The organism is Cryomorphaceae bacterium (genome assembly GCA_007695365.1).
GTDB lineage: Bacteria > Bacteroidota > Bacteroidia > Flavobacteriales_D > SKUL01 > SKUL01.
Genome location: REDV01000093.1, coordinates 1 through 46,916 on the forward strand (window position 1 = coordinate 1; position 46,916 = coordinate 46,916).

A 46,916-nucleotide genomic window follows, 5' to 3' on the forward strand; every position below is an offset into this window, starting at 1 on the left:
GACCGGAGTGCTGAGGAACGAAGCACGCAGTGGAGAAATCTCATTCAGTTCATACTATGTCTCCTAAGAGATTTCTCCGCTGCGCAACTCCTGTCGTCGTTGCTTCGGTCGAAATGACAAAATACTCATAACCAGAAACAAAAACTCCGTTCAGCGTAGCGTCTCGCTATGCTGACATATTCAAGGCGTCCCCGCCTGCTTTTTATTTCCGATTGTGAGCCACGAGAATCCGCGCCAAATCCTTTTCAATCACACCCCTTTGTCATTTCGACCGTAGTGCTGAGGAACGAAGCACGGAGTGGAGAAATCTCTTTGAAACAGAGTCTTGTTTTTACTCAGATCACTGTTCTCAATGAGACTTTTCCGCTACACAGCTTCTGGGTGGTGGGTGAAAAACCCACCCCAACCCCGACCTTCAACATCAAGGTCGTGTGAAACCCGCGTTTGTCGGGGCCACCCCTCCGGTGGAGGGGATAAAGGCCTCCGTTTCAATTTTGGGATTTCTCCCCGAAGTATTTCGGGGCGCAGCTCCTGGCGTCGTTAATGCGGTCGAAATGACAAGAAGGCAGGTCGGTTTTCAGTTTCCAACACAGCCAGGTCTGTTGAAAGCGAGCTGGTTGATCGGTAACCAAAATCTACCATCACCTTACAGTATCTGCTTCCTCATCCTCAAGAAACTGTTTCGGAAATTGTGCCTGCATGGCATCGAAATAAAGATGGCCGTACTCTTCTTTCGTGATGCCCTGGGCAGTTGTTAAATGCATCGACTCCCACAAAACCGCAAACTTCAAATCAGACTCTTCAGCAACTATTAGTACAGGTTTTATCCAATCCTCATGCGGCACAATTCCTGTCCCCGGATCCATAACCGTATCTTTCACCTTCCATGGAATCAACAAATACCTATCAACATCCCTCGGCAGGCGATCCAGCACCTCCTTGCCGTTTACCTGTTCATGTTCTAAAATATCAAAGAGGTTTTTGCCTTCTTCCAGCTTGAAAGGGTTTTTACCACTTCTCATGGGGCGGTTTCTCAGTTGCTCAACGCTTTTAACAAGTTTCTCATCATTTCCGAAATGGGCGTGACAAAGCTCATTCAGCATTTCTCCGTTTTGATTGAACACCTGAATACCGGGGCGAGGCATTAATGCCATTCGTTTGCCCACTGGAAAAAGCGAAAAGAGCGTATCGCCACCCCGTGCTTGCAAGGCCTGATTGATATCTGATGGATTCTCGATTACAATAGATGTCGTTTTAAAGTCAGACCTGTAGAACACTCGTGTATCTTTTGGCTTACAACCTACTGTTGAAAGCAAAACTATCAAGGCAGTTAAAGTAATTGCATTCATCTTAGCACGTGTTTCAAAACATGAAGGAGAGCGAATCACATCCAAACCCCTGAAAAGAAATGGTTCCAGCCACAGAGAAAGACACCCACAAAAGCAATAAAACCGAAATGAAAACTGTTCTGGTCATGGTAAGTAATTAAAGTGCCACAATTTCTTTGATTTAAAGGTGCGTGAACCTATTTCAGGACTATGTATCCGTAGAAAACAGAAGAATCATCATAAATGCTGCAGAACCGAACATTCACTCAAAATAATCGAAAAGTTCTATGGTCTCCAGTAGGTAAACAGCGTCATCTCTATCAAAGTGAGACTTGTAGAGAAACTTAATGGTTTGAAACCCTTCTTCAGGAGTGAGCCAAAAGCCCCTCCATACAAAGAACCGATTGGATGGAACAGGATACACAACACTTTCACCATTCAACAAATCGGTACGAACAATAAACTGTGCTTTTTGATGCTGGCTTAAACCAGTATTGCTTTTGGTTGGGGTAATCCTGTGCTGATACAAACGGTAGATTTTATCGCCGCTAGCTGAAAGAAAAGCCTTTCCGTACTTCTCAAAACAATGGTGCCGCAACTTCCACAAGGCATAGCGCTCAGTCACTCTTTCTTCCGGCCCGGGAATAAATTCCTTGTGGTCGCTTAAATGCCGGGGTAAGTCATTTGCGATATTTTCTGCCGGATGCCTTACCGGATAACTATTCATTTCCAACGTCTCCATGTTCACCACATGCACTTTTTCGCTCCAGTTTTCACTGATGATCAAATTATTTCCGCTTTTCGACAAGGCTATTTCAGCTCCCCATGAGTCTTTATTGCGGTAAATATTATCGTAGGTAAAAGGCAGATGTCTCATTTCATTGGTCTTCAGGTTGAATGAAACAAGGCCGTTCATTTTGTTTGCAGAGTTGTCATCATCGGTCCACGAGGCTTGTAATCCGGTAACAACCAGATCAAGGTCCGAAAAATATTCAAAACCGTGCGTTTCCGGCAGCCAGGCAAAATCAGTAAATTTTGGCAAATCAATGATGCGCTCATTACCATCCTTGATTCGTACAAGTGCCTCGCCGTAAAAGATGACAACATCACTCAAACTTTCAACCGAAAAATCCCTGGCGTTCTCTACGTGAACGGGACAGTCTATTTTTGCGACATCACGTTTTTCTTCAACCAAATAGAACTTCAAGTCGTCTCCATCAGGATACACAATTAGAGTGCTATCCCTACGGTAAATAATTCTTTTTGAATCAAAAAAACTGAACCCAATAGAATCCAACAGCTCACTCTGTAGACTGGTATAGCGCAGATCGCCCATGGTTGTTCTGATAGTCTCACCATCCATGCGAATACACCCCGTTGATAGAGCCATACCGAGCAATCCCGCAAAGAGAAAGGGTTTCACGGTCATGAGTCCAGAAAAACGAAACCTGAAGTTCCTAACCGAAGACCAAAAGATAGTTGTGTTCTTCATGTTGTTAAAAAGCTGAATATAATAGTTTTTGCATTCACAAAACAACAGGCTCCTCATTATCAAGGGTAAGAAAAATGCGCCAAAGTCTCCGCTTGCTGACTCAAATTGCGTTAAGTTGGTTCAATTGAGTTTTTCACTCCCCCTATGACAACTACACAAAACTTCTCTCGAAGTAAGCTAAAAGATGCGCCGTTATGCATACTGTGAAATAAGTCATGAAGAAAGCATAGAATAATGCTCACTTCATGACCCATGTACATGCAATTACGCTACTTAAGCGGAAGCGTGCCATGCCGCTTTAAAATTTCAAGCAGTCGAGGTTCATTGATAGGAGCACGATTCTCCTTCATTGCATCGATTTCCTCCTCGCTATACAACTCTTCCAAATGTTGCATAAACTCAGAGGGGTTGGGTTTGCATTCTGTCGCCTCCCAACATCCACCATGATTACCCGCACATTGACTTCCACAACTTCCATCAGGAAGCGTGCAGACCATAGGACCATACTCACCCATGCCCAGACTCCTCTCAACAGGATGAGTTGTGTAATCATCTTCCGCAAGCTCAATAGAGTCATCTGCCTTGTTACACGAAAATAAAAGAAGCTGCAAGCTTAAAATCCACAAAATTTTTAGTGTTTTCATTCTTCAAACATTAAGAACCACCTACTCTATTCCGTTTTCGGCAGCCCGGGCTCACTCGTTTACAACCGGTTGATTTAATTGAGCCCTCCAAAGCAAAAAAAAAAAAAGAATCACAAATTTATTTTTATCCGAAACATACGCCCCATATGTTGATAACATGCTTTTTAAAGTGATTCAAACGGAGTGAATATGAAGCTAACTGTGCGTTTTACGCGTTTTCAACATTTCCCATTTTTTGTTGATATCTTTTGTCTTATTATTTCCCATTTACTCTTTTTAGATCATTATATATCTAGGTATTGTAACAGCCTAAGAACACCCATCCATTGATGACGGTGTAATATTTTGAACCAGACATTTGTGCGCGCTAACCGCAGAGCATAAAATCATACAGCTCGTACGCCTCTTCGTGCACAGGGTGGTTGTTTCAATTTGCATGGTCTCTCTTCCACCTGAGGCTATGGTTCCTCTAAAAGTGTTCAAATTCTAACTCTACATGCCACTCCCCTTCCACTTCAATAGACTTAGATACCACAAAAATGCCTGAATTGAATTCATCAATCTCACTCATTTCCAACTTATCCTTGTCGAAGTATAGAGTCAGTGAAGTGCTATCTGAGCGCATTGGATCAGTATTGGCGTCATCTTGAGAGTTTGTTGGAAGCTCACTCGTTGTATTCCAAAACCACCATCAATTCAACACAATACCCTCCGAGGTGAGCCATTCAGTCAACTCTTCAAAAGAATTACTGCGGAACTTCACTGTGTACTCGTCATCCAGCACGATATAACCGGGAATGCTCGCAACATTAAACGCCAGCCCCAGGACGCCGGAAACATCCACAAAGTTTTGCCACGGCAAAGAGCGTTTGTGATGGGATGCACTGGCTCTTGACTCCGCATCCCTAACAGCCACAGCTATAACTTCAACACCCCGCCCATACCATTCCGGGTAATGCTTTTTTAGCTCTTCCTGCTGCACGATACAAGGCCCACACCACGAAGCCCAAATGTCAATTACAAACCATTTCGGATTGCTCCTTGAGCGAAGCAAGACCAGGAAAGATTCTGAATCATCATCGTCCCCGAGAATTTCTGAGATATTCTTACCCTCTATCCCGGCTTTGTTGGCGCAAATGGCAGGCAGCAGAGAAATTGGCGCATGCACTGCAGCCGACCTGCAAATGTCCTCAGCCAATTTCTTGTCTTGAATTTGCGCCATTATCATGCTCAGAAACAAATAGACAAACTTGTTGGATGGGTCCTTTATCCATGTCGCGATGATATAGTCATTGGCTGAGTCCATTAACTGCCTGATTCGACGTTCGGTTTCCTCTGCTTCGCTTGCATCACTATTAGCCACTTTCCTGAGGCTTTTAGCCAAAGTCATGGACTCCGCGCGAAACGAATTCAATTGTGCATTAAAAGCATTGAACTCTTCTTGAAGCGAACTTCCCTCATAGGTAACAAAGCGGAAACCGGAGGATTCATCCCGCTGAAAGTTCAGTCGAATATTGCTACCATCTAGCAGAACCGGAAAACTCATTCCACTTTTATCGCAGTGGTTTATAACCGATACTGCCGAAACACTGAACTCTTCACGCCCATGACTATAGGTGAGTGAATGATCATCCAATAAACCGGAAAACAAGGTGTCCTGACCCGATTCCTTGTTAATCAACACCACGGTGAGCGAATCACATCCAAACCCCTGAAACGAAATGGTTCCAGCCATAGAGAAAGACACCCACAAAAGCAATAAAACCGAAATGAAAACTGTTCTGGTCATGGTAAGTAATTAAAGTGCCCCAATTTCTTTATTTCAAGCGAGATTGGGGCACTCATTGAACTTGGTCAAAAGATTGTTGGTTGCCCAATACTTATCAGAAAATCATTAATCTTAGTCTTGTTGTCTGATGATAGATTCTCAAGCGCAAATAACAAGTCATTATGCGCAATTTCAAGATTACGCCAATCTTTGTGGCTCACCAAATCAAGGTATGCAAACAACGAATTCTGCAGTTCTTGACCAACGCTAGAGGGCTGCAATCCCGTCCGAACAAATTCAGCTAAGTCCTGAACCAATTCAGCTTGATTTTCGTCGATAACAATATCACCCAAAGAGCTTTCGTCGTCATCGCGACAATCGCAGTTTGCGAAGCCAAACATACACCAGCACTCAGCCATATCATTTGAACATTCAACTGAACAAGCAGCAAACAGGCAGTCTGCTTGACATGATGACGCTCGAAAAGCACCATTATTCGCAGCCTCCGCGATCTGACTTTGAAATTCTGCATTATGGATTTCATCACTTTTTTCGCAGGATATAATGGCAATAGAAGCGAATAATGCTAATACTCGCAATACCCCAAAACTGTGGATAAACTTTGTTTTCATTTTAAAGAGTTTAAAACCACCTACTCTATTCCATTTTCGGCAACCCGGGCTCACTCGTTTACAACCGGTTGATTTGATTGAGCCCTCCAAAGCAAAAAAAAAAAAAAAGAATCACAAATTTATTTTTATCCGAGACATACGCACCATATGTTGATAACATGCTTTTTAAAGTGATTCAAACGGAGTGAATATGAAGCTAACTGTGCGTTTTACGCGTTTTCAACATTTCCCATTTTTTGTTGATATCTTTTGTCTTATTATTTCCCATTTACTCTTTTTAGATCATTATATATCTAGGTATTGTAACAGCCTAAGAACACCCATCCATTGATGACGGTGTAATATTTTGAACCAGACATTTGTGCGCGCTAACCGCAGAGCATAAAATCATACAGCTCGTACGCCTCTTCGTGCACAGGGTGGTTGTTTCAATTTGCATGGTCTCTCTTCCACCTGAGGCTATGGCTCCCCTCAAGGTGTAAAGAGAGCAAAAGCGCATGCGGATAAACCTCATCCCGAAACTTTTCCTCAAACATCGCTACCTTTGGCCACGCAATTCAACAAGACATGAGCAAAGCCACAACGTACAAGGAAACCCAGCGGCTCACCATCTGGTGGGTATGGCTTATTCTACTGCTGATCAACGCTTTTTCTGCATACGCACTGGTACAACAAATGGCCTTTGGCAATCCGGTGGGAAACAACCCCATGAGCAACACGGGCTTGATCATTTTTGCTGTACTTTTTCTTCTGCTCACTGTGGGCTTCTCGCAGATTACCTTGCGCACCCGGTTGAATGAGAAAGGCGTTCACGTGCAACTTTTTCCTTTTCACCTGAAATACCGAACCTTTGGGTGGGAAAAAATCACCTCTACGGAAGTGCGCCAATACAATCCCATCAAAGAATACGGTGGCTGGGGGTTACGCATGGGGCCGTCGGGAACGGCCTACAATATGAAGGGAAACCGAGGTCTGCAACTCGTTTTAAACAACGGCAAGCGCATTTTGATTGGCACGCAAAAACCGGAACAGATCAACGCCTTTCTGCAAAGCCGCTCAGGCAAAAGTACGGGGTCAGCGGGCTAGTCCTCGTAAAGCAGATAGGGTGTGCGTTGTCTGGCAAAAGCCTCGAGACCGTCCTTCCAGGTGGCGCGAATTTGCTCTTCTGTGTAACCCGCTTTTACCTGTTTAATCAGCTCATCGGTGCCGGCCAGTTTGTTGAAAAAACCACTCTCCAGAAAAAAGGCCTCCTTGTTTGGCGCATGCTCATACGTGGTGAGTAAAAAAGACAGGTTGAGCCGCTGTGGCGGCGTTTCCTCCCCGCGCAGATCCCAACCCACGCATTCCTTATTTTCGTGGGGAGGGTATTTGGACACCCCCGGAATAGAACGCGGTGTAAAACGATGTTCACCGGCCTTCAAACCGGGCATTCCGATTTGCTGAAATGGTGCGTCGGTGCCCCTGCCCACGCTCACCAGGGTGCCTTCGAACAATCCCAGCGACGGGTACAAATACACGCTTTGCATGTTGGGCAGGTTGGGCGACGGCGCCACGGGCAGCTCGTAGCGCACGGATCGCGCATAAGCCTCGCAGGGAACCACATCCAACGCGCATTTCACACCACCCTTCAGCCAGCCCTCACCGTTTATCATAAGCGCCAGTTCTGCCACCGTCATGCCGTGTACCAGCGGAATAGGATGCATTCCCACAAAAGAGCTGAATTTCGGGTTGAGTACCGGACCGTCTATGTAGTGCGCGTGCGGATTGGGCCTGTCGAGAACCAGCACTGAAACTCCCGATTCGCCGGCGGCCTCCATCACCAGGTGCAAGGTGCTGATGTAGGTATAAAAACGCACCCCTACATCCTGAATATCGAACACCACCACATCCAGATCAGACATCTGTTGTTGCGTAGGTTTTTTGTTTTTTCCGTAGAGCGACACCACCGGGATTCCCGTGCGGGCATCTACGCCGTGATCTACCCATTCGCCGTCGGCTGCATCGCCCCGAAATCCGTGCTCAGGCCCAAAAACCCGCACCAGATTGACCCCATGCGCCAGCAAGGTGTCTACCAAATGGACACCTGCTACCTGTGCCGTAGGATTGGCCACCACCCCTACCCGCCTTCCTGTGAGATGAGCCAGAACGCGCTCCATTTGCTCTGCTCCGGTGCGCAGCGGCTCATCCTGTGTAATTTGGATTTCGGGCGGTTCGGAAACAGGAGCCGGAACTTCCGCGCATCCGCAAATGGGCACGGTGAGCCAAAACCCGAGGCCAACACGGCAGATTATATTGCTAATTTTGCGCGACTTCAGCGGAAAGGAATTGAAGATAGAATCGTTCATAGCGGGTAGAATGCTCAAAGGTAGCGAAAGCGGTTCTAAAACCTTTTCGCGCCCCATTGTAAGTATTGCCATAGCAGGCATTGCGCTTGGGATGGCGGTGATGATTCTCTCGATGGCCATTGTAACCGGGTTCAAAACCGAGGTGCGCAACAAGGTAACGGGCTTTGGTGCTCATATACAGATTACGCCGCTTTCGATGAACAACAGCTACGAATCGGAGCGCATGCAACGGCAGGCACACCTCGTGCCGGAAATCAGCGCGCTTAGGGAGGTACGACACGTGCAAACCTACGCAACCAAGCCCGGAATTGTAGAAACCGAAACCGACATCCACGGGGTGATCGCCAAGGGTATCGGAACGGATTTCGACTGGCATTTTTTCCGCGACAAACTGGTACTGGGCAACTTGCCCGACATATCAGACACCGCCATTACGCAACAAGTATTGGTTTCTACCCACCTTGCCAACCTGTTAAAACTAGACACCAACCAGCGTATTACTGTGTATTTCCCGAATCAGGCCGGAAGTTTGAGCCCTCGCAGGTTTGTGATTTCGGGTATGTACGAAACCGGCCTCGCCGAATTTGACGCACAGTTTCTGTTCATGCACATCGGGCATTTGCAGCGCATCAATCGCTGGGGATTGGAAGCACAACTGCGGGTATCGGGCGATTGCGAAAACCAGCTCCTTATTGTTGAGGCCCTCGCATTTGGCGGCGACGGAGAGTACCGGTTTAACTGGGGCGATTCCGGTATGCGGGGTGCAGGTCCGCACGGCGTTTGCCTGGATCGCGACACCACGCTCAAAGTGGTGCTCACAGACCGCTCACTTACCCTGCCCGACTCTGCGTGGATTACCGTAAAGTACCCCCAAGACCACAGCGGCTGTATCTGCGACGCCGAACTGGCAAAGGTGCAAACCGGAGGCAGCAGCAACCATCACTACGTGGGCGGCTACGAAGTGGTGCTGCACGATTTTCGGCACATGCACAAAGCCAACAACGCTGTGTACGACATCCTGGACTACGACCTCAAAACCACACTTATTTCAGAGCGCATTCCGGAAATTTTCAACTGGCTGGAAATGATTGACATCAACCCCAAAATCATCATCACGCTCATGATTATTGTGGCAGTTATCAATATGTCGTCGGCCTTGTTGATTTTGATTCTTGAACGCGTAAACATGATCGGCATTCTCAAGGCTCTCGGCGCCACAGACTGGTCGGTGCGAAAGATTTTTCTCTACACCGCCGGATACCTTATAGGCTACGGTTTGCTTATTGGAAACGTGGTGGGTATAGGACTTTGCCTGGCACAAGATTACTGGGAACTGGTGTCGCTCGATCCGGCCAGCTACTACGTGTCCTCCGTGCCCATTTTGTTGAAATGGGAGCACGTACTGATGCTCAACATCGGCACGTTGGCCATTTGTTTGCTGGTGCTGATACTGCCTTCCTACCTGGTAACGCGCATTTCGCCGGTACGCGCCATACGCTTCAACTGATTTACGCGCAGCCAAAAAACCAATAAGCTCACAGGATGGTTACTTTTGCAACTGAAATCAAACCCGCATGAAAATCTACGACAACATTCTTGAAACCATCGGCAACACGCCCATGATTCGCATGAACCGCATTGCGCAGGATATTCCCGGCACCGTGTTGGCCAAGGTTGAGTATTTCAACCCGGGTCATTCGGTAAAAGACCGCATGGCGCTCAAAATGATTGAGGACGCTGAAAAAGCAGGTCATCTCAAACCCGGCGGAACCGTGATTGAATGCACCAGCGGAAACACGGGAATGGGGCTGGCGCTGGCCTGCATCGTAAAAGGCTACAAGCTGATTTGCACCCTGAGCGACAAGCAGAGCAAGGAGAAAATGGATATTCTGAGGGCCATGGGAGCGGAGGTGCACGTGTGCCCAACCAACGTACCGCCAGATCACCCTGAGTCATACTATTCGGTGGCATCCCGCCTGAACCGCGAGATTCCCAATTCTTTCTATCCCTACCAATACGATAATCTCAGCAACCGACAGGCCCATTACGAAACCACGGGTCCCGAAATCTGGGAGCAAACCGAAGGAAAAATCACCCATTTTGTGGTAGGAGTAGGAACCGGAGGAACCATCAGCGGAGTGGCAAAGTACCTCAAGGAGAAAAACCCCAATATCCAGATTTGGGGTATTGATACCTACGGCTCGGTTTTCAAGAAATACCACGAAACCGGCGAGTTTGACGAGAAAGAAATCTACAGCTATATCACTGAGGGAATTGGCGAAGACATCTTGCCAAAAAACGTGGATTTCAGCCTGATTGACCATTTTGAAAAAGTAACCGACAAGGTAGGCGCCCTCACCACGCGTGAGCTGGCGCGCAAGGAAGGACTTTTCCTGGGTTATAGCGCAGGGAGCGCCTTTGCCGGTGTTCGCCAACTGAAAGACCGCCTCAACGCCGACTCTGTGGTGGTGGTGCTGTTTCACGACCACGGATCGCGATACGTGGGCAAGGTGTACAACGACGACTGGATGCGCGACCGCGGTTTCCTCAGTGACCGAAATCGCCATGCTATTGACCTCGTAAACAACCATGTAGAGCAACCACTGGTCACTGTTGGTTCGGGCGAGTTGGTAGCGAACGCCATCCAGAAAATGCGTCAGTTTGATATTTCGCAGATTCCCGTGGTGGACGACGGCAAGTTTGTGGGCTGCCTTAACGACAACCGCTTGTTTCAGAAACTGGTTGAAAACCCCGAGGTGGGCAACATGCGCGCATCTGAAGTGATGGACGAAGCCCTTCCCGTGGTCACCGCCCAGTGCGAATTGACGGAGATTGCGGCCATGATTAACAAAGACGTTCACGGGGTGCTGGTGCAGATTGACGAGGATAAGCATCATATCATTACCCGCCACGACCTGATCGGGGCATTCTGTTGAGATGCTGCATGTAACCGACCAGATGGGGCGGAACATCACCCTACCCGCCAGACCACAACGCATTGTTTCACTGGTTCCCTCTATTACTGAGCTCCTTTTTGACTTAGGCCTCGGCAACGAGGTAGTGGGTGTGACTCGGTTTTGTGTGCATCCCGAGCAGGCAAGGCAAACTGCCCGAAACATGGGTGGCACCAAGAAAATTCATCACGACCGTATTGCCGCGCTTCAGCCCGACCTGATTATCGGCAGCAAAGAAGAAAATACCCCCGAAGACATTGAGCGCTTGTGGCATACCTACCCCGTATGGATGAGCGACGTGAAAACCATTTCGGAGGGTATTGCAATGATTGTACAAATCGGCGAGTTGTGCAGACGCCCTTCCGAAGCGCAGCACATGGCTCAGGAAATCGAAGCGGATTTCGACAAGCTGAAGTCTTCAATTGTCGGTCAGCCAAACATACGGGCGGCTTACCTCATCTGGCACAAGCCCATGATGGTGTGCGGTACAAACAACTTTATTGGCGATGTGATGCGCGCCATGGGGTTGCATAATGTGTTTGACGGGCATTTCGGCGGTAGGGATGGCACTCCGCGATATCCGGCCATCACCGCGGAAGAGTTGGCAGTGAGCAATGCCGATGTGGTGCTCCTTTCGTCGGAGCCCTTTCCTTTTAAGGATGAGCACATTCAACACTACCAGACCCTCTTGCCCCACAGCACTGTGACAAAGGTGGACGGCGAGCTGTTTTCATGGTACGGCTCAAGGATGGCAAAAATGCCGGGGTATTTGCGAGGGCTGCGCGGCAAACTGCAAGAGAGATTACCATAAGGAACCTGAATTTCTTCTTATTCTGAGCCCAAATACGCGGTAAGATAATTGTTAGTTTTGCTCGCATGCACCGCCTCCTTTTTCGGCTCACATTGTTGGCCTTCTGCATTGCCCTGTGGGTACCTGCCGGTGCACAGCGCGTTGGACTTGTGCTGAGCGGCGGAGGTGCAGCCGGATTGTCGCATATTGGGGTACTCAAAGCCTTGGAGGAAAACGAAATTCCCATTGACTATATCACCGGAACGAGCATGGGCGCTTTTATCGGCGCGCTCTACGCCATCGGATATTCTCCGGCCCAGATAGACTCGCTGGTGCGCACCGACTACTTTGCCATGGCTGCTGCCGGCGACTTTGAAAACCGATATCGTTACTATTACTACAACACGCTGAAAAGTGCGTCCATCATACAGCTCAGAATCAGCAATAAGTTCAACGTAACCAGCCTGCTTCCCACCAACCTAGTGAAGCCCACCATGATGGACCTCATGCTGATGGAGGGCATGTCGGTGCCGTCGGCAGTGGCAGATTACAATTTCGACAATCTAGTGGTGCCGTTCAGATGTGTGGCTTCAGACATTGAGAAAAAGCGCCAGGTCGTTTTCAGCAACGGAAACCTCGGTGAGGCTGTTCGGGCATCGGTCAGCTATCCGTTTTACTTTGAGCCCGTGCGATTTGGCGATAGGATCCTTTTCGACGGTGGTTTGTACAACAATTTTCCGATTGACGTGATGTACGATGTGTTTATGCCCGATTACATCATTGGCAGCAACGTAAGCGGAAACATTGCACCACCCGAAGATGATGATTTGCTGAGCCAGTTGGAGAACATGATTCGCGAAAAGACTGACTTTGATCTGGTGTGTGATGAAGGTATTCTCATTGAATCAGAGTTGGATGTGGGTACTTTTGATTTCAGCAAAATGGACGCCATTATTGCCGACGGTTATGCCCGCACGATTGCGCTCATAGACTCTATCAGGGCCGATGTAAGCCGCACCGTGAGTAAAGCTGAAATGCAGGAACGCAGGAAGGCCTTCCGCAGTAAACTTTCCCCACTTACCATAAGCGGGGTGGAAGTATCCGGAGTAAACAAGCGACAGGCTCAATACGTGGAGCGTGTGGCTGGTTTGCGCAGACGAGAGGAAGCGGTTCCGTTTGAAATTATGCGCCGCAGGTTTTACCACCTTATCCAGGATGAGAAAATCAGGTACGCCTATCCGAGTGCGCGTAAAAACGACCATGACGAACATTACACCATGGATATTTACGTGAAACGTGAAAAAGAGGTCATGCTCGAATTTGGTGGCCACCTGTCATCTAAACCAGTGAATACCGGATTTGTGGGATTGCAGTACAACCATTTTTCACGTTTGCCGATTTCGCTCTCAGCCAATTCTTATTTCGGAAAGTTTTACGGCTCGGTTATGACCCGCATAAAGATAGAGTTTCCAGGTGCCAACATGTTCCGGTTGGAGCCCGTTTTCACCATGAATCGCTGGGACTACTTCAAGAGCTTTGCCAATTTCTTCGAGGAATCGAAGCCCTCCTTCATCGTGCAAAACGACTGGTACACAGGCTTACTCGCCACACTACCCACCGGAACCAACGGAATTGTTCAGGCCGACATCAAATATTCGCAGCTCCGCGACCAATACTACCAGGACGACCTTTTTACGGCAACCGACACTTCCGACCAAACCTATTTCCGCAACGGAACAGTGGGCTTAAAGCTGGAAATCAGCAGTCACAACCAAAAACAATTCGCCACCAAAGGAAAAATGATTGACATTCGTGGCCGATACGTGAGCGGATCTGAAGAAACCATTCCCGGCAGCCGGTCATTCGAGGGATTGCAATTCAACGCCTACCGCCAATGGGTTCAGCTTAGTTTGGAAACTGATAATTACTACAACTTTGGTAAATTCTTTACCGGTGGAGTGTTCTTCAAAGCGCTTTATAGCAACAGACCTTTCTTTACCAACTACTCCGCCACCATTATTTCAGCTCCGGCTTTTCAGCCTATACCCGAGAGTCGCACCTTTTTTCAGGAAGAGTTCAGGGCGCATCAGTTTCTTGCAGGAGGACTCAAAGCCATCTTTCAAATCAACAAAAATTTTCACCTGCGCTTTGAGAACTTCAGCTTCCTGCCGTACCGTCGCATTGTTCGCAACGAAGAAAATATGGCGGCATACGGAGAGCCCTGGGAGCGTCCTTTTTTCCTGAGTTCAACCACCATCGTGTTTCAGTCGCCGCTCGGGCCATTGAGCTTTAGTGCCAACTACTACGAAAACCGCCCTTCGGAGCAATGGAGTTTCCTATTCAGCTTTGGATATGTGCTCTTTAACAAGCGCGGACACGAGTAAACCTGCTCAGGCCGGTACGTACACGACCGACTTGGTGAGAAAAAAGTCTTCATGGAAGTACTCGGCAATAGGATAAAAATCGGCCTCCACGCCGGCATCTCGAACTTCATCCCTAAGATCCCCCCCTTTTAGACTGAGCATACCGTTGGGAAGTGAATTGAACGTATCTGAAGCGAATTTTCCATCACTCCAGTGCCGCAACTTTTGCATGGATGCCACCGCGCGATTGACCACAAAATGAAAGGAGCCGCTCGCCTCCTCGGCCCGTCCGTGTGTAGCTTGCACATTCGTTAAGCCGAGAGCGGCACTTACTTCCTTCACCACTTTGATTTTCTTACCGATAGAATCCACGAGGTGAAAGTGGCATTCCGGAAAAAGAATGGCCAGCGGAATACCCGGAAAGCCTCCCCCTGTTCCAATATCAAGAATTCTCGTACCCGGTTTAAAGCGGATGACGCGCGCTATGGCTAGTGCGTGCAGCACATGACGCTCGTAGAAATGCTCCATATCCTTGCGGGATATCACGTTGATTTGCTGATTCCAATGCGCGTACAAAGGCCCCAGCTGCTCAAAGCGATTGCGCTGTTGGTCAGTGAGATCCGGAAAGTAGCGAAAAATGAGATCCGGGTCGGACATGATGGAAATCAGATACGCTCTTTGGTGTGGCGAAGCAAGTGCGAAAGAAGGTCGCGGGCTCTGAAGAGTTGTGCTTTTACAGTACCCAGCGGAAGGTCCAGTTCTTCGGCAATTTCCTCGTAGGAATATTCTTTGAAGTAACGCAGCACCACAAGCTCACGGTATCGCGGCTTCAACTTATCCACCACCTCGCGCATGGCTTCCACCTTTTGCGATTTCATAAAGCTTTCTTCCGGATCCAACTCTTCATCCCGCACCTCGTACGTCAGATCGTCACCCTCATCGTTGGAGATGGAATTATCGAGGGAAACCATTTTCTTCTTCTTTTCCTTGCGAAGAAAATCAATACAGTTGTTGGAAGCAATTTTGAAGAGCCACGTGCTGAAAGCATAGCTGGGTTGGTACTGCTCGAGGCGTTTGAATGCTTTTCCGAAGGCTTCGATGGTAAGGTCGTCGGCATCGTCGCGGTTATTCACCATTTTAAGCAGCATAAAGAAAATCGCGTCGCGGTAACGATCCATCAGCTCGGCATAGGCCCGCTGATCGCCTTTTACTGCTTTCTGCACCAGATCGTAATCGTATTTGGCTTTGTCGGATAAATGATCGTTTACTTCCATTTCTTCTGTTTTGAAAAAAGAGCGGCTACCAAAAGTGCAAACTGGTTTGCCAGAAGCACCACTTCGAGCAGTGGCGACCAGGCCCAAATATACTTGTCTTTGAGAACCCGGAAGCTGAGCCGAAAGATAACCAATTGCGTCATTACTTTGGTGGCTAAAAGCACCGAAGCGATGTACTGCGTGTTTTCGCAGGTAAACAAATAAATTACTGCCACTAACCATGTTGTTAGGAATAGTGGATAGAGCCCAAGCATCAACCTTGAACCCCATCGGTAGTGTGTTGCAGTACTGTAATGTCGTCTTTTTTGGCGCCACCACCGCAACCACGAATCCGGTCCTGAGGTCCACATCAATGCATCGGGGTGCACAATAACCGCCGTGTTCTTTTTGCGGGCAATGTCGCGCACCAGCAGATCGTCATCGCCCGACATAATATGGTAATGCTTTTTAAACCCACCCACTACATCATAGGCACTCCGGGTGTAGCCGAGATTTCTCCCCACGCCCATGTAGGGGAATCCCGCCAGCGCAAAACCTGAGTAAAACATAGCTGTGAGCAGGGTTTCGAACCGCACGAGCGCATTGACAAGTCCTTTGGCCGGCTTTGCAGGGCTCATTCCCAGCACCACTTCTTTGCCGCTTTGAAAACCCGCAGCCATGTGCCGCAACCATTGATTGCTTTCAGGCACACAGTCGGCATCGGTAAAAATAAGGAGCTCATGGGAGGCCTTTTTGATACCAAGCGTAAGCGGAAATTTTTTGCCCGGGCGGCGCTGAACATGCTCTTCAACAGTAACCACTTTGAGGTGGCTGTACACTTGTTGAAAGTTTAGAAGCTCATCACCGGTTTGGTCCCACGAATCGTCGTTTACCACCACTACTTCGAATTGAGGATAATCCTGCTCGAGTATGCGCGGTAGGTTCGCTATTATATTCTGCTCCTCGTTGTGGGCACAAATCACTACCGAAACTGCGGGCCAATCCATCCTGTCGGCCGGAGTCATTCTTTTTTGAATACCCGGCCTGAGAAAAAAGAACAGATAGTAGAAAAACAACCCACACAGTGAAGCAATGGCCAGCAAGAGCGCTGCGGCGGTTTGCAAATCGAGTTCTGTTGGCCAGAAGGTCATGCCGGCAAAATTAGCACAGGCATCATCTGCCCCGCTTGTTCTATCTTTGGCGTTATTTCGCTACTTATCAACAACGCGTAACACACCTGCATTTGTTCAAGTTTGATTTACTCTCTACCGACCCGGCCAGCAGTGCGCGTGCCGGTGTAATCTCAACCGCGCATGGCACCATTGAAACGCCCATTTTTATGCCCGTCGGAACAGCCGGCGCAATCAAAGGGGTGCATATCAGCGAGCTGGAAGAAGACACCCGTGCCGACATCATGCTCTCCAACACCTATCACCTCTATCTCCGGCCCGGAACAGAAATCATTCGCGGAGCCGGAGGCTTGCATCGTTTTAACGGCTGGAACAAACCCATCCTCACGGATAGCGGCGGATACCAGGTATATTCTTTGGCCGGGAGCCGAAAAATTACCGAAAGCGGCGTGAGTTTTAAGTCTCATATTGACGGAAGCGCGCACTTTTTCAGTCCGGAGCGGGCCATTGACATACAACGTGAAATTGGCGCTGACATCATCATGGCATTTGATGAGTGCACGCCCTACCCTTGCGACTACGAATACGCCAAAAACTCGCTCGACATGACCCACCGCTGGCTGCAGCGCTGCGTGGATCGCTTTGAAAAAAAAGTGCCCCTCTACGGATATGGCCAAACCCTGTTGCCCATTGTGCAGGGAAGCACCTACACCGATTTGAGGCAGAAATCGGCAGAGGTGATTGCGGGATTTGATTTACCCGGCAACGCCATCGGAGGCTTATCGGTGGGGGAGCCGCACGAAGAGATGTACGCCATGACCGATGTGGTTTGCAGGATTCTTCCCAAAGACAAACCGCGCTACCTTATGGGCGTAGGAACACCTGCCAACCTCCTGGAAAACATTGCCCTGGGAATAGACATGTTTGACTGTGTGATGCCCACGAGAAACGCCCGAAACGGAATGCTGTACACCAGTGAGGGGGTGATGAACATGCGAAATAAAAAGTGGGAAAATGACCACAACGTGATTGACCCCAACGGAACTTCGGGCGTTGACCAACGCTACTCACGGGCATTTTTGAGGCACCTCTTTATATCGGGCGAAATGTTGGGCCCGCAAATTGCAAGTCTGCACAATCTGGCTTTCTATTTGTGGCTGGTGCGCGAGGCCCGCAAGCACATCATGGCCGGTGATTTTACTACCTGGAAAAATCAAATGGTACCCAAACTCACCCACCGACTGTAGGCAGTTTTGAAAATTCTGGACAGATATATCATCCGCAACTTTCTGGGCACTTTTGTATTCATCATGGTGGTGATTATGAGCATTGCCGTGGTGTTTGACGTATCGGAGAAAATTGACGATTTTCTGCGGAACAACGCGCCTCTCAATGAAATACTGTTCACCTACTACGTGAACTTTGTGATTTTCTACGGTAACTTGTTCAGCGCGCTCCTTATTTTTATCACGGTTATTTTCTTCACCACCAAGCTGGCCAACCGCACCGAGTTTATTGCCATTCTGAGCAGCGGCGTGAGCTTTAAGCGGATTATGATACCCTACTTCTTTTCGGCAACCCTGCTGGTGGCCATTTCGCTGCTGTTGAATCACTTTCTTATTCCGGAGGCCAATAAAAAGCGGCTGTCTTTTGAAATGAAGTACTTCAGCTATGGCTGGACTCCCGACCGAACCAATATCCACCGCGAAATTACCCCGGGAACCATTGCTTATTTTCAACTGTACAGTCCGGCTTCGCTTTCAGGTTACAAGTTTGCACTTGAACAGTGGACACCCGAGGGTCAACTCAACTACAAGCTCGTAGCCGAGCGGGCAGCTTTCGACACCACCAACGGAAGGTGGCGTGTTCACAACTACTACGAACGCTTTTTTCTTCCCGGGGGACGCGGAGAAGAAATTCATACCGGCAGTAAAAAAGACACCCTCCTGGACCTTGACCCCGAAGATCTGCGTTTTAAAATTGACCTTGTTGCCGCGCTCAACTTTCGCGAAATGAGGGAGCACATCGCACAGGAAAAAATGAGGGGCTCCGACACCGTAACCTATTACGAAATAGAACTCTATCAACGAACCTCCTACCCCTTTGCCACCTACGTACTCACGCTCATCGCCGTGGCCATTGCCAGCAGAAAGGTGCGTGGCGGACTGGGCGTGAACCTTGTTTTTGGGTTTTTGATCGTGTTCATCTACATTTTCTCTATGCGGATGACCACGGTAGCGGCAACCAACGCAGGGCTGGATCCCATACTAGCCGTATGGATACCCAACCTGATTTTCGGGATTATCGGGGTGTTTCTCTACCGCAGAGCTCCGAAATAGGCTTAAAGCTCAAAGTACCACGCGTTCGGCCACAACTCACCGGGGTGTTTTTCAAACAAACCATATACAGCAGAACCACTTCCCGTCATGGACGCGTACAACGCTCCTCCTTTCTTCAATGAACCTATAACATTTCCAATCTCGGGGTATAGCGGCACCACACTGTCTTCAAACTGATTGCGAACAAGACTCTGACCATTGAGTAGCATCTCCTTTGATAGCTCCCGAAGGCTTACAGGGGCCGGAACCGGATTCACTCCGCTGTAGGCCTCACGCGTACCTACATGCAAGCGAGGATCTACCAACACCAGAAACAACCCACTTAAATCGAGGGCATGAGACTCCATCAACTCCCCTCGCCCGTGTACAAAAGCAGGTCTATTGCGGATAAAAAACGGACAGTCACTGCCCAGCTCAAGCGCCAATACTTCCAATTCGGGGGTTTTCAATCCAAGCTGGAACATATCATTCAGCATAAGGATAGCAAAAGCGCCATCGGCCGAGCCGCCACCCAACCCCGCTCCCATGGGAATCATTTTCCGCAAATGCATATGCACCGGCTGCACGGCTTCGAACCGGCTGTGCATAATGCGCCATGCTTTCACGCACAAATTGGCATCATCTTCACCTGGAATATTGAGACCAGATGTAGTAAACCTAAAGGTATCGGCAACCACCATTTCCAACGCATCAGAAAGCGGCACGGGGTAAAAAATGCTCTCAATGTTGTGGTATCCGTCGTCCCGACGGCCGGTAATGTATAGGCCAATGTTGATTTTGGCGTTGGGAAATGAAATCACAGAATTAGTTTGCCGCAAAAGTATCAATAGGGGCTATAACTTGAAGGAAGAGCAAAAAATTCTGTCAGGAAAAAAACTTTGTACCTTCGTCGCGATAATCCAAACACAACTGCATGGCCGTTTTCCTTGATTTTGAAAAACCCATTGAGGAGTTACAGATTCAGATTGATCAGGCGCGTGAACTCGCTGAAAAGAGTGAGGTAGATGTACAACAGGTGCTGGCCGAACTCGAAGAGAAGATTGTCCGAAAACGGGCGGAGATATACGGTAACCTCACACCTTGGCAGCGCGTGCAGGTTTCTCGCCATCCTGAAAGACCTTACACACTTTATTATATCAAGGCACTTACCGGCGAAAATTTTATTGAGCTGCACGGCGACCGGAATGTAAAGGACGACAAAGCCATGGTGGGTGGTTTGGGTACCATTGACGGCAAGCCTGTGATGTTTATTGGCCAGCAAAAAGGGGTAAACACCAAAATGCGCCAATACCGAAACTTTGGAATGGCCAACCCGGAAGGCTACCGCAAAGCCTTGCGCTTAATGAAGCTTGCCGAAAAGTTCAACATTCCGGTGGTTTCTTTGATTGACACTCCCGGCGCCTACCCCGGTCTGGAGGCAGAGGAGCGCGGTCAGGGAGAGGCCATTGCCCGCAACCTGTTTGAGATGGTGAATTTGCGGGTTCCCATGATCTGCGTGATTATTGGCGAAGGTGCATCAGGTGGTGCATTGGGAATTGGCATGGGAGACAAAGTATACATGCTCGAAAACTCCTGGTATTCTGTAATCTCTCCTGAAAACTGCTCCACTATTTTGTGGCGCACATGGGATTTTAAGGAAGTGGCAGCAGATGCGCTCAAACTTACGGCTCAAAACATGCTCGACCACAAGTTGATTGATGGAATTATTCCTGAGCCGGTTGGGGGTGCCCACACAGATCCGGAGGGGACAGTGCGCAACATCAAGTCGCAGCTACTGAAAGACCTGGCTAAGTTGAAAAAAGCGAGTCCTGACCGGAGAATTGCTGCCCGGATTAAGAAATACGCGTCGATGGGCGCTTACGGCTAAGCCTGCACGCTAAGGATTTCTGTTGTAGAGTACACAAACATCTCGCGGGTTGTTTACCGCAATGGTTCCTATTTCCTGCATTCCGTTCCCCTGAAGGCTGAACACGTGGATATGTGATTGCGTTAAACCAAAAACCCTGTTGCCCAAAGGGTCGTGCACCAAACGGTGGAAGTCGGGCCCGTTGTAAAAAACCTGTAGCGGGCCCGCAAAATTGAAGCGGTATACCGTGCCATCGATTTGAAACAGATAGCGGCGATTTGCCAGTTTACACACAGCGGTGATCTCTCCTTGAGGCAACGTCCCGATTTGTGTGAAGTTTTGACCCATAATGTTGTATTTCCTGATTCTGGGCTGGCCGTTTTCGTTCACAAAGATGACGGTCTGATTGGGCTCGGTGATATTTTCCGAACTTACATCGGGAAACATCTCCACCACATCACCCTGCATTCCAATTCGAAACTCTACTGCACCGCTTACCTTGAAAAACACGGTGAAGTCCTGGCTGGAGTTATCTATGCGTCGTTCTATGGCAAAAGCGCGGTTGTCGGTAAGCAGGCACGTCACGGGCCGATGCAGCAACAGCTCCGTATCAAAGCCGGCAATCACGCTTCCGCTTTTGTTGAGAATCTGAAAAAAATGATCCGTATCGCCCACCAGCAGTTCGCCATTATTGGGGTTCAAACTTACACTTTCAATGCTACGCCAGGATGTGTTGTTGGGTATATCGTGCTCCCATTGCTGACCGAATTCCGGGTAATTCAAAGCGCGAATTTTACCGTTTACAGTTGACACCACTTTCACGTTTCCTTCCAGATGATTGGGCACCAAACGCTGCACATCACCGGCACCGCTCAGAACCGGGTTCATCACCCCGTTTTCCAGCAGGGCTACTGTTCGGTTGTTTCCTGCCCCATATGCCACCATAACAGCTTTCTCTTCCAAGGGCAAGGGCACTAGATTGATTTTCCGGAAAATACTGGTGTGATTATCATTATCGTAAGCAATGAGATTCAGGTAGTAAGGCTGCCCTCCCTGTAAATCGGGGCGGTTGATGTAAAAAGCCTTGTTCAGCTGATAAGTGGGTGTTCCGGGAAACTCATCGCCCATATTGGCAAGGCTTGAACCCGCAGCATTGGTGAGACTAACTTTTACGCGGCGCACCACTTCATCGTCGGTAATGTGGGCGTTTACCACGATCGTGTCAACAGAGTATATCAGCGCGTTTTCGGCCGGGCTGTTCCATGTAACCTGCGGCCCTACACCGTCGGAATTTTGCTTCTTACAAGCAGTTAAAGCCCACAGAACACAAATTAACAACAACAAATTGTTCATTACTCTCACAGCCTAAATGTACGAAAAGCCCGTATAAGCCGTATCTTCATAGATTCACTCCGGTTGATTTCCTAATCGCTATCTGCTTGTTTCACAGGGCTGTGACCAATCACTAACAATTGTTCAAAACCCGTCTTGAAAACATTGTCAAATCAAAAACAGGAATGCGAAACCGGATGGTGAAGCAAGTATAATTTTGGGCCGGAAAAAGAAGAAACCATGGCAGAACTGGAAGTAGTTGAGAATAAGAAAGGAAGTAAAATGGCAGCTGTATCCATGGTGGATGGTGGCAAACTCCAACCTCAGGCCGTAGAGTTGGAAGAGGCTGTACTAGGTGCGATGATGCTCGAGAAAAATGCGGTGAACGATGCCATTGAGATTCTATCGGCGGAGAGCTTTTACCGTGAGGCACATCAAAAGATTTTTACTGCCATCAAAGAGCTGTTTGCCGACACCGAGCCTATCGACATTCTCACCGTAACGAACCGGCTTCGAAAGAACGCTCACCTGGACGACGTAGGCGGCCCCTATTACATAAGCCAACTCACCAATAAAGTTGCATCGGCCGCCAACATTCAGTTTCACGCCCGAATCATTGCCCAGAAGTACATCCTGCGTGAGCTCATTCGCATTTCTACTGACATAGTTCGCGAGGCTTTTGACGACACGACCGATGTATTTGACCTGCTCGACAAGGCTGAACAAAGCCTCTACAAAGTAGCCGAGGGCAACATCCGAAAGGACGTGAGCAAGATGCAAAACCTGATGGCCGAAGCCATCAAGCAAATTGAGGAAGCCGGTAAGAAGGACGGCGGTTTGAGCGGAGTGCCCACAGGCTTTACCAACCTGGATCGCCTGACGGGCGGTTGGCAGCGATCCGACCTTATTATCATGGCGGGTCGACCGGGTATGGGAAAAACCGCTTTTGTTCTCTCGATGGCGCGAAATGTAGCCGTGGAATTTGAACGGCCGGTAGCTGTGTTTTCACTGGAAATGTCTTCATTGCAGCTTGTAAACCGTTTGATTGCCAGCGAATCGGAAATATCAGCAGAAAAACTCCGGAAAGGAACCCTGCAAGAGCACGAGTACCACCAGCTTCACTCTCGCATCAACCGCCTGTCTGAAGCACCCCTCTTTATTGACGACACTCCGGCCCTTTCGGTTTTTGAATTACGCGCCAAATGCCGACGACTCAAAGCTCAGCACGGTATCGAACTCATCATTATTGACTACCTGCAATTGATGACGGCAGGAGGAGATAGCAGTAAAAACGGTGGTAATCGCGAACAGGAAATCAGCACTATATCGCGCTCGCTGAAAGGATTGGCCAAGGAACTTGACGTGCCCATCATTGCCCTATCGCAATTGAACCGGTCTGTTGAGACGCGTGGAGGAGACAAACGACCTCAGCTCTCTGACCTCAGAGAATCGGGCGCCATTGAACAGGACGCCGACCTTGTGACCTTTGTCTATCGCCCCGAATATTACAACATTACCCAGGACGAAAACGGTGAATCGACACTGGGCATCGGAGAGATCATTGTGGCCAAGCACCGTAACGGAGGTTTGGACAATGTGAAGCTGCGGTTTATCGGCCACCTTGCCAAATTCGATAACCTGGAGAGTTATGACTTTGACCAGCAAGGAAATATCAAACCCAACACCGAGTTTGATACGCCCAACACCATCACACGGCCCTCGCGTATGGATGATGTTTCGCTGGATGATGACGACGATGATGATTTTGGTATTGACCTGGATGACAGCTTCAACTAAGCCCACTTTCTGACGGCCTGTCAGTCTGCATACTTTGGCCGGTATTTTGTACCTTTCGGTTTCTGAATGCCTTTGAGAAAATACTTTGCTTCTGTGGGCGTTTTGAAAACAGGAAAACCGAAGATTACCCTATGAAAAAGTGGATATTGATTGTGGTGTGGGTCCTGCTCTCCGTAAATCTGTTTGCGGCCAAGTTGCTCATTCCGATGGACGACACCCAGAAAAATCACCTCAAAGCCTACGGAATTGCCTATTGGGTGCTACAAAACGATGTGGATGTTGAATGGCTTTTAAACTACCGGGGAGGTAGTTTTATGATTCAGCACCTACCCAGTCTTGAAGAAGAATGTATTATCAGGGGCGTTACATACCAGGTAATTGCCGATGTTCAAGCAGCTGCCATCTTACGCGAAATAGCAGACCCCGAAGTAAACATGGAGGTGGTAAAGCTGGAGAAAGCACCCAAAATAGCCGTGTACTCCCCAAAGAGCAAACTGCCCTGGGATGACGCTGTTACGCTGGTATTAACCTACGCTGAGATACCGTATGAAGTTATTTACGATACGGAAATCATCAACATGGAGCTACACAAATACGACTGGCTGCACCTTCACCATGAGGACTTTACCGGACAGTACGGTAAGTTTTACAGTGCCTACCGAAACGCACCATGGTACCGCCAGCAAGTGCAGGAGGCCGAAGCCGATGCAATGGCTTTAGGTTACGCCAAAGTATCTGAACTTAAGCGCGATGTAGCACTCAAAATACGCGAGTACGTGGCTGGTGGTGGTTTCCTCTTTACGATGTGCTCAGGAACCGATACATATGACATAGCACTCTCAGCAATGAATATTGACATTGTGGAGTCTATGTTCGACGGTGACCCCGCGGACCCCGCAGCTCAAAGCAAACTAGATTTCAGCCAAACCTTTGCATTCAAAGATTTTCAGCTTGAAATGGACCCCTACGTCTATGAGTTTTCAACCATTGACGGAACAACCATCCACTCGCGCACACCCCAGCAAAGCGACCTTTTTACCTTGTTTGATTTTTCGGCTAAGTGGGATATCATTCCTACCATGCTCACACAAAATCACCAACGCGTCATTAAAGGTTTTATGGGTCAAACCACTTCATTCAACAAAAAGTACATCAAGTCGGATGTTCTGATACTGGGTGAATCCAAAGCACTGGGAACCGCCAAGTACATTCACGGGGAATTTGGCAAAGGGCAATGGACATTTTACGGTGGGCACGACCCGGAAGACTACCGGCATCTTGTTGGCGACCCGCCTACCGATTTAAACCTGTACCCCAACTCGCCAGGCTACAGACTGATTCTCAATAACATTCTTTTTCCTGCAGCGCGTAAGCAGAAACAAAAGACCTGATGGCAGTAACTAGCAAAATGCAGAAACTGCCTGTTACCATTCTGGCATCTGTTATTGCCATAGTCTTGAGTGCTGCCACCGTATGGCTCGTTAACACGCTTTCCAACATCATGAATGAAGAACCCTGGCGAACAGACAGGATCGTTATTTCTGCATTATACCCCTTTCTGATGTTGATTTTTGATTCAAAGCAGCGCGACATTACAAGGATTCTGGCTGCTTCAGGATTTGCGGTGCTCTATTCGCTTGCGGGTTTTCTATTTTAACCCTGCTCGTGGAGCTTTTTCGGAAGACGTAGGAAAGGGAAATTTCACTTAGAGTAAGTTATTGATGGCCTCTGCCAATTTCTCGTCCTTTTCGGTAATTACGTTGCCCGCATCATGGGTAGATAGTTTTATCTGAACCCGATTGTACACATTGTTCCAGTCAGGATGATGGTTGTGCTGTTCGGCGAGCATAGCCACGCGGGTCATAAAGGCAAAGGCCTCAGAAAAATTACTGAATTTAAAATCCCTTACCAGGGTATTGTTTTCGTTATTCCAGTCTTGAACCATGGGTCAATGTGTTAGTTGTGTACCAGTTTCATTTCGTCAATCAACCAGTTTGCTCCCGCAAATTTATCAACCACGAAAAGAATATAACGCACATCAACCGAAATGTTCCGGCATATGTCGGGATTAAACATGATGTCGCTCATGGTACTCTCCCAGCTCCGGTCGAAATTGAGGCCAATCAGTTCGCCGTTGGCATTGATTACCGGGCTGCCCGAGTTACCGCCGGTGGTATGGTTAGAGGCCAGAAATGCTACGTTGAGCGTACCATTGGTAGCGTAAGGGCCAAAATCTTTCTCTTCGTACAAGCGAACCAGGCGCTCCGGTAAATCAAACTCTACATCACCCGGTTTGTACTTGTGCATCACCCCCTCGATGGTGGTGTGAGGCAAATAAGCCAATCCATCTTGCGGAATACACCCTTCTACTTTTCCATAAGTGACACGCAGGGTGCTATTGGCGTCAGACCAGTAGGTTTTATCGGGGAAGAGCTCCATCTGCGCCTTTACATAGATACGCATGGCTTCGGCCAACACGGCCTGCATGGCGTCGTATTGAGGTCGGATTTGCTCATTGAAACCCATAAAAAACGACTGACCCAGCAAATAGGCTTCGTCTGATTTGATTTTCAGTATTTTTTTAGGGCTGCCAGACTCCAACAGTTTTACCAGAGCGTCTTCATTGGCGAGCATCGATTTGGTATAGATGCGGTCGGCGTAGGCAGAAACGTTGCCTCCGTAGCGCGTTCGGATTTCTTTGACCTTTTCCGGCAACAATTCCGGATCCATAGCTCCTATGTAACGCTCAATAACCACTTCAAAAACCTCGCGTTCTACATTATGGTCGCTATCCTTAAAATAGCGCTTTGCTGCGCGAACGGCCTTTTGGCGCTCAGATTCTATTACATCGGGCTCCGCTCCTTCTTCAATGGCCGTAAACAAGCCATCGAGCTTACGCGAAAAATCAATGATTTGTGGACCGTAGAATACCACTTCAATAAACAAATCGCGCGCAAGTTGGTAGGGACGCATTTCGGTGTGCAGTTCATGCAGCATCGGTAATACAGCCTGGTATGCATCATTTCCGCTTCCGGCCGCTTTGCTTCTGAAATCCTCCTCAAAGTTTCGTTTTTTGTCCAGTGCATTGAATCGCTCCAGGCCCATATTCTGGCCAATCCATTTTTTCCAGGCATTGCTGATACGCGACTGGCGCGCAGCGTACTGAATCCGCAACGCATCGGATGAAGCCATTGCTGCGTCGATAACCCGCAGGCTGTTTTCGCGCATATCAATGCGGATGGGGTTTACCACCTCAGTAACGTACTCCACACCTGTACTCATCATGTATTGCTCCGTAACCCCCGGAAACCCGTACACCATGGTAAAATCGCCTTCTTTCACTCCCTTCATGGAAACAGGTAGGCTGTGCGCAGGCGTGTAGGGTTTGTTATCGGCGGCGTAATCTGCAGGCTCATTATCGGCGTTGGCGTAAATCCTGAACATGGCAAAATCTCCGGTATGCCGGGGCCACACCCAGTTATCGGTATCACCGCCAAACTTCCCGATGGATGATGGTGGTGTGCCAACGAGACGCACATCGTTGAAGGTTTTCTTCACCATGAGGATGTACTGATTGCCGTGAAAAAACGGCTTCACCTCAGCAGAGTACGCCGGACCATCCGTGGAGCGGGATGCAATTTGAGCGCTTCGCATGGCAATAAGCAGGTTTCGTTCAGCTATATCGGTCTCATCGGTAATACCCTCCAGTACCTCATCCGTAACATCTTCAATCCGATCCACAAACGAAGCAGTAAGGCCTGCGCAGGGCAACTCACCGCTGTGATCCATCGCCCAGAAACCATCCTTGAGGTAATCGTTCTCAACGCTACTCAGGCGCTGAACCGCACCGTAACCACAGTGATGATTGGTCAAAATCAAGCCTTTTTCAGAAATCACCTCAGCGGTGCAACCTCCGCCAAAATGCACGATAGCATCCTTTAAACTGGCCTGGTTTACCGAGAAAATATCTTCTGCTGAGAGCTTTAAACCATTTCGCTGCATATTGTCAATATCCAGCAATATCGGAATCCACATTCCTTCGTGGGCTCTGACAATGAAGGTTAAACCCACAAGAAATACCGTTAACCAGGTAGCAACACTTTTCATGCCTTACAGAGTTTTGAGTGAAGAGCGACAAATATAACCTCCAAAAACCCAACTTCAGAGGTGTGCTCTGGTATTCGCCACATTGAAAAATGTAACAATCACGGAGTCCGCGCGTACACAGGCAAAGCAATAATCAGCCCAACCATGCTGTTCCGCAACACCACAAAACACCTAAGCCACTCATTTGCAAAACTCCTTATCATGGGGTGCAATTTGGTCTTGACTCAAGCCGCTTGGTCTGCACCCAATGGGAATTGCGTAGATTCCAATGTCAGCATCTCTTCCACTCCCGCTATTCCTTTGTGCGAAAATGAAGGAGTGATTTTCGCCGTAACCGATGATAATTTGCCGGTAATTGGATGGGCGGTCAGTGATCATCTGGATTTTAGTATCGGACCGGTTCAAGAAATTCTCAATGGCGAAACAAGCATTTCGTTTCCGGCAGGTTTCGTGGCAAACAAATTTGTAAGAGCCATTCTGTCAAATAGCGGCACCGATCTGGCCGAATGTCCGGTTCTCTATTCGCCTGTATACAATGTACCGGTGATCCAACCAGTGCAATCCAACACCATATCGAGCGATGTAACCAGCTTTGATTGCGATTTTTCCGGTGTGCTTGAAGTTACAGGCACTCATCCCGGCAACGGCTCAAACGCCAACTTCTACTTGTGGCAAATGAGTCTCAACGGCACAAGTTGGCAGCTTATTGGAAGCGGAAGCAATTTGCAGAACATCAGTATTTCCCCCCAGCTCGGCAACAATCACTTATATCTTCGTCGCATTGTAAATCCTCCTGCCTGCGATGCTGACACCAGCAACATTTTGTTCATCATCAACAACAATCTTGCTATTGGCGGAATTCTGACCGGCGGTGGCAGCTTCTGTGAGGAAGATGAAACCATTTCACTAGAACTTACCGGCTACGTCGGAGAAATTGCCCAATGGGAGCAATCACCCAACGGAACAGGCTTTGAACCCGTTCCGGGTAGTGAAGGCCTCAGCATTCTGAACGTCACACCAAACCCCGGCACCACAACATACAGGGTACGAGTAGAAAACGGGGCATGCGTCAGCACCTATAGCAATACTCAGCAAGTGCAGGTATTTGCTCAATCCTCTGCAGGCAACTTTCAAAACGAAACCAACGTGCAACACCTATGCCCCGGCGATGTGCCAGAGCTCCTTACGCTTGAAAACTACGTAGGTGCCGTTGTGAACTGGCATATTGCTGCACAACCCAATGGCCCATGGACTCCGCTAGAGGTATTTGAGGACACTTTTCAACCCGATGTATTTACCGAGAATCAATACATCAAGGCAGAAGTTCAAAATGATGGCTGCCCTGCGGTTTTTACGGCTGTTTATGCTCTGCACGATCATCCTGAAATTACCAGCAACACCATCTCGGCCAATCAGCTCATTTGCGAAGGAGAAACCCCTTCATTGCTAGCAGGAGCCTTTCCGAGTGGAGGTACAGGCAATTACGCTGTAAACTGGATTGTGAGCACTGATGGTGTAGAGTGGGAACTGGCTTCAGGTCAATCTAACCAAATGAACTACCAGCCACCTGCAATCTTCGAAACCACATTTTACAAACGATTGGTTACCTCGGGCGAATGTCTGGTTGACTCCAGTAATGCGGCTACGATAGAAGTATCACCTCCCGTTCAGGCTGAATTCAGCGGCGGTGGTTTTGTGTGTGCAGGAAGCGAAGGCACAATCAACGTTGACTTTATAGGAAACCCTCCCTTTACCCTTGTGTTTAACGACGGATCAGGAGACATCACTGTTGAGGGAATTACTGAAAACAACTACAATGTGTCTTTCACCATTGAGCAAGACATCACCACCATTTCTTTCCTTGCTGTTGGAGATGCGATTTGTGGATTGAACGAATTAGCTGAGGCTGAATCTATCTTGTTTTGGATGATCCCTGAACCAGCACCACCAGCGGCCGGCGACACAGCCGTTTGCGGCTTAAGTGTGAGCCTTCAAGCTCCAGACAACGAAAACGACAACTTCTTCACTCATTGGACCAACGATGCCAATGAACTGCTTTCGACCAGCCCGGCAATCGAATTCAGCGCTGAAACCCCCGGCACCTATTTTCTTACACTCACAACGGGAAACGGACTGTGCGGCACGTCATACAATGCCGAATGGAGTGTAACCCTGGATACGCCCGAGACAGCCTACGCAGGTGAGGATATTCTGATCTGCGATACAGAAGTTCAGCTTCAGGCCGATTCGGTGCTTTTTGGAGTGGGCTATTGGTTAGCGCCTGTGGGAATTAACGTGAACGACCCCTTCAACCACTTTGCTGTTGCAACAGGTTTCGAACATGGAAACAGCTACCCCCTGTTGTGGGTAACGCAAAGTGCTATGGGAATTTGCGGAGGTGACACCTCAGTGGTGATGGTTCAGGTGGATGAACCGGCTGCAGCAGGAAATCTCTTTGCTTCCGATACGCTTTTGTGCGCGGGAAGCACTGTATTTCTCAACCTTGACGGCACAAGTGGTTCAGACATTACCTGGTGGGTGGAAAACAGTAACGGTATAATCGAAAGTCTTCAATCGGGAGAAGCGAATTGTGAGATTGAAAATATCTCGCAAAACATGAATATCTGGGCAACCGTAGTATCGGGAGTATGTGGAAATGATACATCAAACGCTGTGATGATCCATGTTGAGCAGCCACCAGCAGCAGGCATTTTGGGCCCAGATGCGCAAGTTTGTACCGGTGCCAACCAAGGAACCATTTCACTCAGTGGTAATACAGCGCCCGTATCCCGGTGGGAAATCAGCACCAATGCATTTGCCGACTTTGAGGTGATTGAAAGCAACCAGGAAAGTTATAGCTTCCAAAATATTGAGATAACCACGCAGTTCCGCGTAAAAGTTGAAGCTGAGGTTTGCCCTTCAGTTCTGAGCAACATTGCCACCGTATCAGTATTCCCTTACACCGAAACTGAGTTCGAAATACCTGAATTTCTGTGCAGTGATGATGAAAACCTTCATTTGGACGAAATAAACCCCGGGCTGACCGGAGGCACATGGTTTATCAACGGAAATCCGGGCAGCATTCTGAACCCGTCGCTTTTCGAAGGAAGTGAGGTAGCCATCACATACAGTCCTGAGGAAGGTAGCTGCGGAGATGACAACACCCAGCTTCTGACAGTGATTCTAACACCGGAGGCGGCGATTTCAGGTGAGAGCCAGGTGTGCGGGTCAGAAGTAGCATTGCTCGGCAGCCCGTCGGGTGGAGAATGGCTTGTACCCGACGAACTCTTGATTGGTGAGATTTCAGAGGAATCAGGTATGACCGAAATGCTGGCACTTTCCTTCGGGGAACACCTTATTCAATACACGGCCACCAACGAAGTTTGCAGCAATACCACTGTGCACAGTATAACCTTTTACGAGCCGATCCATGAAGCCCACGCAGGTCCCGACCAATACCTAAACATTGCTACATCCACTGAGCTTTCGGCCCTGCCACCCACAGCAGGAGAAGGAATGTGGTCGGCTGGCGATAACAACCAGATTCAGTTCAGCAACCCGAATACCCCCAACACCTTGGTAAGCAACCTTTCTGCCGGAGCCAATTTACTTCTCTGGACCATAAGCAACGGCCCATGCCCCACTGTGAGCGACAAACTTATTGTGCACGTAAACCCGCTTGAAGCACCCAATGCATTCTCACCCAATGGCGATAATGTAAATGACTTCTATGAAATCAAGGGGATATCCGCCCTATCACCCGTAAAATTAAAGGTGATGAGCCGCTGGGGCGACGAAGTTTTCATGAGCAACGACTACCAGAACCAATGGGACGGCCGACACAAAAACGGAAACGACCTTCCGCCCGATACTTACTTCTACGTACTTGAAACGCCCCATCTGGCGGAACCTTTAAAAGGATTCATCGTACTACAGCGCTAAGGACCCGCACCAACCATGCGAAACCTACTCACATACCTGGGGTTGCTTTGCACCCTTACTTCTTTCGGGCAACACAGTCCGCTGATCAGCCAATACATGCTAAACGGACTGGTTATCAACCCTGCTTATGCCGGCAGCCGCGATGTGATGACCGTTAACGCCATGTACCGCAATCAGTGGGTTGGCTTTGACGGTGCACCCGTAACGCAGGTAGTATCGGCGCATGCTCCCATCAAAGACAAGGCACTATCAGCGGGGGTGTTATTCAACCGCGAAAACATCGGAGTTACGCAATCGGTGGCTTTTTCGGGGCAGGTTTCTTACCGTATTGACATGGGAACAGGTAAACTAGCCTTTGGTTTGTCGGCTGGCGGAAATATGCTCAGCGCGCGCTATAGCGAACTCACCACCGCCGACGGCAACGATTTGGTTTTTGCCGGCGATATGCAAAGTCATTTTCAGCCCGATTTCGGGGCCGGTGTGTACTACAGTAACAAGCGATTTTTTGCCGGATTTTCGGTACCCACATTTGCCGGACGGCAGTACCATTTCACCAATGACCGGGTAAGCATGCGCAGCGACCCGAGTCATTACAACTACATCCTTCACGGGGGGTATCTCATTGACCTCAACGAAGACTTTAAACTCAAGCCTAGCACACTGATACGCTTCACACCATCCGGTACACACCAGTTTGACCTCAACAGCAACCTGATTTACCGCGACAGATTCTGGATTGGGGTTTCATACCGCCACAAAGAAGCGGTTGTGGGACTGCTCGAATTTCAGATCAACGACCAGTTCCGCATTGGTTATGCTTATGACTACGCCCTGAACATGTTCAGAATGTACAGTGGTGGCTCGCACGAAATAGGGCTTCAATACGAATTCGGTTTCCGGGTAAAATCAATGGATCCAAGGTTTTTCTGATGAGGTTTGTTATCTTTTATATCGCCCTTTGCTTTTGCTTCACCGCTGTGATGGCACAGGAAAATTACGAGGTGAAACCTGCCTCAAAGCTCAACAGCAGCCATTCCGATTTTGCTGCTATACCCTTTGGTGACACCGTGGTGTTCTGTTCCAACAAACGCAATGATATCGTCGTTTCGCGCATCAACGCCAACAATGAAATGCCCTTGACGAGCCTCTATATTGCTCCGGTTAAGCAATTCGGCAAGTACGGGATGCCCAAAGCATTCCCGTTTGAAAAGGCCCTCCACACTGATTTTGGCCCTGCTACATTCCGGAATAAGCGCGAAATGTATGTTACCATGAGCTACCAGGGTAATGAAGGTCCGGTTCTCGGCATTTTCATTTCCACTCTTCAAGACAACGGCAAATGGTCGGATCCCAAGGCCTTTGAGCACAACAACCCTGATTGTCATGTAGCACACCCGACCTTCAGCGCAGACGGAAATACCCTCTACTTCTCAGCCAATTTTAGCGATGGTCTCGGAAGGGCGGATATTTACACCAGCACATTTCTGGAAGGCGAATGGAGCACTCCCCGCAACCTCGGCTCCGATGTCAACACACCCCACAGCGAGCTCTTTCCCTTTGCACACCCTGACGGCAGCCTGTACTTTGCTTCCAATCGGCCGGGTGGAATGGGCGGACTGGATATTTACCACTTCAGCGAAGGCAACACATTACTGCTTTCAGATCCGTTCAATTCAGCGTTTGACGATTACGCATTGTACCTGAGTGCCGATAACAGCGCAGGATACCTCAGCTCCGGCCGAAATGGTCAGGATGATGTATTTACCATACAAATGGTTCGGCCTGTTTTTGAAAACTGTGATACCCTTCAGCAAAATTCATATTGCTATCTCTTTTACGACGCCGCAACCATGAACATAGATTCACTGCCTTTGCAGTATGAGTGGGCCATGGGCGATGGAACGAAATACCGAGGCCTCGAAGCTGACCACTGTTACCAACATCCCGGAAAGTACACTGTGTTGCTGAACGTTGTAGATACCCTTACCGGCGATTTGTTTTTCAGTCAGGCAAGTTATGAACTGGAAGTGAAAGATATCGAGCAAGTGTTTATCAACTCGGCCGACAGTATACTACCGGGTGAAACTTTGAAACTCGACGGCTTACACACCAATATTCAAGGTCTTAAGGCAAATACGTACCACTGGTATTTTGAAGACGGCACCTACAAGGAAGGCGCTGCCATAGAGCACGTTTTTTATGAACCGGGAGTACAAAATGTGGTATTGGGTGTGAGAAGTGAGTCGAATGCAGCCGGCGTAGTTCAGCAGGCTTGTATCATGAAGCCCATCCTCGTTACGGAAGAGATAGAAGGTAATCTCCTCGTTACTGCCGAGCCCAAAGCCATTGCCGGTCCACAGCAAAAGAATGACCCCTTGCTGGCTTACCTTAAAAGCACGAATGATACAGTGGGTGTGTACAACAATGTGCCTGCAGACGCCGTGTATCGTGTGGAAATCACCAAGAGTAAGGAGCGCTTATCAACCCTCGACGAGTACTTTGACCAGGTTCGGGAGGCGTACGACATTATTGAAAACTACGTTTCAGCAGATAGTATTTTCAGCTACGCAGTGGGTGCTGAGCGCGAACTGAAAGACACCTACCCCATCTATGCATACGTGAAAAGCATCCATTACAATGAGGCGAGTGTAAAGGCCTACTTACCTGAGCATGTGTACGACCTTGATGAGATAGACGAAATAGATCTCAGCAACCTCAACCGGGCCGTGTTCCGCACCGGCCTCATTCACTTTGAAACAGGCCTTGCTGCCATACCGGAGTCCGCACATTCAACCATAGGTAAAATTACCCGTTTGCTCCTGGACTACCCTGAAATCAACATGATTGTGGGTGCCCATACAGACGATACCGGCTCAGATGCCTTTAACACCCAGTTATCCCAAAAAAGAGCATTGGCAGTAATCAAGGCATTGGAACAACAGGGCATTGACGCCAGCCGACTCGTGGGCATTGGCTACGGGTCTGAAATACCATTGGGCGACAACCGCACAGAAAGCGGCCGCCAGCTAAACCGAAGAGTTGAGTTTAAAGTGCTTGAACGCACCAAGAAATAAATCGTCATGAAAAGAATATTACCACCCCTTTTACTCATTGTTCTATTGATTCATCAACAAGATGCAATAGCTCAACCGGTACCTGCCGTTGAGGAAAACATTCCGTTTCTCGTCACATTCGGGGCCCAAAGTGATAAAAGCTGGGGCGACGACGATTTTTCACAAACCTTCTTTTTTGTGGTGCCCGAAGAAAACCTCACTCCCATTTACATCCGCGTATTTGACCCTGATGTAGGTGGGTTGCACGACGAACAGAAAGGTGACTGGAACACCAAAACCCGTTTTTCGGTGTACGGTGGTAAAGAGTGCATTACCCACCCCGACGCAACCGGCACCGACCCTGTGGGCAATTACAAAAGCGGCAATCTGCTGGCGTCTAAAATTTTCGCTGAGTCTGAAAAGTACGACAATGAGTGGTACACCTTCGGGCCATTTAACCCAACCGAGGGGGAACTCGTTCAGAAATACGGAGGCTATGTTTTTAAGGTAATTGCCGAAGGAATTTCCGGTGATGATGGCAACTTATACCGCTACTTTTTGAGCAGCAAATCCGACCAAAACGAGGCCATTGAAGGAGGTAACGCCTTTACCTTTGAATACACCTTCAGGTTGCACGACGACCCCTCTCAGGTTTCGCATATCTACCCCTTTATTGACGACAAGGTCATTTCCGTGAAGCAATCCAACTTTGATTGGGACAATGACGGCGTTATTAAAATTGTTTCCAAAGCCAAACCCGGACTCGACATTGAGGTTTCCGGTGACAATGAGTGGAAGCACAGTGAACACAAAATCGTTGACCGTGAACACAATTCATCGCTCGACATTCAATTCATCAAAAGTCGCAACACAATTCGGAACAACAACGTGGTAATCTCCGTAAGAAACCAATATGGAGAGTTTCTACCATTTTACACGGTGCCGATTGGGGGCATCCCCAAATACCAACCCAGTATTCAGGCTGTGAAACGATAACCACAAACCTTTGCTCAGGCTTTTAGCTATATCAGGATGTTTACTACTGGCGCTTTCCGCCGGTGCACAGTCATACAGCTTCAGAAGTTTCTCGGCTGAAGACGGGCTGTCGCATCCCTTTGTGTACGATATTGAGCAAGACGAAAAAGGATACTTGTGGGTGGCTACCGGCGAAGGGCTTTGCAGATTCAATGGGTTCAGGTTTCAGAGCTATTTTAAAGCTGATGGTCTTACCGAAGATTTTGTGAGTACCATCTACAAAGACTCCGGAGGTAACCTTTGGCTAGGACACAAACAAGGCGGCTGCACGGTAATGCGAGACGGTGTGTTTGAGAAAATTCAAACAGGCAAGCACTTTAACAGTTTAATCAGGGCTATACGCGAGGATTTGTCAGGCAACACCTGGATAATGTCGCAGCACAGCGGAATGATTCGGATGAACAGCTCTGGCGAAATGACCCCTCTCACCTCTCCTTTCGCTCAACTTCTGCTGTTTGATTTTCAGATTACCGACCGCGGACAAATGTTGGTAGCAACCCACGAGGGCTTGTATCTCTACCGCATCAACGCCAATAGCCATGAGCCAGAATTCATTGATGTAGTGGACGACATCCCTTTTACACGGGTCAATTGCATCACAAAAGGCAGTATTCACGGGCAATACTTTATAGGTACCGAAGACGAAGGCGCTTACCGCCTGCAAATCCGAAACAACAACCGCATTGTTGTAGAACACATCGCTCCTGAATTAGGACTTGACCGCTACAACATTCAGCACATTATTGAGGATGACGACAACAACCTTTGGGTGGCTACTTTTGGCAAAGGGCTCTTGCAATTGGCTCTCAATCCGGCAGGCGACGAGTTCCGACTCATCGGTCACTTTGACAAAAGCAACGGCCTGGAATCAGACGAAATTAAAACCGTTTTCCGCGACAGGGAGGGCAATCTTTGGGCCGGCAAATTTGGAGGCAACCGCAATAGCGGCGGAATTTCCAGCCTCACCAACAACGCATTTGTGTTTTATCAGCACCCCAGCGGTGAAGAAGGAGCCGTATCTTCCATACATGGCAACAATCAAGACATGTGGTTTGGCCTGGAAAACGAAGTGATGAAGGTTGAGCAGGGACAACATGGAAAACCCATACGTTTCGGTGAAAACCATGGGCTCAAAAACGGGATGTACAACGCAGTTTTTGTGGATCACCTCAACCGGGTGTGGGCTGGAAACGCCACATCCGGATTGTTCATGAAAAATCCGAGTGACTCCGTTTTTCAATTTTTTGAACTATCGAAAGATATTCTTAGCCAACACATTAATGACATCACAGGAAATGAGGAAAACATTTGGATCGCAACCAAAAACGGCATCTACGCCCTGGATTTTCGCACCCGTGAAATTCAATACTACAACCAAAGCAATGGACTGGAGCACAACGTAGTAAGGTCATTGTACCTGGATGAGAAAAACAATCTTTGGTACTGCACGGCCAGTGCATACCTCAGCTATATCAAAAACGGCAATATCGTAAACATTGCATTGAGCGAGGAAATGCGTGTGCACGATCAGACAGACATAACCAAAGACTCTCACGGAAACATCTGGCTGGCAACCAATGGCGGTGGGGTATTTGTGTTTGACTATGATCAGGTACACACCGTAAATCACAGCAGCCACGGTTTGAAATCCAATTTCTGTTACAGCATTGAAGTGGACCATTCCAACAAGGTGTGGATTGGCCACAAAGGAGGTTTAAGCTGTTACAACCCGGCCAGTGATCATCTGGTAACCATGGGGCGCGAGGAAGACCTGGCGTTTGACTTTCTACCCAACGCAACATTCTATGACCTTGCTGGGCAACTCTGGTTCGGAACCAACAAGAACTACCTGCGCTACAACCCATCAAAAGACTTAAAAAACAGTATACCGCCCATCATCAATATAGAAACCGTACAGATTGAAGACGACTTCTTTACCGGACTGAGTGCAGAACTTCCCTTTGGTCACTACCGTACGCGTTTTCAGTTTTTGGGTCTCAGTTTCCGCAAAAGCGACGCTGTAACCTACCAGTATATTTTGGAAGGTCATGACCGCGACTGGCACGAAATAACCACACAAAACGAAGCCTACTACAGTAAGATTGATCCGGGCACCTACACATTCAAAGTAGTTGCTTTTAACAGTGACGGTATCAAATCACTGGGCGCCGCCGAATTTCACCTGTTCATTCAAAAACCATTCTGGCAGCGCGCATGGTTCATACTTACCGCCATTGCATCGGCCATAGTACTGGTCGTCATGATTATAAAGATTCGTGAGAGACGACAAAAACTTGTGCGTCAGTACCTCAAAAAAACCCTTAACATTCGAACACGTGAGGTGCAGGCAAAAAGCGCGGAGCTTGAGCGCAAAAACAAAGACATTACCGCCAGTATCCACTACGCCAAAAAAATTCAGGATGCTACCCTGCCACCCGAAAAACTCCTGAAAGAAAGTTTTCCCGACTCATTTATCTTTTACCGACCCCGCGACATTGTGAGCGGCGACTTCTACTGGTTCAGGCAATTTGGCGACAAACTTCTAATCAGTGTAGCCGATTGCACAGGCCACGGTGTGCCAGGTGCTCTGCTGAGTATGATTGGATCTACCAAAATGAGCAGTATTGCAGGCAAGCAGGAAGTTCGGTCGCCGGATAAGGTGGTGAAGTTGCTCGATGAAGAACTGCGAACCCTACTTCAACAAACCAATTTCAGCAACGGGCCTCAGGACGGAATGGACCTTGTGGTTTGCGAAATTGACCTCAAAACTCACTACCTGCGACTGTGCGCGGCCATGAGTCACGTGTATATCCGAACAGCAAATGGCATCGAAAAAATTGAAGGCGACCGCAACCCGATCGGTGGAAATCACCTGGGGCGCGAAAAACACTTCACCATGCGCGAACGCCAGATGAACCCCGGCGAGACACTATTCCTGGCTACCGACGGTTACCAGGATCAGTTTGGGGGTGAACACGGTAAAAAACTTAAGCGCAGCGGCTTCCTCAACACCCTGAGTACCGTGGGCTCACTGCCGAGCAAGGATCAAGGAGAAGCCATCGCTGCTCAATTTGCCTCATGGTCAAATGGCCACGAACAGGTAGATGATGTTCTGGTGGTTGGCCTCAAGTTCTAGCTCCGCAAAACACGTAATTTTATCCGGACAGGAAAAAAATCGCCGCACAATAAGACATTTTAACAAAATGCTTACCTTAGTCAAATGCGACGGTTCTTGCTTGCTGCGTGCCTTTCCTGGGCAATGCTGCCTCTGTTGGCGCAGGAAACCACCGTGCGTTTCGTTGAAAACAAGGGTCAATGGAAGGATGAAGTCCTTTTTCGGGCCGATTTGCCCGCCGGAAGCTTTTACCTGGAAGCCGACCGCTTTACCCTGAATTTTCTGGATTCTGAATACCTTTTCCGCAGACACCAGGAACACATCGGTGAACCCATTGCCAAACCTTTGGAAGATTACATCCGCGGACATGCTTACCGCGTTTGGTTTGAAGGTGCGCAAACCCCAACCCTCGATAAGCAGGGTGCCTCCAAAGACTACTTTAACTACTTTATTGGAAACGACCCCGCCAAATGGGCCAGTTTTGCTCGTGCGTGGGACAGAATGATTCTTCGCGACCTCTACCCCAACACCGATTTGCAAGTGTACGGACACGGCTCCAATGTGAAGTACGACTTTGTGGTGAAGCCCGGTGGACAATGGCAACATATCCGTCTTAACTACGAAGGCGTAGATCAACTCAAAATCAAAAAAGGCAGGCTGCACGTCAAGACCAGCGTAAACGAAATCATTGAGGAAAAACCCTTTGCTTACCAAATGATTGACGGGCAAATGACACCTGTAGATTGCGCCTATCAATTGGATGGAAACATCCTGTCGTTCAACGTTACCGGCTACGTTCACCCCGATTTTGCCCTTGTCATTGACCCGGAATTACAGTTCTCAACATACTCCGGCTCAACGGCCGATAATTTTGGCTTTACCGCCACCTACGACGCACAAGGTTTTCTGTACTCCGGAAGCTCCATCTTCGGAAACGGTTACCCCACCACCGTGGGCGCTTATCAAACCACTTGGGCAGGAGGAACCGGGCAGGGCGCATTGGTGGGTACAGATATCGGGATTACCAAGTACGACACCACCGGAACTTTTCTCGTTTACTCCACATACATCGGAGGCTCGAGCGATGAATTACCTCACAGCCTCATCGTAAACGAGGCGGGTGAACTCTACCTCTACGGAACAACAAGTTCGCCCAACTACCCCGCTACTGCGGGCTCTTTTCAGCCTTCATTTGCCGGTGGTACAGCTTTTACTCCTTCGGGAATTGGTGTGAGCTATGTGAACGGTTGCGACATCATCGTGTCTCGTTTTAATGCCAATGGAACAGCTTTGCTTAACTCTACCTTTATCGGTGGAACCGCCAACGATGGCCTCAACACCAGCGCAGCACTTAAATTCAACTACGCCGACGAAATGCGCGGCGAAATCCTTTTCGACAACGATGGCAACGTCATCATTGCCAGCTCAACGCTGAGCAACAACTTTCCTGTAACACCCGGAGCATACCAAACCACCATCGGAGGCGGTCAGGATGGCTGTGTGGTGAAACTCACTCCCGACCTCAGCAACCTGATATACGGAACGTTTCTGGGTGGAATGCAAGCTGACGCAACCTATTCGGTAGATGTGGACAGTGACAACAATATTGTGGTGTGCGGAGGAACGGTCTCAACCAACTTTCCCACCACTCCCGGCACCATTGCCAACTCCTTTGCCGGTGGAGCGGCTGACGGCTACGTGTCCATTCTCAACAACGACCTTAGCACTTTACTTCACTCCACTTACTACGGAACCAACCAATACGACCAGCTCTACTTTACAGAGCTCGATAGCGACAACAATGTGTATGTTTATGGGCAGACGCGTGGCCCGGCCGGAGCGCTTATTGAAAATGCCGTCTACAATGTGAACAACGGCGGAATGCTCGTAGCGAAATTTGAACCCGATCTGAGCGGCGTTGTCTGGAGTACGCGGTTCGGGAGCGGAATTAACTCAAATCCCAATCTATCGCCGGCCGCTTTTCTGGTGGACGTATGCCGTAAGATTTACCTGAGCGGCTGGGGAGGTCAAACCAATGTCTCGTCCAACCCCAATACAGGCTTCACCACAGGGCTTCCCACCACACCCGATGCCTTTCAAAGCACTACGGACGGCAGCGACTTCTATATCATGGTGATGGAAGAAGACGCATCAGAAATCACCTATGCCTCGTTTTTCGGAGGCCCCGTCAGCAATGAGCATGTGGACGGCGGAACCAGTCGCTTTGACCGAAGCGGTCGTATTTATCAGTCGGTTTGTGCGGGCTGTGGAAACAACAACGATTTTCCTATTTTCCCTCCCGACGCATGGTCGCCCACCAACAACAGCAACAACTGCAACAACGGGGTTTTCAAATTCGACTTTGCCCTGCCCATTACCATAGCACAGTTTTCGGCCACCGATGTTTGCCTCCCCGACACGCCCAACATTTCCAACCAAAGTACCGGTGCCACCACCCTCACATGGTATGTGAACGGAGAAGAAGTTGCAACAGGAACCTCCCCCGACCTTGGCCTCAACGAGCCGGGAACCTACGAAGTGAAACTGGTGGCATTCAACCCCGAAACCTGCAACCAGGCCGACAGCGTTACTCAAACCATTGAGATTTTCCCCCTTCTGCTCCTTGAACCTTTCGAAGATATCAACCTCTGCGAACCCGAACCCATCGTACTTACCGCCGATGCATCAGGAACTGCCACTGAATTTCACTGGAGTACCAATTCCGATTTTTCCGATCAGCTAAATGCCGGGCCACTTGATAGCACCATCACCGTATCCCCCAATCAAACCACAACCTATTACATTAAAGTGGGCAACGGCTTTTGCGAAACCACCGAAAGTATAACCGTTACCCCAGCCCCTGAAATTGGTCTGGAGCTGGTTTCAGACGCAGGGTGCGATGGCGACACCCTGAATATGAGTGCCATCAACCTCACACCTGCCATTGGCTTTACTGAGATCAACTGGTTTCCCTCTGCTGGGCTGGTGGGTCCGGACGGCGAAGAAAACGCATCCTTTATTGCCGGTGGCAGCTACTACGTGAGCATATCCGTGCTCACCGAAAACAACTGCCTCCTCACCGATTCTGTGCTGGTTGAAGCAGACGCACTCAACCTCACACTATCGCAGGACACTACCATATGCAATGAAGATCAGGTAGCAACCATTGCGGCTTTTTCTCCTGAGGCTGAGTCCATCACGTGGTCGCTCAGCCCTGATTTCTCTGACCCGCTCAATCCCGGTGGAGAAAACCTACTCAATGTATCGCCAGAATCCACCACCACTTATTACGTGCAAGCGATAAACGGCAACTGCGTACGCACCGGAGAGGTTACAGTGTTTGTGGTAAGCGGAAGCGCAGAACTGCCCCCCGAGTTCTTGATTTGCTCAGGTGATTCACTGGAGATTGAAGCCATCAATCTCATCCCATCCGTGGAACTGAGTTTTGAGTGGTCGCCCCAAGAGGAAATTATTTCCGGTCATGGCACATCCACCATCACCGTCAGCCCCAATGAAACTACTGTGTACGAAGCGCTCATAACCACCGAAGACGGGTGTACATTTACCCAAAGTACGGTGGTTTTTGTATCGGATTTGCTCGCGGATGGCGCAACAGCCATTGCAGACCCAAATGTGATTCCGGGGGGTGGTACAAGTGAGATTTCGGCCATACCCTTTAATGAGAATTTCAGCTATGTGTGGAGTCCTCAGGACGGTTTGGAAAACCCTTTTGCGGCCAGCACCATAGCCAGTCCGGAAGAAACCACCACCTACACCGTTACCATTATTGACTCTGGCCCATGGGGAGAATGCCGCAGCAGCGCCTCAGTAACTATTCAGGTGTATGATTTCATCTGCGGAATGCCAAACATCTATCTTCCCAACGCCTTTACCCCCAATGGCGATGGAAACAACGATGTGCTCTTTCTGCGCGGCGACAATATTGTAAACATGCACCTTGCCATTTACAACCGCTGGGGCGAACTGGTTTTTGAAACCCGCGACCAGAGTATCGGCTGGGACGGCACATTCCGGGGCAAGGATGTAGACCCCGCTGTGTTTGTGTATCACCTGGAGGTAGACTGCGGCGACGGGCAGAGTTTCTTCGACAAAGGCAACGTAACGGTGATCCGCTAGATGAGAAAAGCCGTAGTACTGATATCGCTGCTTTTTATGGGATGGCAACTGCGCGCCCAGGACATCCACTTTTCGCAGTTCAATTTTTCGCCCATGAATCTCAATCCGGCTATGGCGGGTCAGTTCGATGGTGATTACCGCTTTGTGGCCAACCACCGCACCCAATGGCGCTCTGTTACACAACCCTATCAAACCACAGGAGGGTCGGTAGATGCGCGGCAGCCGCTCGACATAAAGAACCTCGGCGCCGGGCTTTCCATGTACTCAGATAAAGCCGGAGACTCACAGCTCAGCACTTTTCAACTCAACCTGGCCGCGAGTTACCTTCTGCCGGTAAGCCGCGACTCGCTTCACAGCATCGCATTTGGGGTGCAAACCGGACTCACCCACCGAAAAATCAATTACGAAGACCTCTATTTCGACCAACAGTACAACAACGGGATTTTCAACCCCAACTCAGCCACCGGTGAAGCATTTGCTCGCGAAGCACGTACCTATCTCAACCTCAATCTCGGTGCATCGTACTTCTGGAAAGTGGCCCACCGAAAAATGATTACCGGGGGGGTGGCATTGCACAATATCAGCAGGCCGCGGCAGAGTTTCTACAACGACCCCGAAATCAAACTCGACGTGCGCTGGACGGCACACGCATCAGCCGAATGGGAAGTAACAGACAAAATAGATGTACTGCCGTCTATCCTTTATATGCACCAGGGGCCGCATCGTCAGTTTACATTGGGGGCCATGGGGCGCTATATCCTGAAGGACTATCCCGGGGTGTACCGCGCTGTGTTTCTGGGCTGGCACGGACGAACACGCGATGCCGGTTTTCTGACGGCCGGCCTTGAATACGACAACTGGCAAGTGGGTGTGAGCTATGACATCAATTTCTCGCAACTTAACGTGGCCAGCAACTACCGCGGAGGTTTTGAGATTTCGGCCATTTACATTTTCCGCCAGCAGAAAATACGCCGCGTTATTCACAAATCCTGCCCTGACTTTCTGTGAAAAACCTGCTCTTCACCGGACTATTGGTCTTGATGGCCTGGGGTTTACAAGCACAATCCCAAAGAGATTTCGAAAAATGGGGTGATCTGGCTTCCGACATCAACGATCACTATGGTGCTGCACGCTATTACCGCAAAGCCCTTGACATAGACAGCTCTCAAAGTAAATTACTGTGGAAATACGCCGAGGCGCTCCGCGGATACAACGACTATGCGCGGGCAGAACACTACTACCAGCAGATTTATCGCAAAGACCGCGGCAAGCTTTATCCCGAGGGACCTTTCTGGCTCGCCACCATGCTCAAGCACAACGGTAAATACAAAGAGTCGAAAAAGATGTGGAAGACGGTTTCCAATATGCACCGCAACGATCGAAAGAGCTATTACTATCTGAAAGCTCAGCAGGAAATGGCTGCTTGCGATTCGGCGGTGGTGTTTGCTGAACAGCGGGTCAATGTGCTTTTCGACCACCTACCTGAGCCGGTCAATTCATATGATGCAGAATACAGTCCGCTGCTGGATGAAAAAGGCAACCTATACTTTGCCAGTCTTAAAGGCGAGCTGGATAAAAACCGACAGGTAATTGGCAAGCGCTACGAAATCACGCTGTTTTACGCTGAAGGGCAAAACGGCAATTGGCTGGAGATTACGGAGCTCGACACTGCGCTGAACCGCTCCGGATACCACACTGCTAATCCAGCCATCAGCGCAGACGGCAAATGGATGGTTTTTACGCAATGTAATGATAGTATGGTGTGCAACCTCATGGGGGCGCGAATGACAGATAGCGGTTGGGGTGAAGTTCAAACAATACGCGGAATCAACGCTGCGGACAGCCGAAACACTCAAGCCTCTTTTGCCCGTGCTCGCGGAAAGGAATGGTTGTTTTTTTCGAGCGATCGCCCGGGTGGCTACGGCAAATTAGACCTGTATTACGCTGAGCATCTCGGCAATCTGCGCTTTGGCGATGTGTTCAACCTGGGGCCAGAAATCAACTCCATGGACAACGATGTGAGCCCGTGGTACGACGGCGAAAGCGAAACCCTCTATTTCAGTTCAGACTGGCACCACGGCATGGGTGGCCTGGATGTTTTTGAAAGTATGGGGTTTGGCTTACAATGGTCACCACCGCGCAATATGCGCCCACCTTTCAACAGCCCGGCCAACGACCTTTATTACCGCTACCAGCCAGAACATGAAACAGGCTTTGTGGTGAGTAACCGCGAGGGGTCGCTCGCAGAAAAAGGAGAAACCTGCTGCAACGACATCTATCGCTTTCGTTTCCCCGTTACCGATACCCTTCCTGTGATTGAAACACTGGAACAACTCAGCGACTACCTCCCGGTAACACTGTATTTTCACAACGATGTTCCAAACCCGAGGTCGTGGGACACCACCACCACTCAAAACTACATGGACACCTATTTGGCCTATCGCGCCATGCTGCCCTTATATCAGGAAGAGTACAGCGCAGGGCTGAAAAAGGGTGAGCGCGAAACTGCCATCGTCAATATGGCCGATTTCTTTGAGAACAAAGTAGATCTCGGCGTAGAGCACCTGGCGCTTTTTACGAAACTGCTGTTGCGCGAATTGGAAAAAGGGCGCAAAATTGACCTCACCATCAAGGGATATGCGAGTCCTTTGGCACGCTCTGATTACAACGTAAATCTTACGCAACGTCGTATTCAATCGCTGGTAAACTATTTGAAAGCTTATGATATGGGCGTGTTTGTGCCGTATATGGAAGGGACAGCAGACAACGGCGGGCGGCTGAACTTTATCCGCATTCCGTTTGGTGCATACCGCGCGGAGAAGTCGGTGAGCGACAATCTGCACGACACGCGCAATTCCGTGTATTCGCGCAGCGCATCACTTGAGCGTAAAATTGAAATTCTGAGCGTTGAGCGCGCTGCAGACGACACCGCCCGTGCGGAAATCCACTTCAACACCATGATTCAGAACCTCGGAGCCGTGCAACCCACCGACACCATAACCCATCGCTTTCATTTCACCAACCGCGGTGAACTGGCCCTTCAAATCAAGGATATCGTTCCTTCCTGCGACTGTGCTTCCCTGCGCTTTCCCTCACATGAAATAGCCCCTGGCGAGCAATCATACTTTGAGGTATTGTTTGAGGGCGTACCCGGAACAGGTAAAAATTCGTGGAGCTATCGCGTGCTAACCAACGGTTTCCCGGCCGAAGTAGAGTTGGTGATAACGGGTGAGGTGATGGTTGAGTGAGGTGCTTGTTCTTGAGGGAAGAGGCGCCGAAGCATTCCGGAGAGACACCGCATTCAGATCAATTGTCCCCCCCCAATCACACCCCTTTGTCATTTCGACCGGAGTGCTGAGGAACGAAGCACGGAGTGGAGAAATCTCATTCAATTCACACTTTTATCTCATAATAGATTTCTCCGCTACGCAGCTCCTGGCGTCGCTGCTTCGGTCGAAATGACAAAAATTAAAAAAGCCAATTATAAACCCCAATCACACCCCCCTTGTCATTT

The 46,916-nt window shown here is 49.0% G+C and carries 32 protein-coding genes; 19 read left to right on the forward strand and 13 right to left on the reverse strand.

Features of this window, described 5'->3' with window-relative positions:
• Positions 1–641: 641 nt before the first annotated feature.
• From EA392_09605 to EA392_09625, 5 genes are all read right to left on the reverse strand, one after another.
• A complete protein-coding gene (locus tag EA392_09605; protein ID TVR38476.1) occupies positions 642–1,145 on the reverse strand; it encodes a hypothetical protein in 504 nt (167 codons plus the stop codon).
• 445 nt (positions 1,146–1,590) lie between these two features.
• Positions 1,591–2,877 (reverse strand): hypothetical protein, encoded by a 1,287-nt coding sequence (locus tag EA392_09610; GenBank protein ID TVR38477.1) that lies wholly within the window; start codon positions 2,875–2,877, stop codon positions 1,591–1,593.
• A 212-nt stretch (positions 2,878–3,089) separates the two neighbouring features.
• Complete coding sequence (locus tag EA392_09615) at positions 3,090–3,464, reverse strand: hypothetical protein (GenBank protein ID TVR38478.1); 375 nt, start codon at positions 3,462–3,464, stop codon at positions 3,090–3,092.
• Positions 3,465–4,155: 691 nt separating this feature from the next.
• Positions 4,156–5,253 (reverse strand): TlpA family protein disulfide reductase, encoded by a 1,098-nt coding sequence (locus tag EA392_09620; GenBank protein TVR38479.1) that lies wholly within the window; start codon positions 5,251–5,253, stop codon positions 4,156–4,158.
• Positions 5,254–5,318: 65 nt separating this feature from the next.
• Complete coding sequence (locus EA392_09625) at positions 5,319–5,918, reverse strand: hypothetical protein (GenBank protein TVR38480.1); 600 nt, start codon at positions 5,916–5,918, stop codon at positions 5,319–5,321.
• Positions 5,919–6,431: 513 nt separating this feature from the next.
• On the opposite strand from EA392_09625, the gene EA392_09630 reads away from it, so the two are divergent.
• Positions 6,432–6,950: a hypothetical protein gene (locus EA392_09630; protein TVR38481.1), complete on the forward strand. Its 519-nt coding sequence runs from the start codon at positions 6,432–6,434 to the stop codon at positions 6,948–6,950.
• On the opposite strand, the gene EA392_09635 is transcribed toward EA392_09630, so the two are convergent.
• Positions 6,947–8,209 (reverse strand): DUF1343 domain-containing protein, encoded by a 1,263-nt coding sequence (locus tag EA392_09635; GenBank protein TVR38507.1) that lies wholly within the window; start codon positions 8,207–8,209, stop codon positions 6,947–6,949. The genes EA392_09630 and EA392_09635 overlap by 4 nt on opposite strands.
• On the opposite strand from EA392_09635, the gene EA392_09640 reads away from it, so the two are divergent.
• From EA392_09640 to EA392_09655, 4 genes are all read left to right on the forward strand, one after another.
• A complete protein-coding gene (locus EA392_09640) occupies positions 8,034–9,716 on the forward strand; it encodes an ABC transporter permease (GenBank protein ID TVR38482.1) in 1,683 nt (560 codons plus the stop codon). The genes EA392_09635 and EA392_09640 overlap by 176 nt on opposite strands.
• Positions 9,717–9,783: 67 nt before the next feature.
• On the forward strand, positions 9,784–11,145 hold the full coding sequence (locus tag EA392_09645; protein TVR38483.1) for a pyridoxal-phosphate dependent enzyme: 1,362 nt from the start codon (positions 9,784–9,786) through the stop codon (positions 11,143–11,145).
• 1 nt (position 11,146) lies between these two features.
• On the forward strand, positions 11,147–11,974 hold the full coding sequence (locus EA392_09650) for a cobalamin-binding protein (protein TVR38484.1): 828 nt from the start codon (positions 11,147–11,149) through the stop codon (positions 11,972–11,974).
• 65 nt (positions 11,975–12,039) lie between these two features.
• Positions 12,040–14,337, forward strand: a complete 2,298-nt coding sequence (locus EA392_09655) for a hypothetical protein (GenBank protein TVR38485.1) — start codon at positions 12,040–12,042, stop codon at positions 14,335–14,337.
• 6 nt (positions 14,338–14,343) lie between these two features.
• Here EA392_09655 and rsmG read toward each other — a convergent pair whose 3' ends face one another.
• Genes rsmG through EA392_09670 form a run of 3 tightly spaced genes read right to left on the reverse strand, consistent with a single transcriptional unit; the run spans position 14,344 to position 16,720 of the window.
• Positions 14,344–14,973 (reverse strand): 16S rRNA (guanine(527)-N(7))-methyltransferase RsmG, encoded by a 630-nt coding sequence (gene rsmG / locus EA392_09660; protein TVR38486.1) that lies wholly within the window; start codon positions 14,971–14,973, stop codon positions 14,344–14,346.
• Between the two features lie 8 nt (positions 14,974–14,981).
• Positions 14,982–15,590: a sigma-70 family RNA polymerase sigma factor gene (locus EA392_09665; protein ID TVR38487.1), complete on the reverse strand. Its 609-nt coding sequence runs from the start codon at positions 15,588–15,590 to the stop codon at positions 14,982–14,984.
• Positions 15,581–16,720 carry a glycosyltransferase gene (locus EA392_09670; GenBank protein ID TVR38488.1) on the reverse strand — a complete coding sequence of 380 codons (1,140 nt, stop codon included), beginning with the start codon at positions 16,718–16,720 and terminating at the stop codon, positions 15,581–15,583. Before EA392_09670 ends, EA392_09665 begins: the two co-directional genes overlap by 10 nt.
• A gap of 92 nt (positions 16,721–16,812) precedes the next feature.
• Here EA392_09670 and EA392_09675 point away from each other — a divergent pair, with 92 nt between their 5' ends.
• Both EA392_09675 and EA392_09680 read left to right on the forward strand, forming a co-directional pair.
• Complete coding sequence (locus EA392_09675) at positions 16,813–17,946, forward strand: tRNA guanosine(34) transglycosylase Tgt (GenBank protein ID TVR38489.1); 1,134 nt, start codon at positions 16,813–16,815, stop codon at positions 17,944–17,946.
• Positions 17,947–18,009: 63 nt separating this feature from the next.
• Positions 18,010–19,038 (forward strand): YjgP/YjgQ family permease, encoded by a 1,029-nt coding sequence (locus tag EA392_09680; protein ID TVR38490.1) that lies wholly within the window; start codon positions 18,010–18,012, stop codon positions 19,036–19,038.
• 2 nt (positions 19,039–19,040) lie between these two features.
• Here the strand turns inward: EA392_09680 and ispE are convergent, their stop codons facing one another.
• Positions 19,041–19,838, reverse strand: a complete 798-nt coding sequence (gene ispE, locus EA392_09685) for a 4-(cytidine 5'-diphospho)-2-C-methyl-D-erythritol kinase (GenBank protein TVR38491.1) — start codon at positions 19,836–19,838, stop codon at positions 19,041–19,043.
• A 113-nt stretch (positions 19,839–19,951) separates the two neighbouring features.
• On the opposite strand from ispE, the gene EA392_09690 reads away from it, so the two are divergent.
• Complete coding sequence (locus tag EA392_09690) at positions 19,952–20,905, forward strand: acetyl-CoA carboxylase carboxyltransferase subunit alpha (protein TVR38492.1); 954 nt, start codon at positions 19,952–19,954, stop codon at positions 20,903–20,905.
• 9 nt (positions 20,906–20,914) lie between these two features.
• On the opposite strand, the gene EA392_09695 is transcribed toward EA392_09690, so the two are convergent.
• Positions 20,915–22,237, reverse strand: coding sequence for a hypothetical protein (locus EA392_09695; protein ID TVR38493.1), 1,323 nt, complete (start codon positions 22,235–22,237; stop codon positions 20,915–20,917).
• Between the two features lie 219 nt (positions 22,238–22,456).
• On the opposite strand from EA392_09695, the gene dnaB reads away from it, so the two are divergent.
• From dnaB to EA392_09710, 3 genes are all read left to right on the forward strand, one after another.
• A complete protein-coding gene (gene dnaB / locus EA392_09700) occupies positions 22,457–24,013 on the forward strand; it encodes a replicative DNA helicase (protein ID TVR38494.1) in 1,557 nt (518 codons plus the stop codon).
• A 131-nt stretch (positions 24,014–24,144) separates the two neighbouring features.
• Positions 24,145–25,404, forward strand: coding sequence for an asparagine synthetase B (locus tag EA392_09705; protein TVR38495.1), 1,260 nt, complete (start codon positions 24,145–24,147; stop codon positions 25,402–25,404).
• The gene (locus EA392_09710) at positions 25,404–25,670 is read left to right on the forward strand and encodes a hypothetical protein (GenBank protein ID TVR38496.1); all 267 of its coding nucleotides are present in this window, start codon (positions 25,404–25,406) and stop codon (positions 25,668–25,670) included. Before EA392_09705 ends, EA392_09710 begins: the two co-directional genes overlap by 1 nt.
• Positions 25,671–25,718: 48 nt before the next feature.
• Here EA392_09710 and EA392_09715 read toward each other — a convergent pair whose 3' ends face one another.
• Positions 25,719–25,958: a 4a-hydroxytetrahydrobiopterin dehydratase gene (locus EA392_09715; GenBank protein TVR38497.1), complete on the reverse strand. Its 240-nt coding sequence runs from the start codon at positions 25,956–25,958 to the stop codon at positions 25,719–25,721.
• 11 nt (positions 25,959–25,969) lie between these two features.
• A complete protein-coding gene (locus tag EA392_09720) occupies positions 25,970–28,120 on the reverse strand; it encodes a S46 family peptidase (GenBank protein ID TVR38498.1) in 2,151 nt (716 codons plus the stop codon).
• A gap of 144 nt (positions 28,121–28,264) precedes the next feature.
• Between EA392_09720 and EA392_09725 the strand changes: the two genes are divergently transcribed.
• The 8 genes from EA392_09725 (at position 28,265) to EA392_09760 (ending at position 46,650) form a co-directional block, all read left to right on the forward strand.
• The gene (locus tag EA392_09725) at positions 28,265–32,062 is read left to right on the forward strand and encodes a gliding motility-associated C-terminal domain-containing protein (protein ID TVR38499.1); all 3,798 of its coding nucleotides are present in this window, start codon (positions 28,265–28,267) and stop codon (positions 32,060–32,062) included.
• Positions 32,063–32,077: 15 nt separating this feature from the next.
• Positions 32,078–32,992: a type IX secretion system membrane protein PorP/SprF gene (locus tag EA392_09730; protein TVR38500.1), complete on the forward strand. Its 915-nt coding sequence runs from the start codon at positions 32,078–32,080 to the stop codon at positions 32,990–32,992.
• Positions 32,992–35,136, forward strand: a complete 2,145-nt coding sequence (locus EA392_09735; protein TVR38501.1) for a hypothetical protein — start codon at positions 32,992–32,994, stop codon at positions 35,134–35,136. The genes EA392_09730 and EA392_09735 overlap by 1 nt, the downstream gene beginning before the upstream one ends.
• Positions 35,137–35,142: 6 nt before the next feature.
• On the forward strand, positions 35,143–36,111 hold the full coding sequence (locus EA392_09740) for a hypothetical protein (protein TVR38502.1): 969 nt from the start codon (positions 35,143–35,145) through the stop codon (positions 36,109–36,111).
• Between the two features lie 10 nt (positions 36,112–36,121).
• Complete coding sequence (locus EA392_09745; protein TVR38503.1) at positions 36,122–39,286, forward strand: hypothetical protein; 3,165 nt, start codon at positions 36,122–36,124, stop codon at positions 39,284–39,286.
• Between the two features lie 84 nt (positions 39,287–39,370).
• Positions 39,371–43,402, forward strand: coding sequence for a gliding motility-associated C-terminal domain-containing protein (locus tag EA392_09750; protein TVR38504.1), 4,032 nt, complete (start codon positions 39,371–39,373; stop codon positions 43,400–43,402).
• The gene (locus EA392_09755) at positions 43,403–44,410 is read left to right on the forward strand and encodes a type IX secretion system membrane protein PorP/SprF (protein TVR38505.1); all 1,008 of its coding nucleotides are present in this window, start codon (positions 43,403–43,405) and stop codon (positions 44,408–44,410) included.
• Positions 44,407–46,650, forward strand: a complete 2,244-nt coding sequence (locus EA392_09760; protein TVR38506.1) for a DUF1573 domain-containing protein — start codon at positions 44,407–44,409, stop codon at positions 46,648–46,650. The genes EA392_09755 and EA392_09760 overlap by 4 nt, the downstream gene beginning before the upstream one ends.
• Positions 46,651–46,916: the final 266 nt, after the last annotated feature.

Bases quoted from the DNA above. Each gene is read 5' to 3' on its own strand.
- EA392_09650 (TVR38484.1), top strand. From the start codon at position 11,147: ATGCTGCATGTAACCGACCAGATGGGGCGGAACATCACCCTACCCGCC.
- EA392_09725 (TVR38499.1), top strand. From the start codon at position 28,265: ATGCTGTTCCGCAACACCACAAAACACCTAAGCCACTCATTTGCAAAA.
- EA392_09665 (TVR38487.1), bottom strand. From the start codon at position 15,590: ATGGAAGTAAACGATCATTTATCCGACAAAGCCAAATACGATTACGAT.
- EA392_09645 (TVR38483.1), top strand. From the start codon at position 9,784: ATGAAAATCTACGACAACATTCTTGAAACCATCGGCAACACGCCCATG.
- EA392_09710 (TVR38496.1), top strand. From the start codon at position 25,404: ATGGCAGTAACTAGCAAAATGCAGAAACTGCCTGTTACCATTCTGGCA.
- EA392_09740 (TVR38502.1), top strand. From the start codon at position 35,143: ATGAAAAGAATATTACCACCCCTTTTACTCATTGTTCTATTGATTCAT.
- EA392_09735 (TVR38501.1), top strand. From the start codon at position 32,992: ATGAGGTTTGTTATCTTTTATATCGCCCTTTGCTTTTGCTTCACCGCT.
- EA392_09750 (TVR38504.1), top strand. From the start codon at position 39,371: ATGCGACGGTTCTTGCTTGCTGCGTGCCTTTCCTGGGCAATGCTGCCT.
- EA392_09690 (TVR38492.1), top strand. From the start codon at position 19,952: ATGGCCGTTTTCCTTGATTTTGAAAAACCCATTGAGGAGTTACAGATT.
- EA392_09680 (TVR38490.1), top strand. From the start codon at position 18,010: ATGGTGGTGATTATGAGCATTGCCGTGGTGTTTGACGTATCGGAGAAA.
- EA392_09655 (TVR38485.1), top strand. From the start codon at position 12,040: ATGCACCGCCTCCTTTTTCGGCTCACATTGTTGGCCTTCTGCATTGCC.
- dnaB (TVR38494.1), top strand. From the start codon at position 22,457: ATGGCAGAACTGGAAGTAGTTGAGAATAAGAAAGGAAGTAAAATGGCA.
- rsmG (TVR38486.1), bottom strand. From the start codon at position 14,973: ATGTCCGACCCGGATCTCATTTTTCGCTACTTTCCGGATCTCACTGAC.
- EA392_09610 (TVR38477.1), bottom strand. From the start codon at position 2,877: ATGAGGAGCCTGTTGTTTTGTGAATGCAAAAACTATTATATTCAGCTT.
- EA392_09730 (TVR38500.1), top strand. From the start codon at position 32,078: ATGCGAAACCTACTCACATACCTGGGGTTGCTTTGCACCCTTACTTCT.
- EA392_09615 (TVR38478.1), bottom strand. From the start codon at position 3,464: ATGAAAACACTAAAAATTTTGTGGATTTTAAGCTTGCAGCTTCTTTTA.
- EA392_09670 (TVR38488.1), bottom strand. From the start codon at position 16,720: ATGACCTTCTGGCCAACAGAACTCGATTTGCAAACCGCCGCAGCGCTC.
- EA392_09720 (TVR38498.1), bottom strand. From the start codon at position 28,120: ATGAAAAGTGTTGCTACCTGGTTAACGGTATTTCTTGTGGGTTTAACC.
- EA392_09605 (TVR38476.1), bottom strand. From the start codon at position 1,145: ATGCCTCGCCCCGGTATTCAGGTGTTCAATCAAAACGGAGAAATGCTG.
- EA392_09695 (TVR38493.1), bottom strand. From the start codon at position 22,237: ATGAACAATTTGTTGTTGTTAATTTGTGTTCTGTGGGCTTTAACTGCT.
- EA392_09635 (TVR38507.1), bottom strand. From the start codon at position 8,209: ATGAACGATTCTATCTTCAATTCCTTTCCGCTGAAGTCGCGCAAAATT.
- EA392_09620 (TVR38479.1), bottom strand. From the start codon at position 5,253: ATGACCAGAACAGTTTTCATTTCGGTTTTATTGCTTTTGTGGGTGTCT.
- EA392_09705 (TVR38495.1), top strand. From the start codon at position 24,145: ATGAAAAAGTGGATATTGATTGTGGTGTGGGTCCTGCTCTCCGTAAAT.
- EA392_09755 (TVR38505.1), top strand. From the start codon at position 43,403: ATGAGAAAAGCCGTAGTACTGATATCGCTGCTTTTTATGGGATGGCAA.
- EA392_09715 (TVR38497.1), bottom strand. From the start codon at position 25,958: ATGGTTCAAGACTGGAATAACGAAAACAATACCCTGGTAAGGGATTTT.
- EA392_09630 (TVR38481.1), top strand. From the start codon at position 6,432: ATGAGCAAAGCCACAACGTACAAGGAAACCCAGCGGCTCACCATCTGG.